Source organism: Rhizorhabdus sp. P4_G5 (genome assembly GCF_056401065.1).
The window spans coordinates 397,635-452,415 of record NZ_JBFUKB010000001.1; the positions used below are offsets into that span (position 1 = coordinate 397,635).

A 54,781-nucleotide genomic window follows, 5' to 3' on the forward strand; every position below is an offset into this window, starting at 1 on the left:
GCTGGTCGTGCGCGATCTTGCCGAAGCCGATGATGGCGATCCGGATCTCAGCCATGGAACGATCCCAGCCCAGCGACATAGGCGCGAGCCCGCACGGCGACAGCCTCTACCGTGCTGCCGGGCTTGTACAGGCCGGAACCGAGTCCGAAACCAGAGGCGCCCGCAGCGATATAATCGGCCATGGATTCAGGCGTGACGCCGCCTACGACGACCAGCGGCACGGTCGGAGGCAATATGGCGCGCTGGGCTTGCACCACCTTGGGAGAAGCCGCCTCGGCAGGGAATAACTTCAGCATGTGTGCGCCCGCCTTGAGCGCCGCGAACGCCTCGGTCGGCGTGAAATAGCCGGGCGCCGAAATCAGCCCGGCCTCGACTGTCGCCGCTATCACCTCGGCATCGGTCGAGGGCGACACGATGATCCGTCCGCCGGCCCCCTTCACATCCGCGACCTGCCGGGGTTCCAGCACCGTGCCGGCTCCGACCAGGGCATGGTCGCCGAACCGCGCGGCGAGCAATTCGATGCTGCGCAGCGGATCCGGTGAGTTCAACGGCACCTCGATGATCCGGATACCGGCTTCGATCAGCGCGTCTCCTATCGCATGAGCCTCGGCCGAGGTGATGCCGCGAAGGATCGCAACGAGGGGGCAATGCGCGAGATGCCGTTCGAGAATTTGCTCCGCTCTCATCTCATGATCTCCGTCAAGGCCTTGATGCCGGCCAGAAAAGCGGCCTCGCCATCGACTTCAAAGCAGGGCCGCCGGGTTTCGCGCAGGGCCGCGGCATAAAGCGCCGTCAGCGCCGGATCGCCGATCAGCGCTACGGCGCCCCCCCTGCCGACGAAGGACAGGCCGGTTCTGATGTCGGCTCCGATAAGCAGGCCGCTCGCATAGGCGCTGGCCTCTTCGTCCGAAAGGCCGCCGATCAGACCTCTGGCGCGGATCTGGAACAGCTCGGCGGTCAACTCGCAGCGCTCGAGCGATCGGCGAACGCCCGCCGCGAAGGAAGGGCCGGGAGCAATCTCGGCCTGAAGCTGGCTTCCGATGATGCTGTGCTTCTTCAGCAGCGCGAACATCTCCCCCGTCATGACCGTTCGGAATGCCACGATCCTGCCGCCCTCAAGCTTCACCCATTTCGCATGGGTGCCTGGGTGGCAGGCCGGAGCATTGGGCGACACCAGACCGGCGGCCACCGCACCGAGCAGCTGGATCTCCTCGCCGCGCATCACGTCGACGCTGTCGTCGCCAGCGAAGCTGAGGCCGGGAACGATCGCGGCATCGGACTCAGCTATGCGCTTCAGGCCGCCCACCAGCTCGTCGAGCCCGGCGGGACAGGATCGGTAGGGCGCCTCCACCCAGCCCCGATTCGAGCCGATCATCCCCGCGAGCAGCATCGCCCCGCTGCCGAGCCGGGCTCGCAGGTCGGCAACGGCGGCGGGAAATCCGCCGGATTCCACGGCCAGGACTCCTTGCCCATCGCTGACCTGATCGATCACCGTCCCGTCGCGCGCGACGGCATAAGCCCGCCTGTTCGTCGTCCCCCAGTCCACGGCGATTATTTCGGCTCCGCTCGCCATCCAACCTCCATCTCAACAGCGCGATAACGCGCAAGACGCGCGAATGTCGCGACGGCCACGGCAACTTTGCGCATCAGCCGGCGTTGGCCTTTCCGTCATGGGATCGAGCTACGATATTTCCGCGCCTGAAGTTGTCGTGCGCTGCGACGCACTGCTGGGCGAGGGCCCGATATGGGTGGCGCGTGAGCAGGCGCTCTATTGGGTGGACATCAAAGCGCCATCGGTCTGGCGGTTGGACTGGGAAACGAGGAGCACGCGAAGTTGGACGCCGCCATGGCGCATCGGGGCCATCGCGCCGCGCCTTGAAGGCGGCTTCATCGCCGCCACCGAAGCGGGATTTGCGCTCGCCGACTTCGAGGAGAATATCTTCGAACCGATCGGCAATCCCGACAAGGATATCCCCGGCAACCGCTTCAACGACGGCAAGGTCGATCCCGCCGGCTGCTTCTGGGCCGGAACTATGGACGATGCCGAACAGGCGACCACTGGCTCGCTTTTCCGCCTCGATGCCGCGCTCGAGTGGCAATGCGTCGATCGCGGCTACCATGTCACCAATGGTCCGGCCTTCAGCCCCGATGGCAGGATCCTCTACCATAGCGATTCCGCGATACGCACCGTGTACCGTTTCCCCATCGCCGCGGATGGGTCGATCGGCGCGCGCGAGACATTCCTGCGCTTCGGCCAGGACGACGGCTATCCCGACGGCATGACCAGCGACATCGAGGGATGCCTGTGGATCGCCTTCTGGGATGGCGGCTGCGTGCGGCGCTTTTCGCCGGAGGGCGTGCTGCTCGACCATGTGGACCTGCCGACCCGGCGTCCGACCAGTTGCGCTTTCGGCGGACCCGATCTCGACCGGTTGTTCATCACCTCGGCACGGATCGGCCTGGAGGACGTGCTGGCCGATCAGCCGCTGGCGGGTTCGCTGTTCATGGTGCGGCCCGGCGTCGTCGGCGTCGAGCAACCGTCCTTCGCCGGTTGAAGCGGGAGCACGCAATGGCCAATTTCATGTTCTGCACCGGCATCGAAAACAGCATACCGACGATCGACAATGGCCGCACCCGCATCGACGAGATGGAGCTGTGCGGCCACTATAAACGGTGGCGCGAGGACTTCGATCTGGTCGAGGATCTCGGCATCCATTACCTGCGCTTCGGGCCGCCGCTGCACCGGACCTGGCTGGGTCCCAACCATTATGACTGGTCATTTGCCGACCATGCCCTGGATGACCTGCACCGCCGGGACATCACCCCCATCGTCGATCTTTGTCATTTCGGCGTGCCGGACTGGATCGGCAATTTTCAAAATCCGGACTTTCCGCATCTTTTTGGGGGCTACGCAGCGGCGTTCGCGCAGCGTTATCACTGGGTGCAGCTCTATACGCCGGTCAACGAGATGTTCATCTGCGCGGTCTTTTCCGCCAAATATGGCTGGTGGAACGAGCAACTGACCAGCGACACCGCCTTCGTCACCGCGCTCAAGAATATCGTCAAAGCCAATGTCGTTGCGATGCAGGAGATATTGAAACTCCGCCCCGATGCGATCTTCATCCAGAGCGAGTCCTCGGAATATTTCCACGCCGACAGCCCGGCAGCCATCGGCCCCGCCGAGATCATGAACTCGAAGCGTTTCCTGAGCCTCGACCTGAATTACGGGCGCCGGGTGAACAGCGAGATGTACGAGTTCCTGATGGATTGCGGCATGACCCGGGAAGAATATCACTTCTTCCTGGGCAACCGCCTCAAACAGCACTGTATCCTCGGCAACGACTATTATTGCACCAACGAGCATCGCGTGCACCAGGACGGCCGAACCTGGGCAGCGGGCGAAGTGTTCGGCTATAGCGAGATCACCCGCCAATATTACGGCCGCTACGGCCTGCCGGTGATGCACACCGAAACCAATCTCTCCGAAGGCCCCAATGGCGACGAGGCGGTAAACTGGCTGTGGAAGGAATGGGCCAATGTCCTGCGGCTGCGCAACATCGGCATCCCAACGGTCGGGTTCACCTGGTATTCGCTGACCGATCAGGTCGACTGGGACAGTGCGCTGCGGGAACGCAATGGCCATGTGAACCCGCTCGGCCTCTACGATCTCGATCGCAATATCCGCGCCGTCGGCAAGGCCTATAAGCAGCTTATCGCGGATTGGCGCGATGTCCTGCCCGCGCAGAGCGTCTGCCTCGTGGTGCCGGTGGTGCCCCCTTCCCACTCCGGCCGGGTCGATGCCGTCGAACAGGAAGATCGCGCCGGAGACATGCTGCGCCGGCCCGACGCCCAGCCCCTGACCAGCGAGGAGATCAACCGGTGAACATCGAGCGGATCGAAACCTTCTATGTGCCGCCACGCTGGCTGTTCGTGCGGATCGAGGCGCAAGGCGGCCTGGTCGGCTGGGGCGAAGCCAGCCTCGAAGGCCATGCCGAAGCCGTCGACGGCGCTTTCGAAGCGTTGCGCGACCGTTTCGTCGATCATGATGCGCGGCGGATCGAGGACATCTGGCAGATAGCCTATCGCGGCGGCTTCTACCGCGGCGGGGCGGTGATGATGAGCGCCTTGTCCGGGCTGGACCAAGCGCTTTGGGACCTTAACGGCAAGGCGTCGAACCTGCCGGCCTGGCAGATGCTGGGCGGCCGGGTGCGTGACAAGGTGCGGGCCTATGCCTGGATCGGCGGAGACCGACCCCATGAAGCCGCCGAAGCTGCAGCTGCGCGGCGGGAGCAGGGGTTTTCCGCGGTGAAGATGAACGCCACCGCGGAGCTCGACTTCCTCGGCACGCCGAAGTTGCTGGACGAGGTGGTCGAGCGGGTCCGTGCGGTCCAGGCCGAAGGGCTCGACGTCGGGCTCGACTTCCACGGGCGCATCCACAAGCCGATGGCGAAGCAGCTGGCAAAGCTGCTCGAGCCGCTGGGGCTGATGTTCATCGAGGAACCGCTGCTCTCCGAAAATCCCGAAGGCATCGCGCAGATCAGCCAGCTGGTCAGCACGCCGATCGCGCTCGGCGAACGCCTCTACTCCCGCTGGGACTTCAAGCCCTTCCTCGCTTCCGGCGTAGTGGACATCATCCAGCCGGACCTGAGCCATGCCGGCGGATTGAGCGAGTGCCGCCGCATTGCCGCCATGGCGGAGGCGTTCGACGTGGCCGTCGCCCCGCACTGCCCACTCGGCCCGCTGGCGCTGGCATCCTGCCTTCAGCTGGCGGGCTGCACGCCCAATGTCGTGTTGCAGGAGATGTCGCTCGGCATCCACTATAATGTCGGGCACGACCTGCTGAATTTCGTCACCAATCCCGATATATTCAAGCCGATCGACGGCTTTCTGGCGATCCCCACTGGGGCCGGGCTTGGCGTGGAGATCGACGAAGCGGGCGTGCGCCGTGCGCATGAGCAGCGGCACCGCTGGCGGAACCCGATCTGGCGCTATGCCGACGGCAGCTTTGCTGAGTGGTAGGATGAGCGACGTACAGCTCTCGGCCGGCCCGCTGCGACTGGCCCTGCTGCCGTCGCTCGGCGGCAGCATAGGCCGCTTCGACTGGGTCGAGGGCAATGCGGTTTCTCCGATCCTGCGCAGCGAGGCCGCGCCTGCTTCTCCGCTCGAGGCCGGGTGCTTCCCGCTCGTTCCCTATTGCAACCGCATTCGCGGTGGCGCCTTCCGCTTCCGCGGCCGCGAGGTCTTGCTGGCACCGAACATGGCCGGCGATCCGAGCCCGCTGCACGGCCAGGGCTGGCTTGGCCGCTGGCGCGTGGAGGAGCAGACTGCCGCCAGCGCCCAGCTTCTGTTCGAACATGATGGCGGCGAGTGGCCATGGCCCTATGCCGCCCGGCAGCGGCTGAGCCTCGATCCGCAAGGCCTTACGGTCGAACTCGGCTGCACCAACAGCGGGGACGCCGCGATGCCCTGCGGGCTGGGGCTTCACCCTTATTTTCCCTGCGCTGCCGGGACGCGCCTGGTCACCCGGGTCGAAAATGTCTGGACCGTGGACCAGCGGGTCCTGCCAGTGGAGCGCATCGCTGCGCGCGGACGGTACGACCTGACCGATGGTCCTATATGCGGTCGCGAACTGGATAATGGCTATGATGGCTGGAGCGGAGCGGCTGCCATCACGACGCCGGGCGCGCCGTTCAGCATCACCCTGTCTTCGCCGGGGACGCGCTTCTTCCAGCTCTACTCGCCACGGCAAGGCGGCCTTTTCGTCGCAGAACCGGTCACGCACGCCAACGCAGCGCTGAACGCGCCGGAAGAGCGCTGGGAAGCGCTCGGGCTGAAGGTCGTGGAGCCCAGCGAAACCATGACGCTGCGGATGCGGCTGGACATCGACCCCGTGTGAATGCCCGTCAGGCGGCCACGCGGCGATCCAGTACGCCCCGGAGGCGCAGCTCATGCGCGAAACGGTCCATTGCGCAGGATAGCGGCGGCAGCAGCGCTCCTTTCGTGCTGCCGAGCGGCACCGCGCCGGGCCGAATGGCGCGCCAGCCGAGCCGTTCGCCCGGCACCGCGTGGATCAATGCCGCATCGAGGCCACAACGCCCGGCGAGCTGGCGACCGAAATCCGACCAGGACAGCGCCTCGCCATTGGTGAGATGCCATATTCCCTCGACACCATCGATCATCAGGTCGAGCACGGCGCTGCACAGGTCCGGAACATAGCTTGGCGTGACCACCTGATCATGAGCGGCGCGGAAAGGCCGCCCCTGACCCAACGCTCCGACCATGTGCATAGCGAAATTATAGGTGTCGAAGGGCGAGAAGAAGGCGGCGGTGCGAATGATCAGGTGACTCCCGTGGAGCGACCGTATCGATTGTTCCGCGAGAGCCTTGCTCCAGCCATAGACGTTCAGCGGCGCAGGATCGTCATCTTCCCGATAGGTCCTGCCGATCCCGCCATCGAACACCAAATCGCTTGAGAAGCTCGCTGTCGGGATGTTCCGTTCGGCGCAGGCGGCGGCAAGCCGCTCCGCCCCCTCGGCGTTGGCGGCGATGCAGGCCGCCGCGTCGGTTTCGGCATCGTCGACCCTCACCCAGCCGGCGGCGTTGATCACCGCCCAGGGCCTGTACGCATCGAGCGCCGCAGCGATGCTTTGCTCATCGGACAGGTCGAGCTGCTGCCGGCATGTCGCGACATGAGCGATGTCGCGATGCCGGCAGGCGGCCGCGAGCGCGCCTCCCAATGTTCCGGTCGCTCCGACCACGAGCAGCGGCGGCGCGGTCTGGCCCGCCATCCGACGCCAGCAGCGCGAATGATCGGGCAGCGGAGCTGGTCGCGGAACTGCCGGGTGGTGGACGCGGATGTCGCGCCTCCACCAGCCTGAGCCGGCGAGCACCGGGTGCGAAGGCTCCTCCCCCCGGCTTAGGGACTTCAGCAGCGGCACGACGGCCGTTGGCCGCGGCACCGCGCCGCGCACGTCGAACGCACCGGCTTCATAGACACCGGCGGTGGTAAGCAGAGTGTTCCAGCCGCAGCCCCCGAGCAGCGCCCAACTGGTCACGGCGCGGATGTCGACGCCCTCGCCGCGGAGTGCGAACGCCGTCTGCCACGCATCATAGGTCCAGCGCATCTGCTCCTCGCGGGTGCAGCCATTGTGAACCTCGGTGACCGCGAGCGGGATATGGTAGCGGTCCCAGGCCTCGCGCAATGAGCCGGCGAGTCCCGGGGGGGGCGGCTGCAGGACGCGGACTGCCTCGACATCGACGAACGCGCGCCGGCTGTTCCCCCCGCGCACTCGCGCCGGATAGCGTTGCACCCTGTGGTCGAGAAACCGGTCGCTGGTAAGATAGTGGTTGATGCCGATGATGTCGGGCGGACAGGGATCGTCGGCAATCCGGCGGAGGCGGTCCTCGAAGCCATAGCGCAGGAGGCGCGTCCACAGATCGTGCCCAGGCACCACTTTCCCGCAAAGCAGATCCCAGCCCATCCATCGGCGCACATTGTCGAAGGCGGCCTGTTCGCGAACGGAAACCGTTGCGTAGGTACGCCCCAGATCGTCGGTCTGGACGAGCCGCGCCTCGGGCTGCACGCGCCGCACTTCGCGCATGGCGAGCCGGGTAGCGTCGATCTGGTTCAGTAGCGCGAGCCAGAAGCTCGGTTCGTCGCGCAGATGAGGATACCAATGACCATAGAGCGTCGCGAAACGGGCCGTGGTCAGCGGCTCGTTTACGGGCGTCCAGTCAGTGATCCACGGATAACGCTCCGCGACGGTGCGGGCATGGCTTGCCAGGCCGGAAGCGAAATCGTCTGCCAGCAGATTGGTGGAACGCGGGCCGCTGCCATGGTGCACCAACCCTGCAATTGGGCGAATGCCGTGAGAACGGAGTTTCGCCAGCCCCATGTCAGACCAGTTCCAGTCGTGGTTCGCGCTCGTTTCGGCTGTCATACGCTCCCAAAGGATCGGGTAGCGCAAGGCGCGAAGCCCAAGTTCGGCGAACAGGTCAAGATCGGAGATGCGGTCATGATGCCCCGTCTCCTTAAGCTGATCCCGAAAGCTGTCCCCGACGCGGTTGACCGTGCACTCTGCACCGCCCCAAAGTTCCAGCATGTCCACCCGCTACTCCCCGGTCTCGCCAACAAAGATCAATCGGGAGAAACGAAGTCGATCTATACTTGTTGCATGATGAGGATAATAACTCATCCGAAATAACATATATCATACAATAGCTTACATATATTCTGATGGAACTCCCGAGCCGGTTGCACCGTTCTTCATACACATTTGTCAGCAAGGCTATGTCATGCAGCAGCTCCCTTCCCTTCCCCGTGCCGTCTCTTCCATGGAGGGAGGGGGCCATGCCGAACGGCTGCTTATGTGCTTCAGCCATCTTAGATGGGACTTCGTATTCCAGCGACCGCAGCATCTGATGAGCCGCTTCGCGGCAGAATATGATGTGGTCTTCTGGGAGGAACCACTGACCTCCGACGAAGCTCTGGCGCCGTATCTGCAGGTCCGCAGCTGTGAACGAACCGGTGTGATCGTCGCCACGCCGATCCTGCCGGTCGACTTCAACGAAGGCGACGAACGGGCCATGCTCAAGAGGCTGCTCGGCGAATTTCTCCAGGATCGCCCGCAGCCCGCCGTCAGATGGTATTACACGCCGATGATGCTGCCGTTCTCGGAACATGTCCCTGCGGATTGCATCGTCTATGACTGCATGGACGAACTCGCGAATTTCAAGAACGCGCCGCCGGAATTGATGCCGCTCGAGATGCGGCTGATGGAGCAGGCCGATCTGATGTTCACCGGCGGCCACAGCCTCTTCGAGGCGAAGCGCGGCCGTCACCCTCATATATATCCCTTCCCGTCCAGCGTGGACGTGAAGCATTTCAAGGCTGCACGTGCGCCGGGCCGCGATCCGGAGGATCAGGCGGCGATCCCAGGCCCGAGACTCGGCTTCTACGGAGTCGTGGATGAACGTATGGACCTCGAACTGCTGGCACGGCTTTCCGAGGCCCGGCCGCAATGGTCGATCGTGGTGGTCGGCCCCGTCGTCAAGATCAGCGAAGACGATCTGCCGCGAGCACCCAACCTCCATTATCTCGGCGGGAAGTCCTATGCCGAGCTGCCCGATTATCTGCGCGGCTGGGACGTCGCGCTGATGCCGTTCGCCATCAACGAGGCGACACGGTTCATTAGTCCGACCAAAACGCCCGAATATCTCGCCGCCGGCTGTCCGGTGGTGTCGAGTCCGATCTGCGACGTGGTTCGGCATTATGGCGCGATCGAAGCGGTGAAGATCGCCGATACGCCGGAAAGCTTCGTGCTCGCCTGCGACGAAGCACTAGCCCTGGCCAATACCCCGGGCGCCTGGCAGGACGAAGTCGACTCGACATTATCAAGCCTCTCATGGGATCGCACATTCCGGCAGATGCTCGACCTGATCGACGATGCGGCGGCCCGCGCCGAGCATGTCCAGCCGATCGTTTCTCCAACCATTTGGCCCGCTGAACGCCCGCAACATTATGATGTGATGGTGGTCGGCGCGGGTTTTGCCGGGGCGGTCATGGCGGAGCGGCTTGCCGCCGGCTCGAACAGAAGGGTGCTGGTCGTCGATCGACGCCCGCATATCGCCGGCAATGCCTTCGATCATCTCGATGACGCCGGCGTGCTGATCCACCAATATGGTCCGCACATATTCCACACGAACAGCCAGGAAATCGTGGACTATCTGTCCCGATTCACGGATTGGCGGCCCTACGAGCACCGGGTGCTCGCGGAAGTGAACGGCCAGCGCGTACCGATGCCGATCAATCGCACCACGCTGAATCTGCTCTACGGACTGGACCTGCGCACCGAGGAGGACGCGGCCGCTTTCCTGGCATCGCGCGCTGAACCGGTCGAGACGATCAAGACGTCGGCCGATGTGGTCGTCTCCGCGATCGGCCGCGATCTGTATGAGACCTTCTTCCAGGGTTACACCCGCAAACAATGGGGAATGGATCCGTCCGAGCTCGACAAGTCGGTAACCGCACGGGTTCCGACGCGAACCAATGTCGACGATCGTTATTTTACCGACAGCTTCCAGGCCATGCCGGCGCAGGGTTTCACGACAATGTTCGAGCGCATGCTCGACCACCCGAACATCGATCTGCTGCTGGGCGTCGATTTCGCCGAAGTGCGCGACGCCTATCCACACACGCATCTCGTCTTCACCGGCCCGATCGACGAATATTTCGGCTATCGCTTCGGAAAGCTGCCTTATCGATCGCTGCGGTTCGTCCATGAGACCGTCGACCAGGAGTGGCACCAGCCGGTCGCGGTCGTGAATTATCCGTCGGAGGCGGTGCCCTATACGCGCGTGACCGAATATAAGCACCTAACCGGCCAGCAGGCGGAGCGCACCAGCATCACCTACGAATATCCAAGCGCCGAGGGCGATCCTTATTATCCGATCCCGCGTGAAGAGAATCAGGCGTTGTTTAAGCGCTATGAGGCGTTGGCTATCGCACAGACCGACGTAACTTTCGTCGGCCGCCTCGCGACCTATCGCTATTATAATATGGACCAGGTGGTCGGTCAGGCGCTCGCCACCTATCGCAAGATCTTCGCCAAAGCCGATGCAAAAATCGACAGCAAGAATAGCGTAACAATCCAGCTAGGCAGCGGCCCCGAGCTGAAGGCCGCCGCCGCCTGATACGCACCGCTGAGATCGCTAAGCATCCGTAATGATTACTATTCTTTTCGCTAACATCGATTAATTCATCTTGTCTCAATCTACCCGCGCCTATAGCAGAGCGCGCGGAGCCGGGGCTCCGATCAGATGGGTTGGTGCTTGGAGTGGGGACATGGGTGAGCGGTGGACGCCGGAGGCCGCGCGAGAATGGTTCGCAGCGCTGCCATGGCTGGTAGGGTGTAATTTCACGCCCTCCAATGCGATTAACCAGCTTGAGATGTGGCAGGCCGATTCCTTCGACCTCGCGACCATGGATCGTGAACTAGGCCTTGCCGCCTCGGTCGGCATGAATGCGATTCGCGTCTATCTGCACGATCTTCTCTGGGTGGAGGATGCTGACGCCTTTCTCGACCGGATCGATGCCTTCCTCAGCCTGGCGGAGCGTCATGGTATTCGCGTGATGCTGGTGCTGTTCGACTCCTGCTGGCATCCCGAGCCCGAGTTGGGTACCCAGCCGCAACCTCGCGAAGGCGTGCACAATTCGGGCTGGGTTCAGTCCCCTGGTGTGCCTGCGCTGAGCAATGCGGAAGAGCACAGGCGGCTCGAATCCTATGTGAAGGGCGTGGTCGCCCGCTTTGCGGATGACCCGCGCGTTCTGGCCTGGGACATCTGGAACGAGCCTGACAATGGGCCCGAAGTCGCGCTCTGCGATCCCGTTGCTTTGAAGGCCAAGGCCGATCTGGTGGTGCCGCTGCTCGTGGAAGCGTTCGGCTGGGCGCGCGCGATGAACCCCATTCAGCCGCTGACCAGTGGGATCTGGCTGGGCGACTGGTCGGCGCCAGATCTGCTCAGCCCCATCCAGCGCGCGCAGACAGGCAACTCGGATGTGATCTCCTTCCACAATTACGGCGTGGCGGAAGACTTCATCCAGCGCGTGAAATGGCTGAAGACGATGGGCCGGCCGCTGATGTGCACCGAGTTCATGGCGCGTCCGGCGGGGAGTACCTTCCAGGCCATCCTGCCGGCTGCTAAGGAACTCGAGGTCGGCGCCTTCTGCTGGGGTCTGGTCCGCGGCAAGACGCAGACGCATCTGCCTTGGGACAGCTGGGAAAATCCCAATATCGAAGGTCTGAAGGACGCCTGGTTTCACGACATCTTCGACGAGAGCGGCGAACCGCACGACCCGAGCGAAGTGGAGTTCCTGCGCTTGCTGAACCGGCTCGATCAGGTGGCTGCCTGAGCCGGTGGGCCCCGGGGCTTCAACCTAGCTTGTCCGCCAGCTTGCGCCACGGCATAGTCGATGCCGCGCGGCCTGCATTGATGTTCATCATGTCTCCATAGGTGGCGACCATGGTGGATCGCCTCGTTCGTCAGCCGCGCCGCGTTACCCTAGTGTAAGGTACGAATTTGCGGAGCGACACCGCGCCGTGGGTGAAACGGGTGCTGCTGTCGAGCAGCCGAACAAGGTCGAGGCTGCAGAGCCGGGAACCCCAGGGCTCGCTGACCAGAATATCGTCACGATCGAGAGTATGGGGATCGTCGGTCTGGTTCACGTAGATCGTATCGCCGATTTCACGATAGACTATGGCAGTGCCATCGACGACCTCGGTGGACTGGATTGAACGGAGACTGATGCAGTCCACCGGCTTCCCGGCGACCCGGCCTTCGAGGAGCCTGGCCATCCGGGCGTCGGCGCGCTGCTGTGCTGTCGACGTTGCGGCCGAAGCACCCGATGCGAGCGCCACCGCCGCGATGAGCGATGTGATGAGACGCATTGCCTTGGTCCGAAGATAACAACGCGCCCCGTTATCACGTCTCGCATGAACGGGAGATTAGCATCCGCCGAACGATGGAGGCACCGGAGACCGATAAGAAAACCCCGGCCGTACAGGCCGGGGTCAAGAGATAGGTCGGCCCAGGCTCTAGTAGCTGCCTTGCCCCTGCAGGCTGTGCTTGAGCTGGCTGGCGCGATCATGGCCTCGCCGGATCGACTGATAGGCCTGCTCGATCACCTGGCGAACTTCCGGCGATAGGTCGGTGTCGCTCAGGGCCGCCTGGTATTTCTCCTTGATATAGTCCTCTCCCCGCTCGACCTCCTCGACGATCGCCTTGTCGTCGCGACCGGTGACTGCGTCCTTCAGGTTCATGAACGTCCGGTGCGCGGCGGCGAGAAAGCTGCTGTCGTCCTCGGGATTTCCGCCAAGCCGGCGTACTTCGGTCTGCAAGGTGGTAACGACTTGTCGGCGCTCCTGGGCGAACTCGCGGAATTGCGATGAGAAGCGCGTTGCATCGACGTTTTCCGCCGCCTCCTCAAAGCCCTTGACGCTGTCGAGGGTCGTCTTGATCAGGCTGTTCAATGTCGAGACATCGGTATCGGTGCTCATGGGTAGCCTCCTTCGGGTGTTCCGGATCAACGACTTAGACGGGTTTTGGCTGCGAGGTCGGCGGTCTTGAAAACAGGCGCTGGCGGGTTTTCGGTTTAACCGAGGCTTCGCCGAGATGGATGGAGCGATTGACAGCGGGAAGCCAGCCACGCACTGCTCGAATTCGATGCGGTCATGCACGCAGATCACGTTCAGATCCGATCGCGTTTCCCAAGGCTCGAGCACTATTGCCGGCAAGTGGCGGCGATGAAGGGACCCGAAACGGAATTGGACAGTTGGTCTCGATGAGATGGCGCGGTATATCGCTGTGTCGATAGCAGGGAGGGCTGACATGCCGGTATCCGAAGGCAATGCGTTGGAGCGGGTTGCCCGCGTGCTGTGCGGTCAGCACCTGAGCGCCAATGCCAACGGCACATATTCATCGGCCTGCGATGCGGTCGACGCCGCGTGGCACGACTATGTCGACGATGCGATCGCGGTGCTCAAGACCCTGCGAGAACCCGACGCAGCCATGGCCGCTGTCGGCGATGCTGCGATATGGGAAGCGATGGTGCATGCGGCCCTGGGGGACGAGCCAGTGAAAAAGCGCGCGTCTTAGCGGCCCCCTCCACCCGCGTCATTCGCGCTGGTGGGATATCCACCGCAGCAGCATGCCGATTACAGATGTCAGCATGCCTGCAATCAGGCAGCCGGACATTAGCGGGTCCTTCGATGCCATTTTCCACGAGACCAGCCCAAGCAGAGCGACGCTTACCGAGGAAATGAGGTAACCGAGCGTCTTGATCGCGGAGGGGCTCAGCGCCCCGCCCGCCTCGGTCTTGGATTGATCGCCACTACGCAAGCTTGAGCCCCTCCTTATTGGCCTGCGCGGTCAGGGCGGCATTCTCGTCATCGCTCAATGAAGAGCGCAACGCAGGGAATATCCGGCTTTCCTCCAGCTTGATATGCGCATCGAGATCGCCGCGAAAGGCCGCGACCTTGCCGAGAAACTCAGGCGCCACCTTCGGCATCCTGCCCAGATCGTAGAGATATTGCTTCACATAGCCATGATCATGGTTGAGCTTGTCCGCATCCGCCTTCTTCGCGCGATCGCGTATCGCAGGATAAATCACATTTTCCTCTGTGAAGGCATGCTTGCTCAGCGCATGCTTGAGCTGCGCCAAAAGGGTGCTCCGCCTGCTCGATTGGGTGTCTTTGGTAGCCTGAAGCTTGTCGAAGATACCGAGCACCAGCGCGTGCTCGGCTTTCAAGGCTTCCAGCCAGTCCCCGGCAAGCAGGCCCGACGCCTGCACCACCGCCTTGCGGCTCAGGGTGATTGCAAGGCCGGCCGCCAGGCCGGCTGCCGCTGCGCCAACGACCGCCGCTGTTCTGGGCTTGACCGACCCTTTGACGCGTCGCGTTGCGGTGGCGGCCGTGTTGCGAGCGGTCCGCGGCGCCGCGGCAACCTTGCGGCCGGCGGATACAGCGCCGCGCTTTACGGTCTCGGTCGCCTTACCCGCAATCTCGACGAATTGCTCCTGCGCTTTGGCTGCCGTTTCGGCCAGCTGCTCCGGCAGCTTGCCTACACGCGTTGCGAGCGCGGATGCTTGCTCCGGGGCAGCACGCTGGCCCCGCCGCGCCTCGGCCCTGGGTCGTCTGTCCGTACCTGCGGGCTTGCGGGGGGTCGCCCTCCGAGCCTTGGGAGCGCTGCGCGGAGCGGGCGAACCGCTCTCTCGACTATTGCCCCGTGCAGCGACGGCAGCGTCGAGCTTCTCGCGATCGTTGCCGATCTCATCGACCAGTGCCCGGGCGTCGGCACGGCTGAGCCCATGCTTCTGCGCCAGATAATCGAGCTCATAACCCTCGCCCTCGGCGACCTGCGAGCGGTCGCCCTCGCCCTGCTTGTTCTTGTCGTCCGCCATATCGATTGCTCCTGCCTGGGCATGTGGTCTCGTAACGCCAGGCGTGGCGACGGGTTGCGAGCTCCAAGCGATTAATCGGACACCGATAATCCAGATCAATGTTCACACGATGCGCTGGATAAAGCCGAGGGCTTCGGCCTCATCGGTTGAGCGTCATGCTCATCCCCGCCGCGACAGCGGCATGGTCAGGCAGTGGACGCCGCCGCCGCATTGGGTGAACTGATCGATGTGCAGCGCTTCGATGGTGAAACCACGATCGCGCAGTTCGGCGTTGATGCGTTCGTTGGCGGCCGAAGATATCACGACGCCGTCGCCCAATGCGAGCACGTTGCAGCCCAGCTGCCGCGCCTCCTTATACTTCACCGGGATCAGCTCGATGCCATAGACGCCGAGCCGGTGAACGAAGCGATCGTCGAGAACATCGGTGCAGGCGAGTGCCAGGTTCCGCCCCACCATACTGAATTGCGTGTCGAGATGAAGGAAGTGAGGATCGAAAGGATAGATCAGCACATCCCAGCCCTGCGCCCGGAAAATTTCAGCGACCGCTTCCGCTCCCACCTCGTCGGTGCGCTCTCCCGAACAGCCGACGATCACCAGCCCCGGGCGAACCACCGCAATATCGCCGCCCTCGACCGTCCCTCGCCGAACCTTCGCGGCCAGCGGCGCACCGAGACTGCGTGCGAAGCGCAGCGCATGACCCGCCTCCCCCTGCCGGTGCGCGGCCGCCGGTCGCAGCGTGATCAGTCCCCAGGGCGTGGTGACGACCGCGTCGCGGGTGAAGCACATGTCCGGAAGCTGCTCGTCAGGCGGAAGCAGATGGCAACGCACCCCATGCCGCTCCAGCACCGCCTGCAGCGCCGCGTGCTGGGCGAGCGCTTCGTCGATCGAAACCCTGAAGCCATTGCGGAGGCTCTCCTGGGTGACCGAACAGCATGGAATGGGTGCGAGATGGGAAGGTCTGCAAAGAAGGACGTCGGTCAGCCGATGAACTTCGCTCTCGACGCTGCACCGCGAAAGAGCCGGCCGCCACCAACCGCCGAGATTGATTGGAATTTCGAGCTTCATTGGCAACTCCATGGAAGCTCGCAAAATCACCTGGGCAGGCGAGTTGTTCCCTCTAACCTGGATCATACAAGCCATTGTGAAGAAACCACTTCATGGGCGCCGCGTTGTTCCGGCATGGCCTCATTCGTACAATCGGGCACCGCGACTTCTTCCTGCCGGGAGTCAGACCAAGCGCTCCTTGCAGTGCTCAGGTTCCTCGACGAACAAGGCTACCGCTTCATAACGCCCACGCCGGCGACGCATGCACGGGTGTTGCGACGGCCGGAGCGGCAGCAAGCCCGCAACCTCGCCGATGCGCTGGGCTGGAGCCTCCCATTCGCACCGGCGCTGCTCGACGCAAGATTGTTCGATATGCTCGTCGCCGCCGACGCTCTGCAGCCATCGCCGGACGGTCAGCTGAAGAGCCGCTACCGCATATCGTGGCTGCGCGGTGTGCTTTTCCTCCACTCCGCCTATCCCACCGATGCAAACGACGCGGTCTTCTTCGGCCCGGACAGCTATCGCTTTGCGGATCTGATCACGAGCGAACTCGACGGCTGTCTACATCCTGCGGGAGCGATGCTGGTGGACATCGGCGCCGGCGCCGGCGTCGGCGCGATCACCGCCGCCCGCCTCTGCCCCGACCTCCGCGTGACGATGACGGACATCAACCCCGATGCGCTGCGACTGGCGCGGATCAACGCACGCGCCGCAGGCATCCACGCCGGTACCGTCCTCGCCGCGAATCTCGACGGCGTCTCGGGTTCGCCGGATATCGTGCTCGCCAACCCGCCCTACATCGTCGACTCCGCGGGCCGCGATTATCGTCACGGCGGCAGGATGCACGGCGCCGAGGTGGCGCTCGACATGGCGGCGGCGACAGTTGGCAGGCTCTCGCGAGGCGGTCGCCTCATCCTCTATACCGGCAGCGCGATCGTCGACGGCGGCGATCGCTTGCGTGCGGCGCTTGGCGAATTGGCCGCCGACCATGACTGCTCGATGCGGTACCGAGAGATTGATCCGGACATGTTCGGCGAGGAACTGGACAATCCGGCCTATCGCAACGTGGACCGCATAGCGATCGTCGCGGCGATCCTGACCAGGAATGGGTAGCGGAATGGCCGTTACCGACCAGAAAGGCCCCACCGCGCCCCATCGTGACAGCGAGCGCGGCAGCGTGGGGCTGCTGATCATCGACATGATCACGACATTCGACTTCCAGGGCGCTGACGCACTGCGCTCGAAGGCCCATGATACGGCAAAGGCCATCGTCGAGCTGAAGCGGGAGGTCGAGTCGCTGGGCCAGCCTTCGATCTATGTGAACGACAATTTCGGCGAGTGGCATTCGGAGCGCTCGAAGCTGGTCGAACGCTCGCTCGAGCAGGCCAATCCGGTCTCGGAGATAATCAAGCCCGACGAGCAAGATTATTTCATTATAAAGCCGCAATTCTCGGGCTTCTACGCCACCAATCTGCAGGTCCTGCTGCCCAAGCTAGGCGTGAGCCGGCTGATCCTGAGCGGGATCGCCACCGATATCTGCATCCTGTTCACCGCGGCTGACGCACATATGCGCGACTACGCGATATGGGTGCCAGAAAATGCCGTCGCGGCAGTCTCGGACGATCGGCATCGATGGGCCCTCGAGATCATGCGCCAGAGCATGGGGGCGGAGACGGCACCCACGACCGCGCTCTCGGTGAAGGACTGGACCGGCCGACTTGATCGATCGGCCCGGCGCTAGATCAACTAAGTCTCGTACCCTACGAAATCTATCTCCTCGATGCCCATATCGGAACCATTCGAGGAGATCGAATGCTTAGAGCACGCCGCGCGCCTTCATGACAGTCGCCAAATCGTCGATCGCCGATGCATTGAGATAGGTTCGCGCCGTTTCCCAATGGTCGAGCCGGATCGGCGCCGAGACGTTAAGCGAGCAGCGCTGCCGATACTGAACATCCAGCGACAGGAAGCGCTGGATCTGGGTCACGAGCGGGCCGACCGTCATCGTCGGGGTAACGAAAGGCGAAGTCAGTGTCGCCGATTTATCGACCGAGATGCTTTCCATGGCTCACCCTTCATCGGCATCGTTGATGAAGTTGAGATTTAGTACAGCTTTTCAGAAGGATGCTGACATGAATTAAGATAGGCTATCCGTTCATCGCTGGCGATGAAGGAGATACCGCACCTGAAGACAACGGGTTTGTGCCGGCCGCTGTCGAAAGGTTGGCGTCCTGCGGCAGCATGATATGACGGGTAAGCGCGCGGAGCGTCAGACCAGGGCGGCAACCACCTTGAAGATGCCGGTCCACAGCAGCAGCGGAGCCACCACGTAGAGAGAGATTCGCGTTGCCGAAAGCCTGAGGTCATAGCCCGGCACCAGCACCACATTCCGTTCGACGCGCTGCTGGAGCGCGTGAACGGGCGAAGCGATCGGGCCATCGCCGTCCTGTGTCGGACGCGGCCCTGCGCGGAGTGCCGCCTCTACGATATCGGTCGTCTTGAACTTGGGAAGGGCCATGTCTCACCTCTGACAATGGCCTACGGTCCAACCCGTAAACAAAAGATTAATTTTCTGCGGTCAAAAGCGCGCAATGTTCGGCGGGCTGCGCTCGTGCGCCGAATATGCTGCTATGCGGCAAATGAGCGATCGGGTATGATCGTTACCGCGTGAGCGCTGAATTTCAGGCGAGCATAAATGTCATACCTTCTGCTTATGAACGCCCCTTCGACTGCTACGTCAACGGAGAAAAGGAGCATGTTTTTGGGAACTTCGCCGGGGCCGGAGCGGATCCGACATCCGCGTTGGGCGACGGACGGTTGAAGGTGTCGAGGCCCAAGGCCCGGCGGTGGTGCAGGCTAGGCTATCACCGCCGCACCGCGGTCAACTGGCACCAGGATCGCGCCTTTTCGGAGTGCGGCTATTGCGGCCAGGATCTTGTGCGCTCGCGGCGCGGCTGGCGCGGAGCACGTCAGGACGAACTTCCGGAAGAGTGGCGAACCCATCGGCATGTCGCGGAGCCTTCAGGCGAAGGGCGGCTGCGCTGGATGCCGATCCTGGCCGCCAGCATGCTCGTCGTGGTCGGCCTGGCCCTGTTTGCAACGCTGCAATTCGCTTGATTTCGCCGTCCAGGATGCCGAGCGCCGCGGACGCAATCCGCAGGCAAACGCCCCCTTTGCACGCCGAATGTCGTCGAGTGGAACTTTAGCCGCCCTGACGCCGTTTTGTAATGACCTGAAAATGGCCGCCACAGGCCGTCGGGGGTGAGGATAGCATGGGACGGGATCGACCTGCCGAACTACCGCGAGCGGACAAGGCACTGGCCGGCTTGCTGGCCGGGCTGCCGCTCAGCCTGCTTCTGTGGGTGGGCATCGCCACAATTGCCGTCAAAGTGACATAACCCTCACGGCCGCCACGCCTCGTTAGTTCATGACTGGATGGCTACCCAGGTCGGACCGCGCGACGCCTGGCGTATGTGAAAGCGATAGCCGATCTGCTCCAGGCGCTGCCAGGACATCACCGTAGGAAAGCGGCTATCGAGGACGAGCGTGGTCTGGGCACCGCCGCGGGCGACATCGATCGTCAGCACGGTGTGATAGGCACGCTGCTCGGTCCATGCCGTAGCCAGGCGGACAGCCGAAGCAGGCCAGCCCATGGCCATCAGCTTTTCGCGGGCGGCCAGAGCGATGTCCTCGCAATCGCCGGCCTTCGAAGCGACCTGCCAATATTCGGCGCGGCCGAACTCCTTGCGATCGTCCACCGCGTGGATCTGGCGCACGCTGGCCTGAACCGCCTGGAGTTGCTTCAGATGGCCTTCATCGAGCTGGACCACCTTGCAGGATGGATCATCGGCATTGCGGCCGCAGAAGTCCATCCATCCGGCAGGTGGCATGACGAGGCCGCCGTCGCGCATGGCCGACGCGCCCTGCGTCGTAGTGGTGCATGCCGAGAGTGTGAGTGCGGCGCCGAGCGCCAGCGCGACATTGCGAGTTGCCTTGCCGATAGCGCGCCGGGCCGTGTCGTCGATTTTCACTGCCATGATCCTGATCCGCCTGTTTGGTGTGCGGATCCTGATCTACCGATGACGGGTCAAAGCATGGCTACCAGGGCTGAACAGCAGCACCGCGATCGACGTGGCATAGGCGATTGTCGGCACGCCCCGACGCACCATATGGATCAACGCAAATCCGAGGCCGAGAAAGCCGACATAGGGGATGAGCTCGGCCGGAGCATGCACGAAGGTCGACAGGAAATAGACGTTCGTCACCAGCAGCACGAACTGCCGCCAGCGCGGCGCGCTCGACAGGTTGAACAGGATGGCCGCGACGAAGACGAGGATCAGGAAGCTGATCGATGGCACGGCCATGGCGGTGCTACGCCGCTGCTACGGCATCGGGGGAAGCAGCGATGCGCATCGGCGGCACTGTGATTTCGGCGGTGGTGGCGAGCGTCCAGCGCGTCGCCTCCCCCTCTCCATCCGCCGGCGAGAAGCCGAGCTCCGGATAGTGGTCCCGGACCAGCGCGTTGCGCGGCGTGGGGATATAGTCGCCGATCAGCGTCGCGATGCGGCGCGACCGCGCCTGTTCGATCAGGTGGCGAAGCACCATGCGCTCGACGCCGCGGCCGAGCACGCGGCAGCTCATCAGCCAGCTGTCGATGATCCAGCTACGTTCGACCTGCCGGCAGATGACGACGCTGATCATGCCATTGTCGCCGAACCGGTCCGACAGCCGGACCTGCAGGGTGAAGACCCCGTCCTGCTGTTCGAGCGCCTCGACCTCGCTTTCGGTATAGCGGCGGGTCGTCAGGTTGAACTGGTTCGACTTGTTGATGAGCTGGTAGATTCGTGCGCGATTGATCCGGTCGAACGGTCGGAAATCGATCTCCATGTCGAGCGCGGCGAGATAGTCGCCGACATCGCCTACCGCCTTGCCGAGTGCGGCGCGGCGGGCATTGCCCTGGTAAAAATCGGCGCGGGCGCGATCCTCCTCGGAGACGACGACCGCCTCGAAATAGCCGGCTGCGGCCAATGTGCGGGCGTAAAGCGCTGGATCCTCGGGCAACTCCGGCACCGCGACCTGGGGCAGGAAGCGCCGCACCAAGGCCCGTTCGACGGGATTGTCGTCGAGAAACACCATGGCGTCGAGACCCAGCGACAGCTCGTCGGCTATCGCCTTTATATTCGTTGCCTTGTCGTTCCAGTTCGCCTGGAACACCGCGATATGGTCCTCGCGCAGCAGCATGTCGGGGTGCTCGCGGAACACCTGCCGCGCGACCGCATCGTCGTTCTTCGACGACACCGCAAGCACGACGCCGCGCGCGCGCAGCGACAGGGCAAGCTGCTGGACGCTCAGATAGGCTTCGCCGGTGCCGTCGCCCTGCCCCACCACGATGCCATCGAGACCATCGTCGCCGATCACGCCACCCCACAGCGTATTGTCGAGATCGAGGATCAGCGCCCGGCGGCTCCGGCCGCGAAGCGAGCCCAGCAGGCGGCAGACATGATCGGCGTAGAGCGGCAGATAGGCCGCCGCAAACGGCAGCTTCGCGATGTTCCACTGCGTCGGGCTATGCCATTCGGCGAGACCCACGGTTTCGGCGAGCGCCGCGACGTCGAGCACGGACGAGCTGGCATCGCGCAGCGCGTCCCACAAGCCTTGATTATAGGCGTCCACCGCATGACGCAGCGATCCAGGCGTCGCCCTGTCGATGCTGCCGAACAGCGGCTCCGGGACCGTGGCGAGCGTCTGGAGGATGGCATGGGCGCCGCCATGGTCGCGCAGGCCCGCCTGCATCCGGCGGATCATGTCGAGGGACTCGGCGACAAGATCCTGCGCCAGCGCCGGATCGCCAGACGATGCACCCAGCGGCAAGCCGCGATGATCGATCGCAACCAGCACCGCATCGCATCGGGCACGGTTGATCCCGGACCCGGGCGAAAGCGCATCCTGGGCCGCCTGTCCGAACTCCGAGGTCACGCATTCGAGCAGAAAGCCATGGCGGGCTGCCGTGGCGACCAGCGCCGGCACGACAAGATCGAGCGTGCCGTTGCCGATAACGCCCAGGCGAAAGGGAATGAGCGGCCTGGTCGAGCGCCCGTCGGCTTCCATTCGGGCAATCAGCTTCGCCAGCCGGTTGAGCTGGACATCATCCAGGGCGTGCGCGGCGAGTGCCTTGATCGCGTCGCCGCAATCCCCCTCCGCGGTCCGCAGCGCTTCGCACTCAGCCCGGAAATCCGCAGGCCGGGGAAGCCACTGCAAATCGCGGAACAGGCCTCTGCTCATGCGGCGGCCTGGTTGAGCTTTCTCTCGATGACGCTGACAAGATCGCCCAACTGCGCGAGCGCAGATACCTGCGCAGCGGAAAGTCGAATGCCGAACGCGGTCTCGACTGCCAGGATCAGCCTTATGTTGGTCAGGCTGTCCCAGCCCTCCACATCTGCTGCTGTGGTGTCGTCTCCGATAACGATGTCGTCATCGTCGAAGATGTCCCGGAAAAGCTCGGTGAGCTTCTCGTAGATTGCACTGCGATCCATTCAAAGGCCCCCTTCGCCTCGATATCTTCAACGACCCCGAATGTCGACTTTGTCACACTGAAAATTCTCGCCAAAGCGCCGACCATGTGGGATGGTCCATCGGAGCTTCTTCAAGAAATCGCAATCAGTGCCAATTAGGCATAGACCGCAATTGGTTACTATATGGTCTGCGACAGGCACGCAGAGCCGCGGGGGCGCAGCATGTTCGACCATCTCATCAAGGGCGGCACTATTGTCGACGGTACCGGCCGGGCCGGGTTCACCGCAGATATTGCGATCACCGATGGCAAGATCGTCGAGATCGGCCGCATTTCGGGGCCTGCGCGCAGGACGACCAACGCCGATGGGGCCCTCGTCACGCCCGGTTGGGTCGATGTCCACGCCCATTATGACGGCCAGGTCACCTGGGACGATCAGGTGGCGCCGTCCTTCTGGCATGGTGTCTCCACCGTCGTCATGGGGAATTGCGGCGTCGGCTTCGCACCGGTGCGTGCCGACAAGCGCGACTGGTTGATCGGACTGATGGAGGGCGTGGAGGATATTCCCGGCACCGCCCTGTCGGATGGCATCCAGTGGGAATGGGAGACATTTCCCGAATATCTCGAGGCCCTGCGCCGCCGCTGCTTCGCCATCGATATCGGCGCGCAGATGACACACGGCCCCCTTCGAGCCTATGCGATGGGCGAGCGCGGCGCCCTGAACGAAGCCGCGACCGAAGAGGACATCGCCGCTATGGCGCACATGGTCCGCGAAGGCATGGCGGCCGGCGCGCTCGGCTTTTCGACCTCGCGCACCGTCGTCCACCGCGCGATGGACGGCGAACCCGTGCCGGGCACCTTCGCTGCGGTCGAGGAACTCCGCGCCCTGGCCGCGGCGACCGTCGCGGGTGGGCGCGGGGTCATGGAAGTGGCACCGGCCGGCCTGCTCGGCGAGGATCTGGTCAATCCGGCCAGGGAACTCGCCTGGATGAACGCGATCTCGGCCGAGACCGGCTGTCCGATCACCTTCCTGACAGGTCAGAACCATGTCCAGCCCGACTGGTGGCGCGAGCAGCTCAAGGCCTGCGGCGACGAACGCCGCAACCGGGCGATGGTCGTGCCGCAGATGTTCTGCCGCGCGATCGGCATCATGGTCTGCCTGGAGAGCAAGCTCCATCCCTTCATCAATTCCGTCACATGGCAGGCCCTGCTCGACCGCCCCTTCGCCGACAGGGTGCGCGCGCTGCAGGCCGACGCCGGCCTCCGCCAGCAGATGGCCAGCGAGGGTGTCGACGACATCCTCGGCGGCGTCACCGGCTTCAGCCAGTGGAAGGGCATCTACCCGTTCGGCGACGGCGATCACGAACCCGAAAAGACCAACAGCATCCTCGCCATCGCCAAGCGCGAAGGCCGCCCCCCGCGCGAGATCGCCCTCGAGACGATGCTCGCCGGCGGCGGAACCGGATTCCTCCATCGCCCGGTGATGGGCTATGCGAATGGCAATCTCGATCCGACCTATGAGATGCTGAAGAGCCCGCTCACCGTCCCCGGCGGCGGCGACGGCGGTGCCCATGTCGCGACGATCTGCGACGCCGGCGCGCCGACATTCATGCTGTCCTACTGGGCCCGCGACCGCGTCCGTGGCCCGCGCCTGCCGCTCGAACATATTGTCCGCAAACAAACCCACGACGCCGCCCTGCTCTACGGCCTCGAAGACCGCGGCCGCCTCGCCCCCGGCCTGCGCGCCGACATCAACATCATCGACTTCGAAGTTTTGACCCCCGGCCGCCTCCATATGGTCCACGACCTCCCGACCGGCGCGCCGCGGCTGATGCAGAAGGCGGTGGGCTATGTGGCGACGATGGTTGCGGGCGAGGTGGTGACAAGCACGGGCGAGGATACCGGCGCGCGGCCGGGCAAGCTGGTCGGCCGTTGCCGAGATTGACGCCGCCCTCGATCGCCACGGTTGTCGCGATCGTTGCCGGACGCGGACGTCAACTTTGCTCCGCCAGAAAACCCGTCGCCATGAGCCGGAACGCCTCGATCGCCTTCGGCAGGATTGATTGCGGCTCGTCGCTGGCAGCCACCCACAGCGCTGCATTCAATGCCGCGCCGCTCAGAAGGCGGGCCGCAGCCTCGACGTCGACAGGCTTCATGACAGCTTCGGAAACCAGCTTTGCCACCGCTTGCTTCGTCAGCTGCAGACAGGCGTTCTGGCTTGGCCACCGGGAGGGATCGCCGAGGAACGCAGGTCCGTCCAGCAGCACGATCCGTTGCACTTCGGGGTCCAGCGCCAGCTCGATATAAGCCACGCCTTCGGCCAGCAGCCCCTCCCACTCGTTTTCCGCGCCCGCGCCGGCCTGTTGCGCGCGCGCGGCCATCTCACCGTCGACCTCTGCCACGACGGCACCGAGCAGTCCCTTCTTGTCGCCGAAATTATGATAGAGCGCGCCGCGGGTGAGCCCGGCATCCGCGGTCAGTTCATCCATCGAGGACGCTGCAAAACCGTTCGCAGCAAACGCTTTTCGCGCAGCCGCGATCAGCTTGACGCGGTTTTCCTCCATCGTTTCGAGACGCCGCCTCGCAGCCACAATAAACCTCCGCTCAGATACGCTTCGTATTTGAATTGACATACACATCGCATTCGTACTACATACGGTGCGTATATCAACCTGCATCGCTCTCTCTTTGAACGGCCCGCGCGCGCTTTCTGCGCGTAGGGGCAACAGACATGAAAGGAATTCGAATATGGCTCAGCGTGAAGCCGTCTTTCCCGCAAACCGTCATGCCCTCTACGAAGCGCATGGTTATTCGGCTGCTATCCGATCCGACAATCTGCTGTTCGTGTCGGGACAGGTCGGCAGCCGCGATGATGGCTCACCGGAACCGGACTTCGCGGATCAGGTTCGGTTGGCCTTCGCCAATCTGCAATCGACGCTTGTCGCGGCAGGGTGCGGCTTTGATGACATCGTCGATGTAACGACCTTCCATACCGATCCTGAGAAGCAGTTCGAAACCGTCATGGCCGTGAAGAGCGAGATCTTCCAACGGGCTCCATATCCAAACTGGACGGCGATCGGGGTCAATTGGCTTGCCGGCTTTGATTTCGAGATCAAGGTGATCGCCCGCATTCCCGGCAAGATATAGGCCGGCTTGGCGGGTCCCCATCTGCGCACCACCTGCTCACCGCCATTCACATCCAAATTGGATGGAACCAGTGCTGACGTCGGACATCTCCCGCTGCTACCAGCAGCGGGATGGGGGACAATGAGCATGATCGCCTCGCAACGATCGTTGGCGAAGTTCTAGACGCCGGGCGACTGGAGCTAGGTACGACGTACACCTCTTCACCAGCCATATGCGAGGCGCTGATAACAATCCTCGCGATGTCCATCGAGGCCAATGGCCACAACCGGGATGAGGACATCCGCACCGCCGCTCGGCATATGGCTCATAACCTGAGAGAAGACATTTTGGCGTTCGTGCTGGATTGCGACAAGGAACTATTCGCCTAGCCACCGAGCATGGCTGTTCGCCAACGGATAGGATGAAACGGCAGGAATCGCCCCGTCTTAACCGTTCGAGGCACTCTGCGGCGATCCTGAAAACGGACTATCGCCCGATATCGAAGGCGCCGGAGCGCCCCGCTGGAAGGCGAGGAGATCAAGGGAGGGCGGTTCCAGTCCGGTTAGAATGGAAAAACACGCATGTGCCTGACCCCGATGATGCGTCTGGTGATTGAAGACGTGTTGGAGGATATCAGCGATCCGCTGTTCCTGTGGCTGACCACTGGTGGTTTGATAGGCGTGCGCGCTGTCCAACGCCCCCTCACTATAGCCTTCGATCACAGAAATAAGGCGCTCGTCCTCTCTTGTACGAGCGCGCGCCAGTTCATGCCGATCATCGTGGATAATGGCATCAAGCCGATCCGGGACTTCGCCTTCACCCGTGAGCCGACGAAGCCAAATCCGGTCAGCAACGAGGAGATGGTTGAACGTGCCGTGAAGGCTCTTGAAGAAAACGCCGGTCGGACGCCGATAATCTACGTCGGGCAGGGCGAAAGCGGCAGCGTAAAGCCGGGCATTGGCCCAGCGGTTATAAGCCGCGAACTGTTCAAAAATTACTTTCGTCACATTGGCCTCCGCAGTTGAGCATAGCGGCTTTCCGCGAGACATTGCGTGAGATATATTCACGGATCACGTCGCGAGTGTGGTGGTATGGAGCTTCCGTCCATTAGGGGCTTGCAGGCGCTTGCGGCGCTAAAACGGGCGCCGAGCCTGTCCAAGGCGGCCGAAATGCTGGGGGTGACCCGCTCCGCGTTGTCGCACAGAGTTGCCGAGTTGGAACGGCAACTCGGCGTAACGCTCGTCCGCCAAGTGGGCCGATGCGCCAAACTGACGGACGACGCGCAATCCCTTCTCGCGGTGATGGGCGACGCGCTGGATCGGATAGAGGCTGCGGTAGCACCTCTTCGGCGGCGGAATGGGCAATTGCGGATCAGCACGGTTGCGACCTTCGCATCGCATTGGTTGATCCCGCGCCTTCCCGATTGGCAACGGCAGAATTCCAGTATCGAGTTAGCGATCTCCACCACGACACGAACGGTTGATCTGGCGGCGGAGGACTTCGACTGCGCCATCCGTCACGGTCTTGCCGGTTGGGAAGGCTTGTCAGCGACGCTTCTATTCCGCGAGACGCTTCTACCGGTCGCACACCCCGACGTTGCGGAATTGGCCGTTACCAGCACCATCATCCGGGCGCGGTCGCGCTTCCGCGATTGGAACCGATGGTGGCGGGCCTCGGGCAAACACGGAGATCCGCTCGGCCGGAGCATGGTCGTTGAGACTCGTGCCCAAGCTATGGATGCGGCTCTAGCTGGCGCAGGCATAGCCATAATGGATGCGGCATATGCAGCTCCCCATATAGCGAGTGGTCGCCTCCGCGCACTCGGCACGACCGTCCATCTTCCAGAGGGCTATTACTTCGTTACAAAGGACGTGCCAAAGCCGGGATCCGAGATGATAAAGCGATTGGAAGCTTGGCTTCTCGGCCAAGCGCGGAGGGGCAATGGCAGCTTACTCGGTGCGTCCGCCCAATAGGAAACGATCCGCTCTCCATCCCCTTGCGGCCATGATGCAACAATTTGGATAGCACGACATGTGCCAACGCCAATTGCGGACCTTCAGCCGAGCAGCAACCATAACCAAAGGAGGGCCGAAACTCCCGCGACTGCTTTCCGTTCCGGTTGCCTCTCGCCGATAAAAGAGAGCCCCTGCCCTCCGGGGGGCCCCTTAATGCGCCATCGCCTTGACGATTTCCTCGACCATCTTCTTGGCGTCGCCGAGCAGCATCATGGTGTTGTCCATGTAGAAGACGTCGTTGTCGACGCCGGCATAGCCGACGCCGCCCATCGAGCGCTTCAGGAACAGCACGGTCTTGGCCTTCTCGACGTCGAGGATCGGCATGCCGTAGATCGGCGAGCTCTTGTCGGTCTTGGCCGCCGGGTTGGTGACGTCGTTGGCGCCGATCACGAAGGCGACGTCGGTCTGCGCGAATTCCGAGTTGATGTCCTCGAGCTCGAACACATCGTCATAGGGCACGTTCGCCTCGGCAAGCAGCACGTTCATATGGCCGGGCATGCGGCCCGCGACCGGATGGATCGCATATTTGACGCGCACGCCCTCGGCCTTGAGCAGGTCGCCCATCTCGCGCAGCGTGTGCTGCGCCTGGCTGACCGCCATGCCGTAGCCGGGCACGATGATCACCTGCTCGGCCTGGCTGAGCAGGAAGGCCGCATCCTCGGCGGAGCCGCGCTTCCACGGCCGATCGGTCTTCGCCGCACCGCCGGCCGCCGCCGTATCGCCGCCACCGAAGCCACCGGCGATCACGCTGATGAAGCTGCGGTTCATCGCCTTGCACATGATGTAGCTGAGGATCGCGCCCGACGAGCCGACCAGCGCGCCGGTGATGATCATCGCGGTGTTGTGGAGCGTGAAACCCATCGCCGCCGCGGCCCAGCCCGAATAGCTGTTGAGCATCGAGACGACCACCGGCATGTCGGCGCCGCCGATCGGGATGATCAGCAGGAAGCCGATCACGAAGCTCAGCGCGGTGACCGTGAAGAACACCCAATGGGCGTCGTCGGTGACGAAATAGGCGATCAAGCCGAGGATCGCGGCCAATGTGCCGAGATTGATGACATGCCGGCCCGGCAGCATGATCGGCGCGCCGGACATGTTGCCGTTGAGCTTGAGAAAGGCGATCACCGATCCCGAGAAGGTGATCGCGCCGATCGCGACGCCGAGGCCCATCTCGATCCGGCTGACATCATGGATGTGGCCGGTCGCCGCGTCGAGGATGCCGAACGCGTCGGGGTTGAGGAACGCCGCCACCGCGACCAGCACCGCGGCCATGCCGACCAGCGAGTGGAAGGCGGCGACGAGCTGCGGCATGTCGGTCATCGCGATCCGCCGTGCGGTCACGAAGCCGATGCCGCCGCCGATGGCGATGGCGATGCCGATCTCGACCAGGCCGGTGCCGTGCAGCACCAGCGTCGTCGCGACCGCGATCAGCATGCCGATCATGCCGAAGCGGTTGCCCCGGCGCGAACTTGTCGGGCTCGACAGGCCGCGCAGCGCCAGGATGAAGAGGACGCCCGAGATCAGGTAGGCGAGCGAAGCCCAGGCGGGCGTTTCGGCGAGTTCATGCATGTCTATACCCCTGCCCGCGCCTTAGCCCTTGCGCTCTTTTTTCTTGTACATGGCGAGCATCCGCTCGGTGACCGCGAAGCCGCCGAAGATGTTGACGCTGGCGAAAACCACCGCGAGCAAGCCCAGATATTTGGCGGTCGCACTGCCCGCCGCCGCGCTGGCGATCAGCGCACCGACGATGATGACCGACGAAATCGCGTTCGTCACCGCCATCAGCGGCGTATGCAGCGCCGGCGTCACCGACCAGACGACATAATAGCCCACGAAGCAGGCCATGACGAAGATCGACAGGATCGAGATGAAGTCCATGATGTGCCCCTATTCCTGTTGATCAGCCGAGCAGGCGTTCGTTGACGACCTTGCCGCCCTGCGTCAGCCTGACGGCGTTGCCGATCTCCTCGTCGAGAACCGGCCTGCCGGCCTCCTTGTCCCAGAAGGCGCTGAGGAAGTTGAACAGGTTGCGCGAATAGAGCGCCGAGGCGTCAGCCGCGAGCGTCCCCGCCATGTTCTTCGCGCCGATGATCTTGACGCCGTGCCGTACCACCGTCTGGCCGGCCACGCAGCCCTCGACATTGCCGCCGCTCTCGGCGGCGAGATCGACGATGACCGAGCCTGCCCGCATCGTCGCGACCTGCGCGTCGGTGATCAGCCGCGGCGCCGGGCGCCCCGGGATCAGCGCGGTGGTGATCACGATATCCTGCTTGGCGATGTGGCTGGACACCAGTTCGGCCTGCGCCTTCTGATATTCCTCCGACATCTCCGTCGCATAACCGCCCGAACCTTCGCCCTCGATACCCTTCACGGCTTCGACGAAGATCGGCTTGGCGCCCAGCGACTGGATCTGTTCCCTAGTGGCCGAGCGGACGTCGGTCGCCGACACCTGCGCGCCGAGACGGCGGGCGGTGGCGATCGCCTGGAGCCCGGCGACGCCGACGCCCATGATGAAGGCGCGCGCAGCCGAGACCGTGCCCGCCGCCGTCATCATCATCGGGAAGGCGCGGCCATATTCCGAGGCGGCCAGCACAACCGCCTTGTAGCCGGCGAGGTTGGACTGCGACGACAAGATATCCATCGACTGCGCACGGGTGATACGCGGCATGAACTCCATCGCCAGCGCCTCGAAACCCTTGGCGGCATAAGCATCGATGCGGGCGCGTTCTGCGAAGGGATTGAGGCCGGCCACGATCCACGCGCCGGGCTTCGCTCCGCCCACCGATTCCGGATCGGGGCCCTGCACGCCGAACAAAATGTCCGCATCCTGCAGCGTTGCCGCCCGGTCGCCCAGCTTCGCACCGGCCGCCTCATAGTCGGCGTCCGAGATCGAGGCTGCCTCGCCGGCACCTCGCTCGACCGCCATCTCGGCACCCAGCGCAATGAATTTCTTTACGGTTTCCGGCGTGGCGGAGACACGGCTCTCGTCGGCCGACACCTCCTTCAGCACTGCGATCTTCAACGGATCAACCCTTGGGGGCGATAAGGAAAATCACCAAAAGGCCGGTGATCGCGCTGGCGATCGTGCCGACCTTCAACAGGGTCAGAAAGCCGCCATAGGTCTGATTGTGAGCCTTGTAATCCATCGGCGCGCCATGATCGTCAGACATGTTTCTTCCCCGGGAACTGGTTGTCGATTTCGGCGCCCTTCTAAACAGAGGCATAGACTGTCTCAAGGCCTAATAGGCGCCGCCGCACCGCAATCGCCCGCGCTTTGCTTTTCCTTAGCTTTTCAACGCTAACAAGAGTGCAGAAGGGAAGAATGCATGGCTCGCGACTGCCCGCCAGGGCTTTTGCTGATCGATAGCGAACCTGCCCAGGCGGGTTTGATGACCACCATCGCACAGCGTGCCGGGTGGCGGGTGCTCCGCGCGCCCGATGTCGGCGCGGCCATCGATCTCGTGCGCCGCAGCGACTTGCGCCTGGATGCCGCGCTGATCGATCTCTGGGCGGCGGACGAGCAGGCCGTCCTCTCCATAGCTCAACTGAAGAGCCGCTTTGCCAATCTGCCGATCGTCGTCGTCACGGCACAGGATTCGGTCGATCTCGCGGTTGCGGCGATGCGCGCCGGCGCGCGAGACGTGATCATCAAGCCGATCGCCGGGATGCGCTTGCTCGCGGCACTGGACAATGCCGTCGCCACGCCCGGCCCCGTCGGCGAGCTGCGACCGCTTGCCGAAAAATGGGCGGAAGCACCTGATTCCGTGGAAATCATTGGTTCTACACCGACCTTCCGCAAGGCGGTCGACACCGCGATGCGGGCCGCGGCCACGCCAGCGTCGATCCTGATCGAAGGCGAAAGCGGCGTCGGCAAGGAAGTGCTGGCACAGGCGATCCACCGCGCCTCGCCGCGCGGCGCGGCACCGCTGATCACCGTCAATTGCGGTGCCATCCCCGCCAATCTCGTCGAGTCCGAGCTGTTCGGCCATGAGCGCGGGGCCTTCACCGGAGCCTTCGAGCGGCGGCTCGGCATGTTCGCCAATGCCGACGGCGGCACCATCTTCCTCGACGAGATCGGCGACCTGCCGGCCGAGGCGCAAGCCAAGCTGCTCCGTGTGCTCCAGTCTGGCGAGATCCGGCCGATCGGCGCAACTTCGACTCGACAGGTCTCGGTGCGGGTGATCGCCGCGACCAACCGGCGCCTGTCCGACGATGTCGCGCGGGGCCGTTTCCGCGAAGACCTTTTCTACAGGCTGGCGGTGGTACCGGTCACGCTGCCGCCCTTGCGCGAGCGCACCGGAGATATCAGGCCCCTCACCGAACATCTGCTCGGCCGGATCGCACGCCAACTCGGCTTGACGCAGCTCATGGCGGACGACAGCGCGGTGGCGCTGCTCGAGGGCTATGACTGGCCCGGCAATGTTCGCCAGCTTCACAATGTGCTGTTCCGCGCCGCGATATTCTGCCGCAACGGCCGGCTGTCTGCCGCGGATTTCTCGCATGTCGCGCACGCCCATGCCCAGGCGCCGGCCAATGACGACACGCCCTCGCCGCCCCCGACGGCCAGTGCCCATGCAATCCGCAGCCTCGCGCTATTCGGCCCCGACGGCCATGTTCGCCCGATGGAGGCGATCGAGGCCGACCTGATCCGCCTTGCCATCGGCCATTATCGCGGCCGCATGACGGAAGTCGCGCGTCGCCTGCAGATCGGCCGCTCCACCCTGTATCGCAAGCTCGGCGAGCTGGGGATCGAGCAGACCGGCTAAGCGGCGGACGTCCGCGCCGCTCGCCACATGGCTTGCGCCGGGTCGTTCCGCATGGGACATAACGCCGATGTCGCGCGTTGCCTCCCGATGACTGCCCATATCCACGCGATCGGTACCGCCGCTCCGGACTTCGACATACATGATATCTTCATCGGCTGGGCGAGCGAACGACTCCAGGGACGCGAACGCGCATTGTTCCTGAGGATGGCGGGCCGATCGGGCATAGAGCGCCGTTTCACCGTGCTGCCCCGCCAGCGCCCCGGCGGGACGCCCATCGACGCCGACGGCTTCTACGGCGACGGCATGCCGCCGACCTCCGAGCGGATGGCGACCTATGCTCAGGAGGCGCCCGCCCTCGCGCTGAAAGCCGTGGCCGACCTCGGGCGGCGCACCGCGATCGACGGAATCACGCACCTCGTCGTGGCGAGCTGCACCGGTTTCGTGGCCCCTGGCATCGACCAGATCATCGCACGCAAACTGGGGCTCGACGGGTCGGTGGAGCGCACGCTCGTCGGCTTCATGGGCTGCTATGCGGCGGTCGCTGCACTGCGGGTCGCCCACCATATCGCGCGCTCCGACAGCGACGCCCGCATCCTCGTCGTGACGGTCGAGCTCTGCTCGCTCCACATGCAGGACACGTCCGAGATCGGATCGCTGCTGGCCCAGCTCCAGTTCGCCGATGGCGCCGCCGCGGCTCTGTTAAGCGCCGAGCCCAGCGGCATAGCCATCGATCGCTTCTTCGCGGCGACCCTGCCGGACAGCGATGAGCTGATCCGCTGGACGATCGGCGACGAGGGCTTCGTCATGCACCTGTCGGGCGAAGTGCCGGGCCGGATCGCGCAGGCGCTCGAATCCCCAGAAATGAAACGCGCCATCCTCGGCAACCGCGCCGCGCGCGACATTCCCAGCTGGGCCGTCCACGCCGGCGGACGATCTATCCTCGACGCGGTCGAGCATGGCTTTGGCCTGGGCAGTGCGGCACTGGCAGAATCGCGGCGGACGCTCAGCCGCTATGGCAACATGTCTTCGGCGACGCTGATGTTCGTGCTGGGTGGGCTGATGGCCGACTCTGCGGCTGTCGATGGCATCGCGGTGGCGTTCGGGCCAGGGCTTGCCGCCGAAGGCTTCGCGATCGCGAGCGTGTAATGGGCCCTCCCGGCCGCTCCGTCGTGATCGCCGGCGGCGGTCCGGCCGGATCCGCCGCGGCAATCCTGCTCGCCCGCGGCGGCACCCGGCCGCTGCTGATCGAGCGGAGCCGCGAAGCACAGGATGTCGTGTGCGGTGGCTTCTTAGGAGCGGATGCGATCGCGCTGCTGGCGCGGGTCGGCATCGATCCCGCCGCACTCGGCGCCAGGCCGATCGGGAGGGTGCGGCTGATCGCGGGCAAGCGGGTTGCGGAGGCCGATCTTCCCTTCCCGGCAGCCGGCCTGTCGCGCCGCACCCTGGACGCCGCCCTGATCTCGCGGGCCGCCGAAGAGGGCGCCGCCGTCGAGCGCGGCGTGGCGATCCGCACGGTCGATGCGGTGACGCGCCGCATCCATCTGGCCGACGAGAGCATGATAGAGACCGGCGCGCTGTTCCTCGCCACCGGCAAGCATGAACTGCGCGGCCTGGCCCGGCCGGTGCCCGCCGCACTCGATCCGGCCCTGGGGCTGCGGGTGCGGCTCGAACCCTCGCCCGCGCTCGCCGCAGCACTTGCGCATCGCATAGAACTCCACCTGTTCCGGGACGGTTATGCGGGCCTGCTGATACAGGACGATGGCGCCATCAATCTTTGCCTGTCGGTGGCGCAGTCCCGCCTCAAGGCCGCGGACGGCCAGCCCGCCCGCTTGATCGAGGCCCTGTCCAACGAAGCGCCGCTGCTGGCCGAGCGTTTCGGCGCAGCCGCAAGCGTCGGCGCATGGTCCAGCGTGGCGCGCGTTCCCTATGGCTGGCGCGCCCGGCACAGCGATCCCGGCATCTTTCGGCTGGGCGACCAGTCCGCGGTCATCGCGAGCCTCGCCGGCGACGGTATAGCGATCGCGCTGGCAAGTGCCGCAAGCGCCGCGCAATTCTACCTGAGCGGCGGCCCGGCTGCGGCAAGCGCCTTCCAACTCGCCTTTGCGGACAATGCCCGGCGGCCGGTTCGGGTCGCCAGTCTGCTGAAGAAAATGGGTGAGACTCCGTGGCTTGCAGGGCCGCTGATCGGCCTACTTGGCCATGCCCCAAGCCTTGTCCGGCAGGCAGCGGCGCTGACGCGGATCGAAATCGAATAGTGTTTACACATCGAAAAACATCCAAATCGGATGAATTGTCCCATCTTACTTGACCCCGAATCCTAGTTGTCTTCTTTTTTGCTAGCGCTCGTCGCGGATCAAATCGGGGGAATCATGTTCAAAATCATATTGCGCGGACTCGCGCTTCTCCTGCCCTGGGGGTGCGGAGCAATGTTATGTGCCGCTCAGCCGGCGTCGGCTGCCGTCTATGTCGACAACAGCCTTGGCGAGGTCCCGTCCACTGACATTCACAAGATTGCTACGCCCAAGCCCACGCAACTACTGTTCGAGTTCCAAACCGATGGGGCCTCCAATCCTAAGGCAACCAAATATGCAAAGCCCATCGTAACGGAGGAAGTAAAAGCGAGCGGGTTTGCGAGCGAAGTAAGCGAAGGTGCGGTACTCGATGGAGCGCGGCTGTCGATCGTCATGAACAACATTACGCAGAAAAACGCCGCCTCTAAGGGCTTCCTAACCGGTCTTACTCTGGGGCTTGCGGGCACCGTGGTCGCTGACGACTATGACGTTCTGCTCAGCTATGTAAGCGCCGATGGGCAAGCACCGATAACCCGCACCGTGCATCACCGGCTCTATATGAAGATAGGCGCCAAAGCTTCGCCACCCAATGCAACTCCGGTCAAGAAGATCGATGAAGCCGTGCGGATGATCATACACCAAGTCGTCACGCACGGTCTCAACGACATCGCGGGCGACACAGCATTTGCCGCCGCTACGGCGTCGACCATCGAGTCCGGTGTGCGATGAGAGCGGCACCTTTCATCCTGCTGGCGGCGATCCCGTTGATCGGCTGTTCGATGACCGCTGTTCCGGTCCAAACCGCCTCGATAAATGCTGTCCAGGCGATCAGCGCCGCACATCTGCCGCCCATGTGGACGGGCAGTTTTCGGCAAGCATCAAATCTACCGCCACAACATGATCGAGGCTTAAGCGTCCGAGCGGCAACAATCCGACCAGAAGGCGGCTCGTTCGCCGGCTATCTCGGCGAGACGCTGAAAGCGCAACTCCGTACCGCCGGCCGCCTCGACGTGACATCGAACATCATAATCTCAGGCGAAATCGTGCGCAGCGAGATCGGGTCGGGCATCGGCGAAAATGCTGGCCATGGCCTTCTTGCGGCCGAGTTCACAGTGACTCGCGGGACGATCCAGAACTTCCGCAAGGTCATCACGGTCGAGGCCCGATGGAACTCGTCCTTTATCGGAGGCGTCGCAATCCCTGCCGCCGAGCGAAACTACATGGCGCTCTATCCCGCACTCGTGACTCGCCTGTTCTCTGATCCCGATTTTCTCAGTGCCTTCAATGGATGAATTCGAACATCTGAAGCCCATCAGTCGCCGCGGTGTTCCCGCCGCCATTCCTTCTCCGCGCGCTCGCGGTCCTTGCGGTCGCGTTCTTCCTGTTTGCGGATTTCGCGGCCGCGGTTACGATCGGCCTCGTCCTGGCTGGTGGTGGCCCAGTCGACACCTTTGCCGACGGCGTGAACCGGTGCCATGACGATGGTCTTGGCGGTGCTGACGCAACCCGCCAGGAGGCTGAAGCAGCCGATTATCAGAAGCTTACGCATGGATACTCCCATAGCCATCGATGGCTCCAATGGCTAGCCCGGTTGAGCGCGGAGACTATATCGCCGTCAGGGTGGCGACCAGCGCCTTGACCTTTTTCTGCCGCCATTGCGGGGTGGGCGCAACGAGCCAGTAGCTTTTCGAAGTGGCTCGCGGTTCGCCGTGGGCCCGCACCCGCCCCTCGGCGATATCATGCTCGACCAGGAGCGCCGGCACATGGGCGGTGCCGAAGCCGGCAGCGGCGGCGTCGATCGCGAGACCGGCGTCGGCTACCATCAGCGCCGCCCCCTTATCGTCGGCGGGAGCGCCCGGCCAGCCGATCGGCGCGCCGTTAGCCAGGCCGATCGTGACTATCGCGCCATCGGCCAGCTTGACGCCCTCATGCTCGCCCGGCCCATCGGCATAGCAGATGGCTAGATCGAGATTGGCCTGGGTAAAATCGAGGCCTTCGTCTGACGACAGCAGCACGAAGCGCAACTCGGGATCGGTTCGGCCGAAGTCGGCCAGGCGCGGTGCCAGCCACTTGGCCGTGAAATCGCGCGGCGCCGCGATCGTCAGCGTCTTGGACGACTGGCCCGCCTGCATCGCACGGACTGCCTCCTCGAACTGCAGGAAGCCGGCGCGCAGGGCGTCGAGACCGGCCTCGCCCTCGGGGGTCAGCTCCAGGCCCTTGGCGGTGCGGCGGAACAGCACGACACCCAGCGTATCCTCCAGCGCGCGGATCTGCTGGCCGACCGCCGCCGGCGTCACCGCCAGCTCATCGGCTGCACGAGTGAACGACAGGTGCCGCGCGGCGGCATCGAGGACGCGCAGGCCGTTGAGGGGCAGATGGGTCCGTTTCACGCCGCCTTCGCCTTCACCGACGCATTCATATCGCGACAGCCGGGCCGATCAGCGGAAAGCGCGGGATCGCCGCCTCGAAGGTCGAGCCGTCCTCGGCCACCATATGGTAGCTGCCTTCCATCGAACCGGTCGGCGTCTGGAGCGGGCATCCCGAGACATAGTCATAGGATTTGCCCGGTTCGATCACCGGCTGTTCGCCGACCACGCCTTCGCCGCGCACGTCGTGCCGGCCACCACGTCCGTCGGAGATCATCCAGTGGCGCGTGAGCAGCTGCACCGCTTGGGTGCCCTCATTCTCGATGCGGATATGATAGGACCAGAACCATCGGCCGCGCGCCGGCTCCGACTGTTCGGGCATGAACGACACCGCCACCCGCACCACCACGCCGCGTGTCTGCGCCATGTGGGGGAAGAGCGCCTTCATGATCACAGCCCGACCGCCTTCAGCGCGCGATCGAGATCGTCGATCACGTCCAGAGGATCCTCGAGCCCGACGTTCAGGCGTAGCATGCCTTCCTCGACTCCCATTTCAGCGCGCACCTCCTCCGACAACCCGGCGTGGGTGGTCGAGCTCGGGTGAGTCATCAAGGAGCGTGAATCGCCGATATTGTTGGAAATGTCGACCAGTTCGAGCGCATCGAGCAAGCCATGCGCCTGCGTCCGGCCGCCATCGAGGAAAATCGAGATGATCGTCCCCCCGGCCGACATCTGCTTCATCGCCAGCTTGTGCTGGGGGTGGCTGGGGAGTGCGGGAAACAGCGCGCGCGGAACCCGCCCGTCGAGGAATTCCGCCACCTTCAGCGCATTCTCGCTCTGGCGATTGATGCGCAGGTCGAGTGTTTCGAGCCCCTTCATCACCACCCACGCGTTGAAGGCGGACAAGGTCGGGCCGGTGTTCCGGGTGAACGACAGAAGCGTGGTGTTGATGAACTCGTTGGTCCCACATACCGCTCCGGCCAGAACGCGCCCCTGTCCGTCCATCATCTTGGTCGCGGAGTAGGCGACGATATCGGCGCCATAATCCATCGGCCGCTGGAGCAGCGGCGTGGCGAAGGCGTTGTCGACGACCGTCAGCAGTCCCGCTTCCCTGGCGATGCCGCACACCGTCTCGAGATCGACGATGTCGAGTGTCGGGTTGGCCGGCGTCTCGAAGAAGAACAGCTTGGTGTTCGGCTTGATCGCCCGCTTCCACGCGTCGTTGTCGCGGCCATCGACGATGGTCGCCTCGATCCCGAAGCGCGGCAGCAGTGTGTCGGTCAGCCAGCGGCACGACCCGAAGGCCGCGCGCGCCGCGACGATATGATCGCCCATCGAGAGCTGGCAGAGCAGCGCCGCGGTCATCGCCGCCATGCCCGTCGCCATGCAGCGCGCCGCCTCCGCCCCTTCCATCAGCGCAAGCCGCTCCTCGAGCATCTCGACCGTCGGATTCTGGAGCCGCGAGTAGGTCATCCCCTTCTGTTCGCCCGAGAAGCGCGCGGCTGCATCGCCCGCGCAATCATAGGCATAGCCCGAGGTGAGGAAGATCGCCTCGCTGGTCTCCCCGAACTGCGACCGCACGGTGCCGCCACGCACCGCCTGGGTTGCAGGGCGCCATTTGGTGGTGATCGAACGATCCTGGCCGGTAAGCTTTTTCATGCCCTCGCTTTGCCGTCACAGCCCTGTTCCGTCAATGCGCGAGCGGGGTTGCACCTGTGCTTCCCGCGTCCGATAGGAACAGCCCTCATCATATAGGAGAGTCGATCATGGCCACCGCGATCCAGGACATCCCGCTCAAGACGATCAACGGCCAGGATGCCAAGCTCGGCGACTATGCCGGCAAGGTGCTGCTGGCGGTCAACGTCGCGTCGAAATGCGGGCTCACCCCCCAATATACCGCGCTCGAGGCGCTGTATAAGAAGTATAAGGACAAAGGCCTGGTGGTGATCGGCTTCCCCGCCAATAATTTCGGCGCGCAGGAGCCCGGCACCGAAAGCGAGATCCAGGAATTCTGCACGACGAACTATGGCGTCGATTTCCCCATGTTCTCCAAGCTGTCGGTGAAAGGCGAAGACCAGCATCCGCTCTATGCCAAGCTGGTTGCCGAGAAACCCGACAAGACCTTCAAGGACATGAGCTTCAAGGAAAAGCTCGAGGGCTACGGCATCAAGATCGACAAGGACGAAGACGTCATGTGGAACTTCGAGAAGTTCCTCATCGCCAAGGACGGCACCGTCGCCGGCCGCTTCTCCCCCGATATCGCGCCCGACGATGCCATCGTCACCAGCGCCATCGAGGCCGAACTGGCGAAGTGAAGCTGCGCGGTCACGCCGGCCGAAATCCGGCGTGACTCGCACCGCCCTCCACCCGCCATCGGATAGCTTTGCGGGCGGATAGTTATTTTGCATCCGTTCCTCTGTCCTTCGCACTTGCAATGAATGTTACAGATCGGTACCTGGACATCAGGACGTACCGTTCTGTAACATATTTGCAATTCAGGGACAGGCAGCATGTATCTATCCGAGCTCAAGGCAGACCCTGTCGAGCGCGCTGCGGAGCCGTCGGCCGAGCCGAAGCAGCGGCTTTCGAAGAAGCGCGCCGCCGCCTATACCGCCCTGCCCATCGCGGGGCTCTTGCTGTTCGCCAGCTATGGCCTCCTCGGCCATGACAAGGCCAAGGCCGATGGCCAGGCTTTGCCGGTCGTCACGGTTGCCCAGCCGCTGCAGAAAACCATCGTCGAATGGGACGATTATGTCGGCCGTTTCGAGGCGAGCCAGGCGGTCGAGATCCGTCCGCGCGTATCCGGAGCGCTCGAGTCGATCCATTTCCGCGACGGTGACATCGTCCGCAAGGGACAGTTGCTGTTCACTATCGACCCCCGCCCCTTCGCCGCATCGCTGGCCGAAGCACGCGCCCGGGTAGCGAGTGCTGCAACCGCGCTGTCGCTGGCCCGCAGCGAGCTGGCACGGGCCAATCGGCTCGTTGCCGATCAGGCGGTCAGCGCCGAGGAGGTCGACTCGCTCAAGGCGGCAGCCCAGTCGGCTGAAGCTGCGCTCGCCGCGGCGCGCGCGCAGGTCCAGGCGCGCCGGCTCGATGTCGAGTTCACCCAGGTTCGCGCACCGATCAGTGGCCGCGTCTCGGATCGCCGGATCGATATCGGCAACCTGGTCTCGGGCGATTCGACAGCGAATGCCACGGTCCTCACCACCATAAATGCCCTCGATCCGATCTACTTCGCCTTCGATGGCTCGGAAGCGCTCTACCTTAAGCAGCGTCGGCAGAAGGCCGGCAGCGACCATGTCGAGATCCGGCTTCAGGACGAGGCCGACTACAAATGGCGCGGCAAGGTCGACTTCACCGACAATGCGCTGAACGACGGCTCGGGTACGATACGCGGGCGGGCCGTGCTGGCCAATCCCGACTACTTCCTGACGCCGGGCATGTTCGGCAATATGCGCCTCTCCTCGGGCTCACCGCGCCCGGCGCTGCTGGTACCCGACGCCGCCGTGGTGACCGACCAGGCCCGCAAGGTGGTGTATGTGGTGACCGGCAAGGATGGCACGGTGACCGCGCAGCCAGTCGATGCGGGCCCACTGGTCAACGGGCTGCGGGTGATACGATCGGGGCTGAAGCCCCAGGACAGGATCGTGATCTCGGGCCTGCAGTTCGCCGCGACATCGCCAAAGGTCCAGGTGATCGCAGGCAAGGTCGAAGCCGCCGCGCCGGTGCCGAAGCTTGCCGTCACCGCGCCGGTCGCCTCGCAGGCGACGTTGGCCGGGGCCCACTGAATCACAGACTTATCGCCCGCGAGGCGGCTCGACGCCCTCCGCATGGAGGGCGATTGGCCCGTCTTGCCCGGCCAACAGGGACTAAGCCGATGCGCCTGAGCCATATCTTCATCCAGCGGCCGATTTTCGCCGGCGTGATCGCGGTGGTCATCACCATCGTCGGTGCGCTCGCCTATTTCGGCCTGCCGATTTCGCAATATCCCGACGTGGTGCCTCCGACCGTGACGGTCAGCGCGACCTATCCGGGCGCTTCTGCCGAGACGCTGGCGGACACCGTCGCCTCGCCGCTGGAGCAGGAAATCAACGGCGTCGACGATATGCTCTATCTCTCGAGCCAGGCGACTAGCGACGGCCGGCTGGTGGTCACCGTGACGTTCAAGCAGGGCATCGACCTCGACAAGGCACAGGTTCTCGTTCAAAACCGGGTGGCGCTGGCCGAACCGCGCCTACCCGAGGAGGTCCGCCGGCAAGGCGTGGTGACACGCAAGACCTCGCCCGACTTCATCCTCGTGGCGAACCTCATCTCCCCCGACAACTCGCTCGATCGCGGCTATGTCTCCAACTATGCGCTGAGCCAGATCCGGGACCGTCTCGCACGGCTCGATGGCGTCGGCGAAGTCCGGCTGTTCGGCGCGCGCGATTATGCGATGCGGATCTGGATCGATCCCGGACGCGCCGCCGCGCGCAACATGACCGCGGGCGAGATTGTCGCGGCACTGCGGGCGCAGAATGTCCAGGTCGCGGCCGGCGCGATCGGCAAGCCGCCCGAGGCGAACGGCGCGGCCTTCGAGTTCAATGTCGAGGCGCAGGGTCGGCTGAACACGCCGGAACAGTTCGCGGACGTGGTGATCAAGGCGGACGACGCAGGCCACCTCACCCGGCTGCGCGATGTCGCCCGCGTCGAGCTCGGCGCCGAGGACTATGGCATCAACATGTATCTGAGCGGCCAGCCGTCGCTCGGCATCGGCGTCTTCCAGCGCCCCGGCTCCAACGCGCTGGCGACCGCCGATGCGGTGCTCGCCGAACTCAAGGCAGCGTCTGCCAAATTCCCGAAAGGGCTGGAATATCGGGTGATCTACAACCCGACGAGCTTCATCCGCGAGTCGGTCAGCGCCGTGCAGCACACCCTCCTCGAAGCCGTCGTGCTGGTGGTCATCGTGATCCTCGTCTTCCTGCAGAGTTGGCGCGCGGCGATCATCCCGGTGATCGCGATCCCAGTGTCGCTGATCGGTACCTTCGCGGTGCTGGCGGCCTTCGGCTACTCACTCAACAACCTGTCGCTGTTCGGGCTGGTGCTCGCGATCGGCATCGTCGTCGACGACGCGATCGTCGTGGTCGAGAATGTCGAGCGCAATCTCGAACAGGGCCTCACTCCGATGCAGGCTGCGTTCCGGTCCATGGACGAGGTATCGACCGCGCTGGTCGCGATCGTGCTGGTGTTGTGCGCAGTGTTCGTGCCCACGATGTTCCTGACCGGACTCACCGGCGAGTTTTACCGCCAGTTCGCCGTCACTATCTCCTCGGCGACGATCATCTCGCTGTTGTTGTCACTGACGCTGTCGCCGGCGCTTGCCGCCCGACTGCTCCAACCCAAGGCAGAAGATGAGCCCGAGGGGCGCTGGGCGCGCATGGCCTATCGCGGCGGCAAGCGTTTCAATGCCGGCTTCGATCGCCTGAGCGCCTTCTATGCCAGCAGCACGCGCAAACTGCTCGCGCGGCCGAAGCGCGTGCTGTTCTCCTATGCCGGCCTCGTCGGCCTGACCGCGCTGGTGTTCGGCGCGACGCCGGTCGGATTCGTGCCCGCGCAGGATCAGGGCTATGTGCTGACGGCGATCTTCACGCCGCCGGGCACATCGCTGGCGTCGACCGACGCGACGATGCAGGCGGTTACGAAGAAGATGCTCACCATCCCCGGCGTCAAGGGCGCCGTGATGCTGGCAGGTTTCCATGGCCCGACCGGCACCACCGCCTCGAATGCGGCGGCCGCCTTCCTGGTGTTCGACAGCTTCGAGGAACGCGCGAGGCATGGCCAGACCGAATCGACGATCCTCGCCCAGGCCCAGAAATATGCACAGGGCTTCAACCAGGGTCGGATCTTCGTGCTCAAGCCGCCGCTGATCCGCGGCATCGGCACGGGCGGCGGCTTCAAGCTGGTGCTGCAGGACCGGTCGGGCATGGGGCTTGAAAAGCTCAACCAGATCGCCTGGCAGATGATCGGCGAGGCGCACAAGGATCCGACGCTCGCAGCCGTGCACACGAAGTTCGAATATGGTGTTCCCCGCGCCTATGCGGATATCGATCGCGCCAAGGCCGATATGCTCGGCGTACCGCCCAGCCGTGTGTTCGAAGCGCTGCAGGTCTATCTCGGGTCGGCCTATATCAACGACTTCAACCTCATCGGCCGCACCTATCGGGTAACCGCGCAGGCGGACACCCAGTTCCGCGACGACGTCTCGGACATCCAGCAGCTCAAGACCCGCTCGAACAGCGGAGCGATGGTGCCGCTCGGTGCGGTCGCCACGATCGAGAACCGTGCGGGTGCCTATCGGGTGCTGCGCTATAACCTCTACCCGTCGATCGATATCGAGGGCGAATCCGCGCCGGGGCGCTCTTCGGGCGAGGGGCTGGCGGCGATGGACAGGCTCGCTGCCAAGCTGCCCGCGGGCGTGTCGGCCGAATGGACCGAGATCGCCTATCAGCAGAAACTGGCCGGCAATGCCGCGATGATCGTCTTCGCCGCAGCGGTGCTGTTCGTCTTCCTGGTGCTGGCGGCGCAGTTCGAGAGCCTGATGCTGCCGCTTGCCATCATCCTGATCGTGCCGATGACGCTGCTCGCGGCGATGACCGGCGTAAACCTGCGCGGCATGGACAACAACATCCTCACCCAGATCGGCCTCGTCGTCCTGATCGGCCTCGCCGCCAAGAACGCGATCCTGATCGTCGAGTTCGCCAAGCAGGGCGAGGAGGACGGACTGTCGACGGTGGAGGCTGCGATCCACGCGGCTCAGGCGCGGCTGCGGCCGATCCTGATGACAAGCTTCGCTTTCATCCTGGGCGTGGTGCCGCTGCTGATCGCGACCGGCCCGGGCGCCGAACTGCGCCAGGCGCTCGGCACTGCGGTCTTTTCGGGCATGCTCGGCGTGACCTTCTTCGGGCTGGTGTTCACGCCGACCTTCTACGTTGCCGCCCGCAGCCTTTCCGATCGGTTCGCCCGTCGTTTCGGGCATCGGCCTGGCCCCGACGGCAACACCGAATCCGCGCTCGTTCCCGCAGAATGATGGAGGACATCATGACCGCCAAGATATTGCCCATCGGCCTGCTGGGCCTTGCCAGCCTGCTGACCATCGCTGCTGCCGGACCCGATTATGTCCAGCCCGCCGTTCCGCCCAGCGCGACCCTGCCCTTCCTCGGGGCACCGGTTGCGCCGGTGACGGCCGCCGAACCCGAAGACGCGTGGTGGCGGCTCTACCAGGATCCCGTGCTCGATCGGCTGGTGGCGGACGCGCTTGCGGCCAACACCGACCTGCGCGTGGCGGTCGCCAACCTCGACAAGGCGCGCGCATCGCTGCGCGAAGCGCGGTCAGATCGACTGCCGCAGACCGATGTCAGCGCAGGCGCAACCTATGGCCGCTCCCCGCAGGGCCAGCGGAGCCCGAACGCGAAGCGAGAGGACTGGTCCTACGATGCCGGGTTGAGCATCGGCTATGAGGTCGACCTGTTCGGCCGCGTCAGCCGCTCGGTCGAGGCAGCGCGCGGCGATACGCAGGCGGCCGAGGCCGCACGCGATGCCGTAAGGGTCGCGATCGTCGCCGAAACCGCCCGCGCCTATGCCGACGCATCCTCTGCCGCCGAGCGCCTGGCGGTCGCGCAGCGCACCCTCGAGCTACTCGACCGAACCGTGACACTGACCGGCAAGCGCTTCGAAGCAGGCAGGACGTCGAGGCTCGACGTGTCGCGCGCCTCGGCGCTGCGCGAGCAGCAGCGCGCCACCCTGCCCCCGTTGCGCGCGCAGCGCGACGCCGCGCTGTTTCGGCTGGCGACCTTGACCGGCCGGGCGCCGGCCGACCTCCCCGCCGATGTCGGGCAGCGCCAGACGACCCTGCGGCTTGACCGGCCGATACCGGTTGGCGATGGCCGTGGACTGCTCGCCCGCCGGCCCGACATTCGCGAGGCCGAGCGCCGCCTTGCCGCCGAGACCGCCCGGATCGGCATTGCGACCGCCGATCTCTACCCGCGCATCACCTTGGGCGGTTCGATCGGTTCGACCGGTCCTTCGCTCGGCGACATGTTCGGCGGTGGGCCGCTGCGCTGGCTGCTCGGGCCGTTGCTCAGCTGGAACTTCCCCAACCAGGAAGCCGGCCGCGCCCGCATCGCCGAGGCACGCGCCTCGACGCAGGCCGCGCTCGCCGGCTTCGACGGCACGGTGCTGCGCGCGCTGCAGGAAACCGAGACAGCGCTATCCGCCTATGCCCATGAGCTCGAGCGCCAGCAGGCACTCCGCGAGGCGGCAGGCCAGGCGATGACCGCCGCGACGATCAGCCGCGCCCAGCTGCGCGAGGGCCGGGTCGATTTCCTGACGGTTCTCGATGCCGAGCGGACCTCGGCGGAAGCCGATGCCGACCTCGCCGAGTCCGACGCGCGTGTGGCCGATGCGCAGGTTGAGCTGTTTCGAGCGCTGGGCGGCGGCTGGCAGGTGGAGGCGCCCAAGGTCGCCGCGCGCTGAACCTGGGCGGCGCTTATGCCGGACGTCGGCGGGCTTTCCCCAGCCCGAGCAAGGGTAGCGCGCCTGCCCGCTCGGCAACCACATAGAACAGATAGGGACCCGCTACCCCGGCGATCACGCCTGCGGGCGCATAGAGCACTACTAGCTGCGGGACATGGAGCTGCACCATCAGCAGCCGCGTGGCAGCGGTGAAGAACAGGTGGGTGACGTAGATCGCCATCGATGCCGCGCCGAGCCGGGCCATCCATGCCAGGGTGGCGCCGCGCAGCGACATGGAGATCAGCAATATCGCCGCGATCCCCGCTATCGCGGCCGGCAGCAGGAACACCGAATTGAAGTTCATGCCGGTCAGCGGCCCCACGATCGCGTCGGTGACGGCGAGCAGGCAGATCGCGGCGCCACTCCACGCTATCCTGGACTGGCCCGGCCAAGCCTTCACCCATCCGGACAGATGGACGCCCGCAAAGAAATAGAGCGGAAAATGAAGGAGTTGATGAAGAATGATATCGTTCCGGTAGAACTCGCCCAGCACGAACATACCGACCACCGGGATGAATATAGCTCTGCTGTTGCCGACGATCGCATAGCAGCATGAGAAGACCAACAGCGCATAGAGAAACCAGAACGGGCTGGGCGGCGAAAGTGCGAGGTGGCGGCTGATGTCGGCGACACCGAAGGGCTCGCCCGCCCCGTTTACCAAATGCCATATGCAATAGGTCACCGTCGCCCACAGCAGATAGGGATAAGCGACGCCCTCGACGCGGCCCCGCAGGAAGCTTCTCCGGCCGCGCGCCAGCGGGATGACCGCGTTCACGCCCGCCAGGAAAATGAACAGCGGCATGTGGAAGGAATAGATGACGAAATCGAACCACGCCCAATGATCGCCTATCCCCGCCGCCGCCAGTCCGCGCTCGACATGCCCGGCGACAACCAGGATGATGCCGATGCCGCGCGCGGCGTCGAGCCATTCGAGCCGCTTGGAGCCACTGGTTGCCTGGGGCTGTGCGATGGAAATATTGCTGGCGGCCGCGTCGATGCTGATCGTCATAAGAGCTGCTCCGACGGTCCAACGAGAGAATCGAGGCGATACACCATCTTGGCGCTACCCCGCATGGATCTTTCGGCGTCCTTCTCGCGCATCGCGATGCACATATTGTCTGCGCGAAACGCAAGAGCGGAAAATGCCCCGATCGGATCGCCAGCGGCAGGTGGAACCAACGCGCCACCGTAATGTTTAGGGCAGATCCGCAAGCGCGAGGGTCGTGAGTGAAAGTGCGTTATCAGTTCCTCGACGCACTTCGCGGATATGCGGCGATAGGAGTGGTCCTCTTCCATATCGGGACGCGGTTCGGCGGCATCCACACCGCCGTGAACGGATATGTTGCCGTCGATTTCTTCTTCATCCTCAGCGGCTTCGTGCTGGCAGGCGCCTATGAGGAGCGGCTCGCATCGAATCTGGGCCTGGCGAGGTTCTTGATATTGCGCGCAATCCGGTTGATGCCGATGGCTGTCTTCAGCGTCGTGGCAGGCACTGCTTATCTGTTGGTGCGCTATCACTTCGCGCCCGTGCTTTCCGATCCCGTCTCGGACATCATCGCGGCTTCGCTGCTCAACCTGTTCCTGCTTCCCAAATTGTGGGTGACGGCGGCGACCCGGGACGAGACCTTCCCTGCCAATGGTCCGCTCTGGTCGTTGAGCATGGAAGTCGCGGCGAACCTCATCTGGGCGCGCTTCCTTGTCGGTGCCCGGCTGGCAATCCTGGTTGCGGTCTGCGGTGCCGGAGGCGCGCTGATCGTCGTCATGTCGCTGTGGAAAGGCACGGGCGACCTCGGTTGGAACGCCTATACCTATCTTGGCGGCATAGGCCGCATCACCTTCGGCTTCGCCATGGGGGTCATCCTGTTCCGGACGAAAGATTGGATCAGGCTGCGTTCGCCGATATGGCCCTATATCGCATTATTCCTGCTGACCGTTTCGATCTTCCTGCCGATCCGGCATGTCGCCTGGTTCCTCGCTTGCGTGCTGGTGCTGCTGCCCTTCGCGGTTGCGTGCGGCATGAGCGCCGGAGATCGACGTTTTTCCCCCTTCGACGATGTCCTCGGAAGGATTTCCTATCCGCTGTACGCGATCCACTATCCAATCCTGATGATGGGCGCGGGGCTGGAGAAGAAGTTCGGCAACGGCGCCGGCGCCCCCGCCCTCAGTTTGGCGATATTCGCGTTCATCGTCGCGGCATCATATCTGCTGATGCGCTGTTTCGATGAACCGGTGCGCAAATATCTAACCACGCTGTACCTGAATTGGCGACCCGCGTTCGCCCCGACGATAAGGGGACCTTTCCCATGATCCGATCGAGCGCGAACGCAGTTCTACCGCGAAGCCGTCCTGTCGCGAGGTGGCTCCACGGATTGGCTCTGGCCGCTGTGCTGTCCTCCAGCGGCAGCTGGGCGGCGGAGATGAGCGTTGCCGACTTCCGCCAGACCCTGGGAATCAACACCCACCTGAACTATACCGATGGCGACTATAACCACGCCAACAAAGTGATCGAGGCGCTTCGTTACCTCGGCATATTCCACATACGCGACGGCGCCCCGTTCAGGGGATCGCAGGGTCAGGGCGCGCTTGCGAGGGCGGCGAAGGCTGGCCTCAAGTTCAACTTCGTGTTCCAAGGCAACCGGCCACCCGCGGCGACCATCGACGACCTGCTCGCCTTCAATGCCGCCAACCCGGGTTCGATCGCGTCGCTGGAAGCGCCCAACGAAGTAAACAACTGGCCGCTGTCCTACGGGCTGATGAAGGATGTACCCCGCAGCAACAGCTATCCTGCAACGCGCGCCTTCGTCCGGGACCTGCGCCGTCTGCTCCGCGCCACCCCGCTGCGCAGGACGCCGTTGCTCGCGCCCAGCTGGGTCAGCGTACCGACCATCGACGCCGCAGACGCCGACGCCGGCAACGCTCACCCCTACCCGCGCAACGGCGATCAGGCGTCTCGCCAGATGGTTATCGAAGTGGGGAAACAGAAGGCCGCTATCCCAGGCAAGCCAGTCTTCATCACCGAAACCGGCTATAACGATGCCACGAACATCAAGGCGGAAGCCGTCGACCGGGACACCGCTGCGAAGCTGATCCTCAACCTCTACGCCGCCTATGCCGCCGCAGGGATCGAGCGCACTTTCCCGTATCAGCTGCTCGACGCCTATCCGGATCCGACCGGCAAATCGTGGGAGAAGCATTGGGGGCTGTTCGACACAAGCTGGCAGCCCAAGCCCGCAGCGCGCGCCATCCACAACCTGACGGCGATCCTGAGCGACGGAACGGCGATGCGCAGCGCCAGCCGCAAGATCCAGGCCCGCGTGGAAAGCGGGCCACCGGACCTGAAACTGCTCGAGCTTGCGAGACCRGATGGCGCGACGCTCATCCTGCTGTGGCGCGAAGCGGATCTTTGGGACCAGGCCAATCGGCGACCGCTCCCCGTCGAACCGGCAACCGTGCGACTGGACTTCGCACGCGGCGCGGACCTGACGGTTTACAGCCCGGTCACCGGCGCGGAGCCGGTCGACCGGTCGAGCGGCGCATCGCTGGCGGTGCCGATCGGAGATTCAATGATGATCGTCGAGGCAAAGCCTCTCGACGACGCCGGGCGCGGCAAGGGGAGGTAAACCGTGCGGAGACGCAATCCGCTTCTGGGGACGAACCAATGAAGATTTCGGTTGTCATAGCAACGATCGGTCGGCCGGAGCTGGTTCCGGTGATGCTAGGGGCGTTGAGCCGGCAGACGCGCGCCCCCGACCTGGTCGTGATATCGGCCGTGAAGGAAGGCGACGTGCAACTCGTCGACACGGCGTTCGAGACAGCGGTGCTGTTCGGGCCCAAGGGCCTGACCCGGCAGAGGAACCGCGCGCTGGACCTGGCCGAGAGCCGGAGCGACGTCGTGATCTTCTTCGATGACGACTTCATCCCCGCGGACGACTGGATCGAAGAGGTGGAGGCCATCTTCGCAAGCGAAGCCGACGTCGCCTGTGTTACCGGCAGCCTTCTGGCCGACGGCATCAACGGGCCCGGCATTTCCCTGGCCGAAGCGGCAAAGCTGCTGGACCGCGCACGCGGGAAGCCCCGCGTCCGGCGCCTGCGCGATTACGGGGCGCCCTATGGCTGCAACATGGCCTATGCCGTGAAGTTCGGTCGCGGGGTCCGCTTCGACGATCGCCTGCCGCTCTACGGCTGGCAGGAAGACCTGGATTTCGGATCGCTGCTCGGCCGGCACGGGCGGCTGGTCAAGGCCAGCCAGCTGATCGGGGTCCACATGGGCGTCAAGTCGGGGCGGGTATCCGGGGTGCGGCTCGGGGCGTCCCAGATCATCAACAACATCTATCTCTACAGGAAGGGGACGATGCCGCTCACCCGGGCGATGAAGTTCGCCGGCAGGAACATCGTCGCGAATTTCATCGGATCTATAAGGCCTCCTGCCTACATAGACCGTCGCGGCCGGCTCAAGGGCAATTTTCTGGGCATCGCCCAGGTGCTACGCGGCCGAATCGATCCCGAATATGTGGAACAGATTTGAGCGTCCCACGCTTCCGCGAAGGCCGTCACAGCGATGACAAACATTCCGACGGCCTCGTGATCGCGCAGCGGCGCGCACAGCGGCAATGCGCATCGAGGTCGAACGTGAACACGGGAAGCGCCTGCTCATGAACTCGATCCTGCTGTTCGCGGCGCGCGGTTGGTCACAGCTCTCGGCACTGGTGCTGATGCTGGTCGCCGGCCGCTTCCTGGGCCTGAACGACTTCGGCGAATTCACACTCGCTGCGGCGGTCGCCCTCATGCTCAACCAGTTCATGGCAGTCGGCACGTTCGAATATGTCATCCGCCATGCCGAGGAGAGGGACGCGCCCAACACGGCATTCTGGGTGAACATGATGCTGGGTGCCGCCTACTGGCTGGGCGGGATGCTGATCGCCTTCATCGCCGGCAGGGTGTTCAGGTCCGACACGGTGGCCATGCTCGTATATCTGATGGTACCGCTGTCGCTGCCGGCGGGCGCGCGGAGCACGGCGGAATCGATCCTGGTGCGCGACGGGCGGCTTGGCAGCATGGCCGTCACCAGCATCGTGGTGGAAACGACGGCGCTGGCCGTGGGGATCACCGGACTGCTGACCGGCTGGGGGGTCCTTTCGCTCGTCGCTACCCGCTATGTGCAATCCGGCGTGGCGTCGTTGATCTTCCTGGCGGTGGCGCGATGGATGCCGTCGTTCCGCTATTCGCAGGCGCAGGCGTCCGGCATGATGCGGCTCTGGCGCTCGATGATCATCGATCGTGGGTTGGGCTATTTCCAGAATTACGGCGCCGACCTGCTGCTCGGCTGGTTCATGAGCCCGGCTGCAGTCGCGATCTACCGAATGAGCTCGCGCATCATCGCGCTGGTCACGACCATCGTCTATGAACCGATGCGAACGATCAACTGGCGGATATTGTCGCGGATCCATTCGAATGGCGGCGAAATCGGACGCGCTACGGAACTGATCATCGGGTGCATCTACCTGCTGCTGCTCGGCCCGCTGCTGCTGCTCGGGATAACCGGCGGCGACGTGACCGTCTTCGCCCTGGGCCCCCAGTGGCGCGGCACCGAGATGGTCATCATGTTCCTCTCGATCAGCGCACTGTTCGGTCTGCCTAGTCAGCTGTCCGAACCCGGATTCGGGGTGGCGGGGGAGATCCGCAGGCTTCCACTCCAACGCATCATCACGATTTCGATCAGCATCTCCATGCTGTTCGTCTTCGCCCGCTACGGCCCGGTGGGCGCCGCCGCATCCCAGATGACGGCCGCCGCGCTCGGCTTCCTGGTAACCGCCATCATCCAGAATCGCGTGCTCGGAGTTCGTCCGCGCCACTATATGGTCAACGGCGGATATGCCCTTGCCGCTGGGCTCATGGCGGTCGGGCTGGCGAAGCTGTTCGAGGACTTCGCCCCGGACATGCCGCACGTCGTGCGCCTGTCGGCGATGGTGCTGATCGATGTGGCGATCTATGCCGGGCTGGTTGCGCTGTTCCGCCGCAAGCCGCTGCTCGACCTGTTGCGGCTGGCATCGGGCCGCGAAGCGACCGCGTAACCCGTCACCCGGCGGGTGCTAATCGGAAATCTCGGTGATCGATGGCTCGCGCTGCGGCTCCGGACGATTCAGCATCGCCTCGACGAGCGGCGACGGAAGGCGTTTAGCCTGCATGAACAGCCGGCCGAGATATTCGCCGATGATGCCGAGGAAGATGGAATTGAGCGTGATCGAAAGCAGCAACAGCAAGGTCGTGGTCGCGAAACCCGCTGGCCAGGAGGACCCCGTGGTCAGACGCCATAGCAGATAGACGAAGATCAGAACGAAGGTGATGCTGCCGACGAAAAGGCCAACGGCCGAGGCTAGCCGCAGTGGCAGCAGCGAATGGTTGAGCAGGCCGTCCACGGCCAGCGACACCATCGGCTTGACCGAAAATTTGCTGCGCCCGGCGATCCGGCTGCCGCGATCATATTCGATGCCGACCTGCGAGAATCCCATCGAGCTTATCAGCCCCCGCAGATAAGGCGAGGTATCCCGCACGCCGCGCAGTTCGTGCAATATGCGACGATCGACCAACCGGAACTCGCCGGCATCGATCGGCAGATCGTCGTCGCTCATCGCGGCGATCAACCTGTAGAAGCCTCGCCGCGCCCAGCGCGTTAGGGGGTCGTCGCGCAGGCTCCGCCGCACGCCATAGATGACATGATGCCCCTCCCGCCAGCGTCTCAGCATCTCCGGGATCAATTCGGGCGGATCCTGCAGATCGCAGTCGAGCTGTATCGCGCACTCGCCGGCGGCGTGCTGGTAACCGACCAGCAACGAACGCTGATAGCCGTAGTTGCGCGAGAAGCGGATCACGCGGACCCGACGGTCCTTCGCGGCGATATCGGAGAGGATCGCGAAGGTCCTGTCCGAGGAATGATTGTCGGTGAAGACAATCTCATAATCATAGCCCGGCAACTTGGCGAAGACAGACACTATCGTCTCATAGCATCGCTCGACGGTCGCCTCCTCGTCGAAGGCCGGCACGATGATCGAAACCAGCGTGGGTATCATATGCATCTTCATGCCGCCGCCACCCGCTCGCCCCGTCGGCATTCGGCGATCAACCCCTTGATGCCCGAAACGATGTCGATGCGGGGCCGCCAGCCAATAAGCTGCTCCGCGCGGGCGCTGGACAATTGCAGCGTCACGGGATCGCTCTGGGCGCTGCACTGAACCAGCGTCGAGTCCGCTCCCGCCAATGCCGCCACTATCGCGGCCAGTTCGGCGACCCCCACCGCCTCTCCGGAACCGACATTGACGATCTCTCCGCCGGACAGGCCGGCGGTGCCCATGCGATAGAGGGCGTCGACCGCGTCGGAGACATGGATGAGGTCGCGCCGGTCCAGCGGCCGCCCGAGCTTGATCGACTTGCCCGAAGTGCAAGAGGCGATCAGCGAGGGGACCAGGAAGTCCGATGCCTGGCCGGGGCCGTAGACCAGCGCCAGCCTGGCCGTGATCAAGGGGAATGGCAGTTGCGGCGCGAGCGCCTGGGCATAATAGGTGCCGGCGACGATGGCGGCAGCATAGCCGTTGTCGGGATGTTCGCGCTGCCCTTCCTGGAACGGAACCCGCGCGACGCCATATTCCGCGATGGATCCCGTCCTGACGAAGCATCGAACGCGGCTCGTCGCCTTGGCGGCTTCCTGGACGAGCGTCAGGAAGCCGGCCGCTTCCTCGAGCGCGGCCTGGGCAACGCCCGGCTCATGCCGGCGCTTGGTAGCGCCGACGAGGTAGAATATATGGGTCGGACGGGTCTCGGACAGGCAGTGGCCGACCTCCGCCGCATCGAGCAGCGACAGCCGGTGCAGCCCGATCGACGCCAAGACGGGGGTCAGCCGGGAAATGTCGCTCGATGGGCGGGCAACCACGTCGACACGATGCCCTTCCGCGATGCACCGCCGGACGAGGTGCGATCCGACAAATCCCGTCCCGCCGACGATCAAGACGCGCATCGCCACGTCCTCGCCTATTCCGCCGCTGCCACGCGCGGGGCCTGGGCCTGCCGGTCGGCAAAGCCGGCGAAGGTCCGGTGCATGTGATCGATCTGCGCATCATCGAGACCATGGTGGCACGCAAGCAGTATCCCGCCGCGCATCACGCTGTCGGCCACCGGATAACCATCCCGCGAAGTGCGATGCGCGACCGAGCGCATGGCCGGCTGGCGCAGGATATTCCCGGTGAACACCGGCCGCGTCTGGATGTCGTGCGCTTCGAGCCATATCTGCATCTCGCGCCGGGTGAACGGCGCGTCGTCGCGCAGTGTCAGCGGGAAGGACAGCCACCCCGTCCGTGCGTCGGGCAATTCCCGCGGCAGTATGAACCACTCCTCATAGTCTGCGAAGAAGGCACGCTGCCGAGTGAAATTCTCGATCCGCCGGCGGATGTTATCCTCGAGCCGGTCGAGCTGGACCAGCCCAAAGGCCGCACCGAGCTCCGATGGCTCCAGATTATAGCCAAGCGCCTCGAACACGAACTTCGCATCATATTCGATACCGTCGACCTCGACATCGAACCGCGATTCCGCGGCCTCCGAGTCGACGAAGAGCGACGATGTCCGCCCCCACGACCGCAGCAACCTTGCGCTGCGGGCGAGCGTGTCGTCGTTGACGCAGAGCATGCCGCCGTTGCCCGCCGCATTGATGACATGCGACCCGTAGAAGCTGGTGGTGCTGATATGGGACCGAAGGCCGGTACTGCGGCCATGCAGGGTCGCGCCCAGCGTATCCGCGCTATCCTCCACCACCATCAGCTCATGCCGCGCCGCGATCTCCCAGATCCGATCCCAATCCGGCAGATTGCCAATCAGCGACGGGATCATCATCGCCCGCGTATTGGGCCCGATCATCGCCTCGATGGCGTCGGCATCGATATTGTACGTCCCTTCCTCGACGTCGACGAAGGCCGGCACCAGGCCATGGCGGGCGATCGGCGCCACGGTCGTCGCGAAGGTCAGCGCAGGCGTGATCACCTCGCTGCCAGCGGGCAGCCCCAGCAGTTCGACCGCCAGATAGTTGGCGGAGGATCCGGAATTGACCATGATGCCGTGCGCCTTGGCGAACAGCGCCGAGACGCCCGCCTCCATCGCACGCACTTTCGCGCC

At 64.2% G+C, this 54,781-nt stretch carries 56 protein-coding genes (2 of these 56 only partly in view); 27 read left to right on the plus strand and 29 right to left on the minus strand.

Annotation, left to right across the window (positions count from 1 at the left end):
- The 3 genes in view from AC1DQK_RS01885 to AC1DQK_RS01895 are tightly spaced (each overlapping or abutting the next) and all read right to left on the minus strand, a layout consistent with a single transcriptional unit that may run on beyond the window.
- Positions 1–55, minus strand: partial view of a Gfo/Idh/MocA family protein gene (locus tag AC1DQK_RS01885; protein WP_477866770.1) — the start only. The gene continues 866 nt to the left of window position 1, outside the view; the window shows 55 of its 921 coding nt (coding positions 1–55); its start codon is at positions 53–55; its stop codon lies beyond the left edge, outside the window.
- On the minus strand, positions 48–686 hold the full coding sequence (locus tag AC1DQK_RS01890) for a 2-dehydro-3-deoxy-6-phosphogalactonate aldolase (RefSeq protein WP_477866772.1): 639 nt from the start codon (positions 684–686) through the stop codon (positions 48–50). Before AC1DQK_RS01890 ends, AC1DQK_RS01885 begins: the two co-directional genes overlap by 8 nt.
- A complete protein-coding gene (locus AC1DQK_RS01895) occupies positions 683–1,573 on the minus strand; it encodes a 2-dehydro-3-deoxygalactonokinase (protein ID WP_477866774.1) in 891 nt (296 codons plus the stop codon). The genes AC1DQK_RS01890 and AC1DQK_RS01895 overlap by 4 nt, the downstream gene beginning before the upstream one ends.
- 97 nt (positions 1,574–1,670) lie before the next feature.
- Here AC1DQK_RS01895 and AC1DQK_RS01900 point away from each other — a divergent pair, with 97 nt between their 5' ends.
- The 4 genes from AC1DQK_RS01900 to AC1DQK_RS01915 are packed head-to-tail and all read left to right on the plus strand — an operon-like array spanning position 1,671 to position 5,896.
- Entirely contained in the window at positions 1,671–2,555 is an 885-nt protein-coding gene (locus AC1DQK_RS01900; protein ID WP_477866776.1) for an SMP-30/gluconolactonase/LRE family protein, read from the plus strand.
- 14 nt (positions 2,556–2,569) lie between these two features.
- Positions 2,570–3,883: a family 1 glycosylhydrolase gene (locus AC1DQK_RS01905; RefSeq protein WP_477866778.1), complete on the plus strand. Its 1,314-nt coding sequence runs from the start codon at positions 2,570–2,572 to the stop codon at positions 3,881–3,883.
- The gene (gene dgoD, locus AC1DQK_RS01910) at positions 3,880–5,019 is read left to right on the plus strand and encodes a galactonate dehydratase (RefSeq protein ID WP_477866780.1); all 1,140 of its coding nucleotides are present in this window, start codon (positions 3,880–3,882) and stop codon (positions 5,017–5,019) included. Before AC1DQK_RS01905 ends, dgoD begins: the two co-directional genes overlap by 4 nt.
- A 1-nt stretch (position 5,020) precedes the next feature.
- Positions 5,021–5,896 carry an aldose 1-epimerase gene (locus tag AC1DQK_RS01915; RefSeq protein ID WP_477866782.1) on the plus strand — a complete coding sequence of 292 codons (876 nt, stop codon included), beginning with the start codon at positions 5,021–5,023 and terminating at the stop codon, positions 5,894–5,896.
- 7 nt (positions 5,897–5,903) lie between these two features.
- Here the strand turns inward: AC1DQK_RS01915 and AC1DQK_RS01920 are convergent, their stop codons facing one another.
- Positions 5,904–8,102, minus strand: a complete 2,199-nt coding sequence (locus AC1DQK_RS01920) for a sugar nucleotide-binding protein (RefSeq protein WP_477866784.1) — start codon at positions 8,100–8,102, stop codon at positions 5,904–5,906.
- 319 nt (positions 8,103–8,421) lie between these two features.
- Between AC1DQK_RS01920 and glf the strand changes: the two genes are divergently transcribed.
- Positions 8,422–10,692, plus strand: a complete 2,271-nt coding sequence (gene glf / locus AC1DQK_RS01925; protein WP_477866786.1) for a UDP-galactopyranose mutase — start codon at positions 8,422–8,424, stop codon at positions 10,690–10,692.
- Between the two features lie 151 nt (positions 10,693–10,843).
- Entirely contained in the window at positions 10,844–11,911 is a 1,068-nt protein-coding gene (locus AC1DQK_RS01930; RefSeq protein WP_477866788.1) for a cellulase family glycosylhydrolase, read from the plus strand.
- A 130-nt stretch (positions 11,912–12,041) separates the two neighbouring features.
- Here AC1DQK_RS01930 and AC1DQK_RS01935 read toward each other — a convergent pair whose 3' ends face one another.
- The gene (locus AC1DQK_RS01935) at positions 12,042–12,446 is read right to left on the minus strand and encodes a hypothetical protein (protein ID WP_477866790.1); all 405 of its coding nucleotides are present in this window, start codon (positions 12,444–12,446) and stop codon (positions 12,042–12,044) included.
- A gap of 147 nt (positions 12,447–12,593) precedes the next feature.
- A complete protein-coding gene (locus AC1DQK_RS01940) occupies positions 12,594–13,055 on the minus strand; it encodes a ferritin-like domain-containing protein (protein ID WP_477866792.1) in 462 nt (153 codons plus the stop codon).
- Positions 13,056–13,386: 331 nt separating this feature from the next.
- Here AC1DQK_RS01940 and AC1DQK_RS01945 point away from each other — a divergent pair, with 331 nt between their 5' ends.
- Positions 13,387–13,653 carry a hypothetical protein gene (locus AC1DQK_RS01945; RefSeq protein WP_477866794.1) on the plus strand — a complete coding sequence of 89 codons (267 nt, stop codon included), beginning with the start codon at positions 13,387–13,389 and terminating at the stop codon, positions 13,651–13,653.
- An 18-nt stretch (positions 13,654–13,671) separates the two neighbouring features.
- On the opposite strand, the gene AC1DQK_RS01950 is transcribed toward AC1DQK_RS01945, so the two are convergent.
- From AC1DQK_RS01950 to AC1DQK_RS01960, 3 genes are all read right to left on the minus strand, one after another.
- The gene (locus AC1DQK_RS01950; RefSeq protein ID WP_477866796.1) at positions 13,672–13,896 is read right to left on the minus strand and encodes a hypothetical protein; all 225 of its coding nucleotides are present in this window, start codon (positions 13,894–13,896) and stop codon (positions 13,672–13,674) included.
- The gene (locus AC1DQK_RS01955) at positions 13,889–14,956 is read right to left on the minus strand and encodes a hemerythrin domain-containing protein (RefSeq protein WP_477866798.1); all 1,068 of its coding nucleotides are present in this window, start codon (positions 14,954–14,956) and stop codon (positions 13,889–13,891) included. The genes AC1DQK_RS01950 and AC1DQK_RS01955 overlap by 8 nt, the downstream gene beginning before the upstream one ends.
- A 159-nt stretch (positions 14,957–15,115) precedes the next feature.
- A complete protein-coding gene (locus tag AC1DQK_RS01960; protein WP_477866800.1) occupies positions 15,116–15,802 on the minus strand; it encodes a dimethylarginine dimethylaminohydrolase family protein in 687 nt (228 codons plus the stop codon).
- Between AC1DQK_RS01960 and AC1DQK_RS01965 the strand changes: the two genes are divergently transcribed.
- A complete protein-coding gene (locus AC1DQK_RS01965; protein WP_477866802.1) occupies positions 15,788–17,113 on the plus strand; it encodes a methyltransferase in 1,326 nt (441 codons plus the stop codon). The two genes, AC1DQK_RS01960 and AC1DQK_RS01965, sit on opposite strands and share 15 nt — an antisense overlap.
- Before the next feature lie 4 nt (positions 17,114–17,117).
- Complete coding sequence (locus AC1DQK_RS01970; RefSeq protein ID WP_477866804.1) at positions 17,118–17,741, plus strand: cysteine hydrolase family protein; 624 nt, start codon at positions 17,118–17,120, stop codon at positions 17,739–17,741.
- Between the two features lie 75 nt (positions 17,742–17,816).
- Here AC1DQK_RS01970 and AC1DQK_RS01975 read toward each other — a convergent pair whose 3' ends face one another.
- The gene (locus AC1DQK_RS01975; RefSeq protein WP_477866806.1) at positions 17,817–18,065 is read right to left on the minus strand and encodes a hypothetical protein; all 249 of its coding nucleotides are present in this window, start codon (positions 18,063–18,065) and stop codon (positions 17,817–17,819) included.
- Between the two features lie 204 nt (positions 18,066–18,269).
- Positions 18,270–18,518, minus strand: a complete 249-nt coding sequence (locus tag AC1DQK_RS01980; RefSeq protein WP_477866808.1) for a hypothetical protein — start codon at positions 18,516–18,518, stop codon at positions 18,270–18,272.
- A gap of 305 nt (positions 18,519–18,823) precedes the next feature.
- Between AC1DQK_RS01980 and AC1DQK_RS01985 the strand changes: the two genes are divergently transcribed.
- Positions 18,824–19,117: a hypothetical protein gene (locus tag AC1DQK_RS01985; RefSeq protein ID WP_477866810.1), complete on the plus strand. Its 294-nt coding sequence runs from the start codon at positions 18,824–18,826 to the stop codon at positions 19,115–19,117.
- A gap of 308 nt (positions 19,118–19,425) precedes the next feature.
- Here the strand turns inward: AC1DQK_RS01985 and AC1DQK_RS01990 are convergent, their stop codons facing one another.
- Genes AC1DQK_RS01990 through AC1DQK_RS02005 form a run of 4 tightly spaced genes read right to left on the minus strand, consistent with a single transcriptional unit; the run spans position 19,426 to position 22,533 of the window.
- Positions 19,426–20,037: a transglutaminase-like cysteine peptidase gene (locus AC1DQK_RS01990; protein ID WP_477866812.1), complete on the minus strand. Its 612-nt coding sequence runs from the start codon at positions 20,035–20,037 to the stop codon at positions 19,426–19,428.
- Positions 20,038–20,073: 36 nt separating this feature from the next.
- Entirely contained in the window at positions 20,074–20,364 is a 291-nt protein-coding gene (locus tag AC1DQK_RS01995; protein WP_477866814.1) for a hypothetical protein, read from the minus strand.
- Positions 20,365–20,371: 7 nt separating this feature from the next.
- Positions 20,372–22,282, minus strand: coding sequence for an HAD-IIIC family phosphatase (locus AC1DQK_RS02000; protein ID WP_477866816.1), 1,911 nt, complete (start codon positions 22,280–22,282; stop codon positions 20,372–20,374).
- Entirely contained in the window at positions 22,279–22,533 is a 255-nt protein-coding gene (locus AC1DQK_RS02005; RefSeq protein ID WP_477866818.1) for an acyl carrier protein, read from the minus strand. Before AC1DQK_RS02005 ends, AC1DQK_RS02000 begins: the two co-directional genes overlap by 4 nt.
- A gap of 201 nt (positions 22,534–22,734) precedes the next feature.
- On the opposite strand from AC1DQK_RS02005, the gene AC1DQK_RS02010 reads away from it, so the two are divergent.
- Positions 22,735–24,456 carry an N-acyl-D-amino-acid deacylase family protein gene (locus AC1DQK_RS02010; protein WP_477866820.1) on the plus strand — a complete coding sequence of 574 codons (1,722 nt, stop codon included), beginning with the start codon at positions 22,735–22,737 and terminating at the stop codon, positions 24,454–24,456.
- A 49-nt stretch (positions 24,457–24,505) separates the two neighbouring features.
- On the opposite strand, the gene AC1DQK_RS02015 is transcribed toward AC1DQK_RS02010, so the two are convergent.
- Positions 24,506–25,075 (minus strand): TetR/AcrR family transcriptional regulator, encoded by a 570-nt coding sequence (locus tag AC1DQK_RS02015; protein WP_477866822.1) that lies wholly within the window; start codon positions 25,073–25,075, stop codon positions 24,506–24,508.
- 94 nt (positions 25,076–25,169) lie between these two features.
- Here AC1DQK_RS02015 and AC1DQK_RS02020 point away from each other — a divergent pair, with 94 nt between their 5' ends.
- Positions 25,170–25,658: a RidA family protein gene (locus AC1DQK_RS02020; protein ID WP_477866824.1), complete on the plus strand. Its 489-nt coding sequence runs from the start codon at positions 25,170–25,172 to the stop codon at positions 25,656–25,658.
- 110 nt (positions 25,659–25,768) lie between these two features.
- Entirely contained in the window at positions 25,769–26,026 is a 258-nt protein-coding gene (locus AC1DQK_RS02025; protein WP_477866826.1) for a hypothetical protein, read from the plus strand.
- A 57-nt stretch (positions 26,027–26,083) separates the two neighbouring features.
- On the opposite strand, the gene AC1DQK_RS02030 is transcribed toward AC1DQK_RS02025, so the two are convergent.
- Positions 26,084–26,686: a DinB family protein gene (locus AC1DQK_RS02030; RefSeq protein ID WP_477866828.1), complete on the minus strand. Its 603-nt coding sequence runs from the start codon at positions 26,684–26,686 to the stop codon at positions 26,084–26,086.
- Between the two features lie 66 nt (positions 26,687–26,752).
- Between AC1DQK_RS02030 and AC1DQK_RS02035 the strand changes: the two genes are divergently transcribed.
- The gene (locus AC1DQK_RS02035) at positions 26,753–27,610 is read left to right on the plus strand and encodes a LysR substrate-binding domain-containing protein (protein WP_477866830.1); all 858 of its coding nucleotides are present in this window, start codon (positions 26,753–26,755) and stop codon (positions 27,608–27,610) included.
- A gap of 192 nt (positions 27,611–27,802) precedes the next feature.
- On the opposite strand, the gene AC1DQK_RS02040 is transcribed toward AC1DQK_RS02035, so the two are convergent.
- From AC1DQK_RS02040 to AC1DQK_RS02055, 4 genes are read right to left on the minus strand one after another with little or no spacing between them, the layout of a single operon-like run.
- On the minus strand, positions 27,803–29,221 hold the full coding sequence (locus AC1DQK_RS02040) for an NAD(P)(+) transhydrogenase (Re/Si-specific) subunit beta (protein WP_477866832.1): 1,419 nt from the start codon (positions 29,219–29,221) through the stop codon (positions 27,803–27,805).
- 21 nt (positions 29,222–29,242) lie between these two features.
- Positions 29,243–29,530: an NAD(P) transhydrogenase subunit alpha part 2 gene (locus AC1DQK_RS02045; RefSeq protein ID WP_477866834.1), complete on the minus strand. Its 288-nt coding sequence runs from the start codon at positions 29,528–29,530 to the stop codon at positions 29,243–29,245.
- Positions 29,531–29,552: 22 nt separating this feature from the next.
- Positions 29,553–30,674, minus strand: a complete 1,122-nt coding sequence (locus AC1DQK_RS02050) for an NAD(P) transhydrogenase subunit alpha (protein WP_477866836.1) — start codon at positions 30,672–30,674, stop codon at positions 29,553–29,555.
- Between the two features lie 4 nt (positions 30,675–30,678).
- Positions 30,679–30,822 (minus strand): aa3-type cytochrome c oxidase subunit IV, encoded by a 144-nt coding sequence (locus AC1DQK_RS02055; RefSeq protein WP_477866838.1) that lies wholly within the window; start codon positions 30,820–30,822, stop codon positions 30,679–30,681.
- Positions 30,823–30,978: 156 nt separating this feature from the next.
- Between AC1DQK_RS02055 and AC1DQK_RS02060 the strand changes: the two genes are divergently transcribed.
- The 5 genes from AC1DQK_RS02060 to AC1DQK_RS02080 all read left to right on the plus strand — a co-directional run bounded on the left by AC1DQK_RS02060 (position 30,979) and on the right by AC1DQK_RS02080 (position 36,001).
- The gene (locus AC1DQK_RS02060) at positions 30,979–32,418 is read left to right on the plus strand and encodes a sigma-54-dependent transcriptional regulator (RefSeq protein ID WP_477866840.1); all 1,440 of its coding nucleotides are present in this window, start codon (positions 30,979–30,981) and stop codon (positions 32,416–32,418) included.
- Between the two features lie 87 nt (positions 32,419–32,505).
- On the plus strand, positions 32,506–33,564 hold the full coding sequence (locus tag AC1DQK_RS02065) for a type III polyketide synthase (RefSeq protein WP_477866842.1): 1,059 nt from the start codon (positions 32,506–32,508) through the stop codon (positions 33,562–33,564).
- Positions 33,564–34,673 carry an NAD(P)/FAD-dependent oxidoreductase gene (locus AC1DQK_RS02070; RefSeq protein ID WP_477866844.1) on the plus strand — a complete coding sequence of 370 codons (1,110 nt, stop codon included), beginning with the start codon at positions 33,564–33,566 and terminating at the stop codon, positions 34,671–34,673. Before AC1DQK_RS02065 ends, AC1DQK_RS02070 begins: the two co-directional genes overlap by 1 nt.
- A 114-nt stretch (positions 34,674–34,787) precedes the next feature.
- On the plus strand, positions 34,788–35,438 hold the full coding sequence (locus AC1DQK_RS02075) for a hypothetical protein (protein ID WP_477866846.1): 651 nt from the start codon (positions 34,788–34,790) through the stop codon (positions 35,436–35,438).
- Between the two features lie 50 nt (positions 35,439–35,488).
- A complete protein-coding gene (locus AC1DQK_RS02080) occupies positions 35,489–36,001 on the plus strand; it encodes a hypothetical protein (protein WP_477866848.1) in 513 nt (170 codons plus the stop codon).
- A gap of 20 nt (positions 36,002–36,021) precedes the next feature.
- On the opposite strand, the gene AC1DQK_RS02085 is transcribed toward AC1DQK_RS02080, so the two are convergent.
- The 4 genes from AC1DQK_RS02085 to AC1DQK_RS02100 are packed head-to-tail and all read right to left on the minus strand — an operon-like array spanning position 36,022 to position 38,734.
- On the minus strand, positions 36,022–36,258 hold the full coding sequence (locus AC1DQK_RS02085) for a hypothetical protein (RefSeq protein ID WP_477866850.1): 237 nt from the start codon (positions 36,256–36,258) through the stop codon (positions 36,022–36,024).
- A 55-nt stretch (positions 36,259–36,313) separates the two neighbouring features.
- Positions 36,314–37,099, minus strand: coding sequence for a LysR family transcriptional regulator (locus AC1DQK_RS02090; RefSeq protein WP_477866852.1), 786 nt, complete (start codon positions 37,097–37,099; stop codon positions 36,314–36,316).
- Between the two features lie 25 nt (positions 37,100–37,124).
- The gene (gene apaG / locus AC1DQK_RS02095; RefSeq protein WP_477866854.1) at positions 37,125–37,523 is read right to left on the minus strand and encodes a Co2+/Mg2+ efflux protein ApaG; all 399 of its coding nucleotides are present in this window, start codon (positions 37,521–37,523) and stop codon (positions 37,125–37,127) included.
- A 2-nt stretch (positions 37,524–37,525) separates the two neighbouring features.
- Positions 37,526–38,734: a trans-sulfuration enzyme family protein gene (locus tag AC1DQK_RS02100; RefSeq protein ID WP_477866856.1), complete on the minus strand. Its 1,209-nt coding sequence runs from the start codon at positions 38,732–38,734 to the stop codon at positions 37,526–37,528.
- 107 nt (positions 38,735–38,841) lie between these two features.
- Between AC1DQK_RS02100 and AC1DQK_RS02105 the strand changes: the two genes are divergently transcribed.
- The 4 genes from AC1DQK_RS02105 to AC1DQK_RS02120 all read left to right on the plus strand — a co-directional run bounded on the left by AC1DQK_RS02105 (position 38,842) and on the right by AC1DQK_RS02120 (position 45,586).
- Positions 38,842–39,390, plus strand: coding sequence for a glutathione peroxidase (locus AC1DQK_RS02105; RefSeq protein ID WP_477866858.1), 549 nt, complete (start codon positions 38,842–38,844; stop codon positions 39,388–39,390).
- Between the two features lie 195 nt (positions 39,391–39,585).
- A complete protein-coding gene (locus AC1DQK_RS02110) occupies positions 39,586–40,863 on the plus strand; it encodes an efflux RND transporter periplasmic adaptor subunit (protein ID WP_477866860.1) in 1,278 nt (425 codons plus the stop codon).
- An 89-nt stretch (positions 40,864–40,952) separates the two neighbouring features.
- Positions 40,953–44,141 carry an efflux RND transporter permease subunit gene (locus tag AC1DQK_RS02115; protein ID WP_477866862.1) on the plus strand — a complete coding sequence of 1,063 codons (3,189 nt, stop codon included), beginning with the start codon at positions 40,953–40,955 and terminating at the stop codon, positions 44,139–44,141.
- Between the two features lie 11 nt (positions 44,142–44,152).
- Positions 44,153–45,586, plus strand: a complete 1,434-nt coding sequence (locus AC1DQK_RS02120) for an efflux transporter outer membrane subunit (RefSeq protein WP_477866864.1) — start codon at positions 44,153–44,155, stop codon at positions 45,584–45,586.
- Between the two features lie 13 nt (positions 45,587–45,599).
- Here AC1DQK_RS02120 and AC1DQK_RS02125 read toward each other — a convergent pair whose 3' ends face one another.
- Entirely contained in the window at positions 45,600–46,634 is a 1,035-nt protein-coding gene (locus tag AC1DQK_RS02125) for an acyltransferase family protein (protein WP_477866866.1), read from the minus strand.
- A gap of 218 nt (positions 46,635–46,852) precedes the next feature.
- Between AC1DQK_RS02125 and AC1DQK_RS02130 the strand changes: the two genes are divergently transcribed.
- The 4 genes from AC1DQK_RS02130 to AC1DQK_RS02145 all read left to right on the plus strand — a co-directional run bounded on the left by AC1DQK_RS02130 (position 46,853) and on the right by AC1DQK_RS02145 (position 51,696).
- The gene (locus tag AC1DQK_RS02130) at positions 46,853–47,932 is read left to right on the plus strand and encodes an acyltransferase family protein (RefSeq protein WP_477866868.1); all 1,080 of its coding nucleotides are present in this window, start codon (positions 46,853–46,855) and stop codon (positions 47,930–47,932) included.
- A 62-nt stretch (positions 47,933–47,994) separates the two neighbouring features.
- Complete coding sequence (locus AC1DQK_RS02135; RefSeq protein ID WP_477866870.1) at positions 47,995–49,245, plus strand: hypothetical protein; 1,251 nt, start codon at positions 47,995–47,997, stop codon at positions 49,243–49,245.
- A gap of 38 nt (positions 49,246–49,283) precedes the next feature.
- Positions 49,284–50,150 (plus strand): glycosyltransferase family 2 protein, encoded by an 867-nt coding sequence (locus AC1DQK_RS02140; protein WP_477866872.1) that lies wholly within the window; start codon positions 49,284–49,286, stop codon positions 50,148–50,150.
- 127 nt (positions 50,151–50,277) lie between these two features.
- On the plus strand, positions 50,278–51,696 hold the full coding sequence (locus AC1DQK_RS02145; protein WP_477866874.1) for an oligosaccharide flippase family protein: 1,419 nt from the start codon (positions 50,278–50,280) through the stop codon (positions 51,694–51,696).
- Between the two features lie 18 nt (positions 51,697–51,714).
- Here the strand turns inward: AC1DQK_RS02145 and AC1DQK_RS02150 are convergent, their stop codons facing one another.
- The 3 genes in view from AC1DQK_RS02150 to AC1DQK_RS02160 are tightly spaced (at most 14 nt apart) and all read right to left on the minus strand, a layout consistent with a single transcriptional unit that may run on beyond the window.
- The gene (locus AC1DQK_RS02150; protein ID WP_477866876.1) at positions 51,715–52,698 is read right to left on the minus strand and encodes a glycosyltransferase family 2 protein; all 984 of its coding nucleotides are present in this window, start codon (positions 52,696–52,698) and stop codon (positions 51,715–51,717) included.
- 2 nt (positions 52,699–52,700) lie between these two features.
- Complete coding sequence (locus AC1DQK_RS02155) at positions 52,701–53,633, minus strand: NAD-dependent epimerase/dehydratase family protein (protein WP_477866878.1); 933 nt, start codon at positions 53,631–53,633, stop codon at positions 52,701–52,703.
- A gap of 14 nt (positions 53,634–53,647) precedes the next feature.
- Positions 53,648–54,781 carry the 3' portion of a DegT/DnrJ/EryC1/StrS family aminotransferase gene (locus tag AC1DQK_RS02160; protein WP_477866880.1) on the minus strand. The gene runs 84 nt beyond the window's last position, so the window shows 1,134 of its 1,218 coding nt (coding positions 85–1,218); its start codon lies beyond the right edge, outside the window — the gene reads right to left on this strand; its stop codon occupies positions 53,648–53,650.

What these genes read in the sequence shown, in the direction of transcription:
- AC1DQK_RS01945 (WP_477866794.1), top strand. Translation starts at nt 13,387, where the DNA reads ATGCCGGTATCCGAAGGCAATGCGTTGGAGCGGGTTGCCCGCGTGCTG.
- AC1DQK_RS02115 (WP_477866862.1), top strand. Translation starts at nt 40,953, where the DNA reads ATGCGCCTGAGCCATATCTTCATCCAGCGGCCGATTTTCGCCGGCGTG.
- AC1DQK_RS02085 (WP_477866850.1), bottom strand. Translation starts at nt 36,258, where the DNA reads ATGCGTAAGCTTCTGATAATCGGCTGCTTCAGCCTCCTGGCGGGTTGC.
- AC1DQK_RS01920 (WP_477866784.1), bottom strand. Translation starts at nt 8,102, where the DNA reads ATGCTGGAACTTTGGGGCGGTGCAGAGTGCACGGTCAACCGCGTCGGG.
- AC1DQK_RS02070 (WP_477866844.1), top strand. Translation starts at nt 33,564, where the DNA reads ATGGGCCCTCCCGGCCGCTCCGTCGTGATCGCCGGCGGCGGTCCGGCC.
- AC1DQK_RS02110 (WP_477866860.1), top strand. Translation starts at nt 39,586, where the DNA reads ATGTATCTATCCGAGCTCAAGGCAGACCCTGTCGAGCGCGCTGCGGAG.
- AC1DQK_RS02100 (WP_477866856.1), bottom strand. Translation starts at nt 38,734, where the DNA reads ATGAAAAAGCTTACCGGCCAGGATCGTTCGATCACCACCAAATGGCGC.
- AC1DQK_RS02140 (WP_477866872.1), top strand. Translation starts at nt 49,284, where the DNA reads ATGAAGATTTCGGTTGTCATAGCAACGATCGGTCGGCCGGAGCTGGTT.
- AC1DQK_RS01905 (WP_477866778.1), top strand. Translation starts at nt 2,570, where the DNA reads ATGGCCAATTTCATGTTCTGCACCGGCATCGAAAACAGCATACCGACG.
- AC1DQK_RS02025 (WP_477866826.1), top strand. Translation starts at nt 25,769, where the DNA reads ATGGGGGACAATGAGCATGATCGCCTCGCAACGATCGTTGGCGAAGTT.
- AC1DQK_RS02030 (WP_477866828.1), bottom strand. Translation starts at nt 26,686, where the DNA reads ATGTCTCGCGGAAAGCCGCTATGCTCAACTGCGGAGGCCAATGTGACG.
- AC1DQK_RS02105 (WP_477866858.1), top strand. Translation starts at nt 38,842, where the DNA reads ATGGCCACCGCGATCCAGGACATCCCGCTCAAGACGATCAACGGCCAG.
- AC1DQK_RS02080 (WP_477866848.1), top strand. Translation starts at nt 35,489, where the DNA reads ATGACCGCTGTTCCGGTCCAAACCGCCTCGATAAATGCTGTCCAGGCG.
- AC1DQK_RS02005 (WP_477866818.1), bottom strand. Translation starts at nt 22,533, where the DNA reads ATGGATCGCAGTGCAATCTACGAGAAGCTCACCGAGCTTTTCCGGGAC.
- AC1DQK_RS01900 (WP_477866776.1), top strand. Translation starts at nt 1,671, where the DNA reads ATGGGATCGAGCTACGATATTTCCGCGCCTGAAGTTGTCGTGCGCTGC.
- AC1DQK_RS01975 (WP_477866806.1), bottom strand. Translation starts at nt 18,065, where the DNA reads ATGGAAAGCATCTCGGTCGATAAATCGGCGACACTGACTTCGCCTTTC.
- AC1DQK_RS02060 (WP_477866840.1), top strand. Translation starts at nt 30,979, where the DNA reads ATGGCTCGCGACTGCCCGCCAGGGCTTTTGCTGATCGATAGCGAACCT.
- AC1DQK_RS02120 (WP_477866864.1), top strand. Translation starts at nt 44,153, where the DNA reads ATGACCGCCAAGATATTGCCCATCGGCCTGCTGGGCCTTGCCAGCCTG.
- AC1DQK_RS02000 (WP_477866816.1), bottom strand. Translation starts at nt 22,282, where the DNA reads ATGAGCAGAGGCCTGTTCCGCGATTTGCAGTGGCTTCCCCGGCCTGCG.
- AC1DQK_RS02015 (WP_477866822.1), bottom strand. Translation starts at nt 25,075, where the DNA reads ATGGAGGAAAACCGCGTCAAGCTGATCGCGGCTGCGCGAAAAGCGTTT.
- AC1DQK_RS02155 (WP_477866878.1), bottom strand. Translation starts at nt 53,633, where the DNA reads ATGCGCGTCTTGATCGTCGGCGGGACGGGATTTGTCGGATCGCACCTC.
- AC1DQK_RS01930 (WP_477866788.1), top strand. Translation starts at nt 10,844, where the DNA reads ATGGGTGAGCGGTGGACGCCGGAGGCCGCGCGAGAATGGTTCGCAGCG.
- AC1DQK_RS02145 (WP_477866874.1), top strand. Translation starts at nt 50,278, where the DNA reads ATGAACTCGATCCTGCTGTTCGCGGCGCGCGGTTGGTCACAGCTCTCG.
- AC1DQK_RS01980 (WP_477866808.1), bottom strand. Translation starts at nt 18,518, where the DNA reads ATGGCCCTTCCCAAGTTCAAGACGACCGATATCGTAGAGGCGGCACTC.
- AC1DQK_RS01890 (WP_477866772.1), bottom strand. Translation starts at nt 686, where the DNA reads ATGAGAGCGGAGCAAATTCTCGAACGGCATCTCGCGCATTGCCCCCTC.
- AC1DQK_RS02125 (WP_477866866.1), bottom strand. Translation starts at nt 46,634, where the DNA reads ATGACGATCAGCATCGACGCGGCCGCCAGCAATATTTCCATCGCACAG.
- AC1DQK_RS02065 (WP_477866842.1), top strand. Translation starts at nt 32,506, where the DNA reads ATGACTGCCCATATCCACGCGATCGGTACCGCCGCTCCGGACTTCGAC.
- AC1DQK_RS02150 (WP_477866876.1), bottom strand. Translation starts at nt 52,698, where the DNA reads ATGCATATGATACCCACGCTGGTTTCGATCATCGTGCCGGCCTTCGAC.
- AC1DQK_RS02055 (WP_477866838.1), bottom strand. Translation starts at nt 30,822, where the DNA reads ATGTCTGACGATCATGGCGCGCCGATGGATTACAAGGCTCACAATCAG.
- AC1DQK_RS02075 (WP_477866846.1), top strand. Translation starts at nt 34,788, where the DNA reads ATGTTCAAAATCATATTGCGCGGACTCGCGCTTCTCCTGCCCTGGGGG.
- AC1DQK_RS01995 (WP_477866814.1), bottom strand. Translation starts at nt 20,364, where the DNA reads ATGGCCGTGCCATCGATCAGCTTCCTGATCCTCGTCTTCGTCGCGGCC.
- AC1DQK_RS01915 (WP_477866782.1), top strand. Translation starts at nt 5,021, where the DNA reads ATGAGCGACGTACAGCTCTCGGCCGGCCCGCTGCGACTGGCCCTGCTG.
- AC1DQK_RS01895 (WP_477866774.1), bottom strand. Translation starts at nt 1,573, where the DNA reads ATGGCGAGCGGAGCCGAAATAATCGCCGTGGACTGGGGGACGACGAAC.
- AC1DQK_RS01935 (WP_477866790.1), bottom strand. Translation starts at nt 12,446, where the DNA reads ATGCGTCTCATCACATCGCTCATCGCGGCGGTGGCGCTCGCATCGGGT.
- AC1DQK_RS02040 (WP_477866832.1), bottom strand. Translation starts at nt 29,221, where the DNA reads ATGCATGAACTCGCCGAAACGCCCGCCTGGGCTTCGCTCGCCTACCTG.
- AC1DQK_RS02045 (WP_477866834.1), bottom strand. Translation starts at nt 29,530, where the DNA reads ATGGACTTCATCTCGATCCTGTCGATCTTCGTCATGGCCTGCTTCGTG.
- glf (WP_477866786.1), top strand. Translation starts at nt 8,422, where the DNA reads ATGAGCCGCTTCGCGGCAGAATATGATGTGGTCTTCTGGGAGGAACCA.
- AC1DQK_RS01965 (WP_477866802.1), top strand. Translation starts at nt 15,788, where the DNA reads ATGCCGCTCCAGCACCGCCTGCAGCGCCGCGTGCTGGGCGAGCGCTTC.
- AC1DQK_RS01955 (WP_477866798.1), bottom strand. Translation starts at nt 14,956, where the DNA reads ATGGCGGACGACAAGAACAAGCAGGGCGAGGGCGACCGCTCGCAGGTC.
- AC1DQK_RS01940 (WP_477866792.1), bottom strand. Translation starts at nt 13,055, where the DNA reads ATGAGCACCGATACCGATGTCTCGACATTGAACAGCCTGATCAAGACG.
- AC1DQK_RS01990 (WP_477866812.1), bottom strand. Translation starts at nt 20,037, where the DNA reads ATGGCAGTGAAAATCGACGACACGGCCCGGCGCGCTATCGGCAAGGCA.
- AC1DQK_RS02010 (WP_477866820.1), top strand. Translation starts at nt 22,735, where the DNA reads ATGTTCGACCATCTCATCAAGGGCGGCACTATTGTCGACGGTACCGGC.
- AC1DQK_RS01970 (WP_477866804.1), top strand. Translation starts at nt 17,118, where the DNA reads ATGGCCGTTACCGACCAGAAAGGCCCCACCGCGCCCCATCGTGACAGC.
- apaG (WP_477866854.1), bottom strand. Translation starts at nt 37,523, where the DNA reads ATGAAGGCGCTCTTCCCCCACATGGCGCAGACACGCGGCGTGGTGGTG.